We start from the raw sequence: 57671 nt of genomic DNA on the forward strand, positions 1-57671 counted from the left end.
AGCCCGACGACTCGGTGATCGGTGACCGGTCGTACTCGGACGATCCCGCCACCGTCGTCGCGTACGCCGGAGCTGCTGCGCGCGGTCTCCGCGACGCCGGGGTGATGCCCGTGATCAAGCACTTCCCGGGGCACGGCTCCGGATCGGGCGACTCGCACACCGGCGCCGTCACGACACCGCCGCTCTCCGAACTGCAGGCCCGCGACCTGGTTCCGTTCCGCGATCTCGTGTCCACCGGAGTGGGTGCCATGGTCGGACACCTCGACGTTCCGGGCCTGACGACGGAGGGCGTGCCCGCCAGCATCAGTCCCGCCGCGATGGCACTGCTGCGTGACGGCACCGGCTACGGGGCGGCGCCGTTCACCGGCCCGATCTTCACCGACGACCTGTCCGGCATGGCGGCGATCACGTCGCGACTGGGCATCGAGGACGCGGCGCTGGCCGCCCTCGTCGCCGGGGCCGACGTCGCCCTCTGGATCACCACCGACGCGGTGCCGAGCGTCCTCGACCGTCTCGAGGCGGCCGTGGCGTCCGGGGAGTTGAGCGATGCGCGCGTGGACGACGCGGCCCGGACCGTCCTCACGGCCAAGGGAGCCCTCGGCTGCGCCTGACTCGTCCCGCGGACGGTGACGTAGAGTCGGGAGGTCGTACGGCGGACAGCTCCGGGGAGGACGCATGGCAGGCGGAACCAAGCGGTTGCCGCGCGCCGTCCGTGAGCAGCAGATGCTCGACGCCGCCATCGAGGTGTTCTCCGAGAACGGCTTTCACAGCACGTCGATGGACTCCATCGCCGCACGGGCCGAGATCTCGAAACCCATGCTGTATCTGTACTACGGCAGCAAGGACGAACTCTTCGCCGCGTGCATCCATCGGGAGGGCCTCGAGTTCGTCGCCGCGATGACTCCCGCGGCGGACCCGACGCTCACTCCCCGCGAGCAGTTGCGCAAGGCATTGCTCGGGTTCCTCACGTTCGTGGACGAGCACCGCTCGTCGTGGATGGTGCTCTACCGGCAGGCGATCGGCCAGCAGGCCTTCGCCGGTCAGGTGCAGAGCAGCCGCGATCGGTTGATCAGCCTCACCGCGTCGCTGCTCGAGATGAGCACCAAGGACCCGCGGCCGGAACACAACTTCGGACTGATGGCCGTCGCCCTGGTCGGTGCCGGCGAGGCCGTGGCCGACAGGGTCGCCGGCGGCGAGATCGACGTGCACCAGGCGGTCGACCTTCTCGAGAGCCTCGCGTGGCGGGGGCTTCGGGCCTGACGCGAGTTCGCGGACGCGCGGGCGCAATCACGTGCGTGGTGTCTCTGTGAAATACATTCATACGTACCGCGATACGGCGTATTTCTCATTCGAACGAATGATTTAGCGAGCAAAAAGCGACTCGTGGACTGTTTCGGCCTACAGTTCGAACCGCACAGTTCGCCGCGAGAACTGTCGTGCTGCTCGCGGCTGAGGGAATCGCTGCAGTCCTGTCGGACGCAGTTCGTCCCCGCGCTCCTGCTGCTCTGCCGCAAGTCCAGTTCGAGGCTGATCATTCGAGGAAGTTCATGAACGGTTCCACGGCGCTCGGGGCGCCGGACGATGCGTCCCTCCCGACAGAACTGCGGCTCACCCCCGCACCCGCCCCACTCCATCAGGGGCAGCGTCTCGTCCGGCCCGGTCCTCCCGGCCGGGTGAACTCGTATCCGCAACGGACGGCACGCATGATCGTCGCAGGTACTCGCGTCGATCTGTGCGGTTCGCCGCACGTGCTCGACATGGTTCGTGAGCGGCTGGCAGGCGGTAAACCGCTCGCGATCGGGTCGGTGAACCTGGACCACATCCACCACTTCGGCGGTATCGAGCGGTCACGCCTCAACCTGCCGGACGAGCGCCCGACCCACGAGTGGTTACTTCTGGCCGACGGCCAGCCGATCGTCGACAGGGCGAACGACCTGACCGGGACCAAGTGGCCGAGGTTGACGGGATCGGATCTGCTCCCGGACATCCTGCGTGTCGCGGAGACCATGGGCAATTCCGTCGGATTCGTCGGGGGAACTCCTCGGGTGCACGAGTTGCTCGGCAAGCGGCTCCGTCGTGACTACCCGGCACTCGATGTGGTCGGGTACTGGGAACCGGACCGGACGACCGTCGAAAGTCCCACTCTCGCACGGGAGATGGCAGAGCAGGTCCGGACGGCCGGCGCCGACATCGTGGTCGTCAGTCTGGGTAAGCCGACCCAGGAACTCTGGATCGAGGAGTTCGGTGACGTGACCGGTGCGCGGTTGCTGCTCGCCTTCGGTGCCGCCGCGGACTTCATGGCCGGTGAGGTCTCACGAGCGCCGCACTTCTTCAGCGAACACGGGCTCGAATGGTTGTTCCGCCTGGCCATGGAGCCGCGGCGGCTCGCGCGTCGCTACGTCGTCCAGGGTCCGGAAGCATGGTTCCGTCTTCGCGGCGCCTACCTGGTGGCGGACTCGGATCCGTCGACCGAGAAGAAGGGCACCACGGCACGATGACGAGACGTTACGGAGTAGCTGTGATCGGCGCCGGCTACTGGGGACCGAACCTGGCCAGGAACTTTCGGGCACACCCGGCCTGGGATCTGGTCGCCGTGTGCGATCGTGACGAGTCCCGAGCGCTCGCCGTGGTCGGCGAGCGGTCGACGGTGGACGTGGAAACCAGTGTCGAGGCCGTCCTGGCGCGCGCCGATGTCGACGCGGTGGCCATCGCCACACCGGCGGCGACGCACGCCAGTATCGCCCTGGCGGCTCTGGACGCGGGAAAGCATGTGCTGGTGGAGAAGCCGCTGGCCCCTGGCTCGGCGGACGCGTCCAAGATGGTGCGGACGGCGAGCGACGCCGGCCTGACCCTGATGATCGACCACACCTACTGCTACACACCGGCCGTGCAGTACATCCACGACGTGATCGCGAAGGGGATGCTCGGCCGCATCCTCTACATCGAGTCCACCAGGATCAATCTCGGACTGATTCAGCCCGACGTCGACGTGTTGTGGGACCTGGCACCGCATGATCTTTCGGTGCTCGACTACATCCTTCCGGGTGGGCTGGCCCCGACTCGGGTGTCGGCCACGGAGTCCGACCCGCTGGGGTCCGGGAAGTCGTGCGTCTCGCACCTCACCGTCGAGATCGGCGACGGTGCGTCCGCGCACATCTCCGTGAACTGGTTGTCACCGACAAAGATTCGTCAGATGGTGATCGGTGGAAGCCACCGCACCCTGGTCTGGGACGACCTCGACCCGATCCGGCGAGTGTCGCTCCACGACCGTGGGGTGACGATGGGACAGCCCAGCCAGGACGACCGTCGACGCGCCGCCGTCTCGTACCGGCTGGGCGACATCACCGTTCCGGCCCTGGCGGAGACGGAAGCCTTGCGGCTCATGGTCGGCGAGTTCGCGGCCGCGATCCGGGAGGATCGGCCCGCTCGCACCGACGGTGCCGCCGGGCTCCGCGTGCTCTCGGTGCTCGAGGCCGCGTCGCACAGCGCCGCTCACCACGGTGAGGCCGTCCGGCCCCGCCACGTCGACTCCGAGACCGGGGACATGGAATGACCGAACTGAACGGTGCCACGGCTGTCGTCACGGGCGGTGCCGGCACGATCGGATCGACCATCGTCGATCAGCTCGTCGATGCCGGGTGCTCTCGAATCATCGCGCTCGACAACCTCACTCGGGGGCGCCGTGAGAACCTGGAGAAATCGCTCGAGAATCCGCGCGTCGAACTCGTCGAAGGCGACATCCGCGATCGCGATCTCGTGAACGACGTGGTGTCGGGCGCAGATGTGGTGTTCCACCAGGCGGCAATCCGAATCACACAGTGTGCCGAGGAGCCTCGGCTCGCACTCGAGGTATTGGTCGACGGGACCTTCACCGTGATCGAGGCCGCCGCTGCGAACGGCGTCGACAAGATCGTGTCCGCCTCCTCCGCATCGGTGTACGGCCTCGCGGAGACGTTCCCGACCGGGGAGCGTCATCATCACCACAACAACGACACCTTCTACGGCGCGGCGAAGTCTTTCGGCGAGGGCATGCTCCGGAGTTTCCGCGCCATGTACGGCACCGATCACGTGTCCCTGCGGTACTTCAACGTCTACGGACCGAGAATGGACGTTCACGGTCTGTACACCGAGGTGCTCGTTCGGTGGATGGAGCGGATCAGCGACGGGCGCTCACCCCTGATCTTCGGAGACGGCACTCAGACGATGGACTTCGCGTACACCGAGGACATCGCACGCGCCAACATTGCTGCCGCATCGTCCTCGATCGTGGACGGCGTCTACAACATCGGCAGTGGTCGTGAGACGAGCCTGCGGGAGCTGGCGGAGGCGTTGCTGCGCGTCATGGGCTCGGATCTTCCGATCGAGTTCGGGCCGGCCCGGACGGTCAACGCCGTGACCCGACGATTGGCCGACACATCCTCCGCAACAGTGGATCTCGGGTACTCGGCATCGGTCGAACTGGAGGACGGTCTGCGAGCACTCGTTGACTGGTGGCGACCGCGTCGACACGCGGTGTCGGGCCTGACGGCGTCCGGTTCCGGTCTGACGGCGTCCACGACGTGACTCGGCTCGACGTCATGCGCCCCTGGCTGGGAGCCGAGGAGATCGCCGCAGTGACGGCGGCGCTCGAGTCCGGCTGGATCGCACAGGGTCCGCGTGTGGCGGAGTTCGAGGCCGCGTTCGCGCGCCGCATGGGCGTGCACCACGCAGTCGCGGTGAGCAGTTGCACGACCGGCCTGCACCTCGCTCTCGTAGTGGCGGGGATCGAACCGGGAGACGACGTCGTCGTGCCGTCGTTCTCCTTCGTCGCGACGGCGAACGCGGTGCGGTACGTCGGGGCTCGACCGGTCTTCGCCGACGTCGACCGGACGACGGGCAACATGGACGCGACCACGCTCGCGGCCGTTCTGACACCTCGGACGCGCGCGGTCGTCGCCGTCGATCAGGGCGGTGTGCCGGTGGCGATCGACCACATCCGGCAGGTCACCGACCCGCTGGGCATCGTGGTCGTCGAGGACGCCGCGTGCGGCGCCGGCGCGACCTACCGGGGTCGCCCCGTGGGTGTCGGTGCGGACATCGCGGCCTGGTCGTTCCACCCCCGCAAGATCCTCACCACCGGGGAGGGCGGGATGGTGACGACAGATCGTGCGGACTGGGCCCACCGTGCGCGGTCACTGCGTGAGCACGCCACCAGCAGATCCGCGGCGTCACGGCACGAGGACACTCTGCCCGCGGCCGAGACCTACACCGAGGTGGCCTACAACTACCGCATGACCGACCTGCAGGCCGCGGTAGGCCTGGTCCAGTTGAGCAGGCTGGACGCCGTCATCGAGCGGCGTCGCGCACTCGCGCAGCGGTATCGGGACGCGTTCGCCGGTGTGCGCGGTCTGCGATGCGTGGCCGATCCCGAGAACGGGGAGGCGAACTTCCAGTCGTTCTGGGTCGAGATCGGACCGGATGCCGCGCGCAGCCGCGACGACTATCTCCGTGATCTGGCGGCCGACGACATCTCGGCGCGCAGGGGCATCATGGCCTCCCACGTGCAGCCCGCATATCAGGGCAGCGACGCGGTCGTCGGTGATCTGAGCGTGACGGAGCAACTGACCGCGTCGACGCTGATTCTGCCGCTCTTCCACGCGATGACGGACGACGAGCACCGTCGTGTGGTCACGGTGATGGCGCAGCGCCCGTGAGTGTTCCGTGACGATCACCGACGACCATTCGGTGAAGGGTGCCATCGCCTGGGGCAGTGTGGGATCGATCGGGCTTCGTCTCGGCAGCCTCGGGGTGGGCATCTTCCTGGCACGCATGTTCGTGCCCGAGGACTTCGCCGTGTTCGCGGTCGCCTTGACGGTGTCGACGGTTCTCACCTCGATCGCCGACCTGGGCCTGTCCTCGGGCCTCGTTCGGTCGAAGGACCCGCACGGCGACGCACCGACGACGGCGACCATCAGCCTCGTCGTCGGGTGCGTCTTCGCCCTGGTGCTTCTCGCCGCCGCACCGCTGATCGAGCGCACGTTCGCCGTCGAGGGCTCGGCGGCGGTCGTGGCCGTGCTCGGGCTGTCGATCCCGCTGGCATCGGCGGGCGTCGTCCCGTACGCGTTCCTGTTGCGGCGGTTCGATCAGAAGTCCCTTCTGGCCGCCGCGTCCGCCGACTTCGTCGTCAGTGCGGCGGTGACCGTCGTCCTGGTACTGGCCGATGTGGGACCGATGTCGCTGGCCATCGCCCGGATCGCGGGTCAGCTGTGTGCGACGGGCGTGCAGTTCTTTCGTGCGGACATGCTGCCGCACTTCGGGTTCGACCGGTCGAGACTGCGGCCGGCCCTGGCGTTCGGAGCTCCGATCGCGGCAGCGAACGTGCTGTCCTGGTCGGTTGTGAGCATCGACAACCTCGTGGTGGCGAGAGTCGTGGGGGACGTCGCACTCGGCTTCTACGCACTCGCCTTCAACATCTCCACCTGGCCGACCAATGCGATGGGCACCATCGTGCGCGCGGTGGCTCTACCGTGGTTCGCACGGGAGTCCGAACAGGCCGGGGGGGTGGGCGGACGGCGGGGCGCACTCGCGCGGGCCGGTGCGCTCACCTGGGCAGGCGCTCTTCCGACCGGGGTGCTGCTCGCCGTGATGGCCGCACCCGTCATCTCGGTGCTCTACGGCGACCGCTGGACCGACGCATCAGGAGCCCTGGTGGCCCTCGGAGTGTTCGCGACACTGCGAGTCATGTTCGATCTCTTCGCGACCTACCTGCTCGCACACGGTGCATCGCGCGTGGTGCTGACGATCCAGGTGCTGTGGATCGGAATCCTGGTGCCGGCGAGCATCGTCGGTGCCCGTGTGGGGGGCATCGAGGGTGTCGGGTGGTCGCACACCGCGGTGGGCCTCGTCGTCGTCCTGCCCCTGTATCTGATCGCAGTGCACCGAGTAGGGGCGGACATCGGCGCGCTGGGTCGTGCGGCGATTCGTCCCCTGATGGCCTTCGTGCCCGCAGCGGCCGCGGCGTTCGCCGCAGTGTCCCTCATCTCGAACCCCTGGCTCGCCGTGGTCACCGGAGGCGGCGCGGCGGCGTGCGTCTACGCCGCAGCCCTGCACGGATGGGTCGTCGCCCTGATGAACGACGAGAACACCACCGCAGCACCGAGACGAGGAGTAGTTCGATGACGACTGTCGATCAGTCGATCGCCGCAGTTCGCCCTGCAGGAGGCCCGATCCCGCTGGTGGATCTCGGCGCCCAGATCAGCGAGATCCGCGACGAGTTGTGGCCGGCGCTCCGCCGGGTCGTGGACGACACGGCGTTCATCGGTGGGTCTCCGGTCCGGGAGTTCGAGAGTGCGTACGCCGACTATCTCGGCTCCACGCACTGCATCGGAGTGGCGAACGGGACCGACGCGCTCGAGATCGCCCTCCGCAGTGTGGGGGTCGGCCCGGGCGACGAGGTGGTGGTTCCCGCGAACAGCTTCGTCGCGTCCGCCGAAGCGGTCGAGCGAATCGGTGCCGTGACGGTGTTCGCGGACGTCGATCCGGACCATCTGCTTCTCGATCCGGCATCCTGTGCGGAGGTCCTGACACCCCGCACGCGTGCGATCGTTCCCGTGCACCTGTTCGGTCAGGTGGCCCCGGTGGAGGATCTGGTGTCGTCGTGCGCGCGCGCGGGAATCTCGATCGTCGAGGACTGCGCCCAGGCACAGGGCGCACGGCGGGGTGGACGGACGGCCGGAACGCTGGGCGACGTGTCCGCCACCAGTTTCTATCCTGGTAAGAACCTGGGTGCCGTGGGTGACGCGGGTGCAGTGGTGACGTCGAACGACGAGGTCGCTCGGACTGCGCGCATGCTCGGCGCGCACGGCAGCGTGGCGAAGTATCACCACGAGATTCTCGGTTTCAATTCCCGCCTCGACGCGGTGCAGGCGGTCGTGTTGTCGCTCAAGCTGTCTCGGCTCGACGACTGGAACACCCGCCGCAGGTCCGCGGCCGCGCGGTACGAGCAGATGTTGGCCGACGTGCCCGAGGTGGTGACGCCGCAGTCGGCGTCGGGGAACGACGACGTGTGGCACCTCTACGTGGTCCGCGTCCAGGATCGGGATCGTGTCGTCACGCGTCTCGGCGAACTGGGTATCGGTGCGGGAGTGCATTATCCCGTCCCACTGCACCTCACACCCGCCCTCGCGCACCGTGGGCGTGGGGTCGGGGCGCACCCGGTGGCGGAGGCGGCTGCCGGTGAGATCCTGTCGTTGCCGCTGCACCCGCACATCACCGAACAGCAGCAACAGACGGTGGTCGCCGCACTGGTGAGTGCGATCCGGGGGTCGTCGTGACGAGGTCGTCCCGCGTCGGCAGGCTCGTGTCCTCGGGCTCGGTTCACGAGTTGACGCAGCGAGTGGTACGCCGTCTCTACGACCGGACCGGCGCTCACAGACTGGAGTTCCCGATCCGCGTCGGCGACATCGTCGACTCGTCGTCGGTGCGTCTGCCACCGCCGTCCACGAGGCAGATGTCCGACGCGCTGGTGGTCGGATGGGTGTGTTCTCCGCCGGGAGCAGCATCCGGGGGACACGCGACGATGTTCCGGATGGTGGCGGCGCTGGAGGACGCCGGACACGAGTGCCGAATTCTCCTGTACGACCCGCACGGGGTCGATCTGGCGCGGTATCGAGAGACGATCAGGGCCAGGTGGCCACATGTCCGGGCCGCGGTGGAGGACATCGACGCCGGCCTCGGTGTCGCGGACGCGTACGTCGCCACGTCCTGGCAGTCGGCTCACGTCCTCGCCGGCCGGAGTGACATCCCCGGAACGAGACTCTACTTCGTGCAGGACTACGAACCGTACTTCTACCCGCCGGGCAGTGAGTACGCACTGGCGGAGGACACCTACCGCTTCGGCTTCCACCTTCTGGCACTGGGTCACATGGTGCACGACGAGATCCGCACGAACGTGGGAGTCGACAGTTCGGTGATCGAGTTCGGTTGCGACACGGACACGTATCGGTTGCGCGGAGCGACTCCCCGTCACGGGATCGCCTTCTACTCGAGGCCGGACACGGCGCGACGAGGGTCGATTCTGGCCGGCGTGGCGCTGGACGAGTTCCACGCCCGACGACCCGATCAGACCATTCACCTGATCGGCCCGCGTCCGTTGACCATGTCCGCTCCCGCCGTCGAGCACGGTGTGCTCACCCCGGAAGAGCTGGCGGCTCTGTACAACTCGTGTGTCGGAGGAATAGGGCTCTCGTTCACGAACATCTCGCTGGTGGTGGAGGAGATGGCGATGTGCGGCGCCGTTCCCGTCGTCAACGAGTCGCCGCGAGCACGCGCTGATGTGGTGCATCCCGGTGTGGTGTGGGCGCAACCCACACCCGGTGCGCTCGCCACGGCGCTCTGCGACGTCGTCGACCACCACGACGTGACGGGAAGAGCGAGCGCCATGGGGCGCGCGCGCCGTCCGGGGTCCTGGGACCGATCCGGTCGGTCGCTGGTCACAGCACTGACGCTCGCAGTTCGGAACGAGGTCGAGAGAGTGATGACGCCGTGAGAATTCTCGTCATACCGCACCAGATGTCCATGGGAGGCAGCCAGATCAATGCGATAGAGCTGGCCGCCAAGGTGCGCGACATGGGACACCACGTGGTGCTGTACGCACCGCACGGCGTCCTCGATCCGCTCGTCGACGAGGTCGGGGTGCCCCGCATCGTCAAACGAACCGACGCGGACCTGTCACCAGGGTCCGTCCGGAGGCTCGTCGACATCGTCCGACGTGAACGTATCGATCTGATCCATGCGTACGAGTGGGGTCCGAGCCTGGAGGCGACGTTCGGGCCGCACCTGAGGTTCGGGGTGCCCGTACTCATGACGGTGCTGTCGATGGTCGTCGACGATTTCCTGCCCCGGCATCTGCCCATGACTCTCAGTACCCGCGAGATGGTGGACCAGAGGCGCGCGGTGCACGAGAGAGTGCTACTCACCGAGCCGCCCATCGACACCGATCTCAACACTGCCGGTGATCGTGCGGCGGCCCGCGCCGTCTTCGGATTCGAGGACGACGAGATGGTGGTGACCACGGTCTGCCGACTGACCTCCGACCTCGAGAAGCTCGAGGGCACACTCGTCGCCCTCGACGTTCTCGGCCGACTCGCGCACGATCGACGCGTGACGATGGTGATCGTGGGAGACGGTACCGGTCTCGACGAGGTCAGGCGACGAGCGGACATCGTCAATGCCGATCACGGCCGCACCGTGATCCACGTGACGGGACAGCTGCTCGATCCGCGGCCGGCGTACGACGCCGCCGACGTCATGATCGGGATGGGCAGCTCGGCCCTGAAGGGTCTCGCGTTCGGGAAGCCTCTGGTGGTGCAGGGTGAGGGCGGTTACTGGAAGCTGCTGACTCCCGACACCGTCGACGAGTTCCTCTACGCGGGATGGTTCGGCCGGGGAGGGCGCGGTGCCGCCGACTTCGAACCGGAGATCGTGCGCGTGCTCGATGACCGGGCCCTGCGCACCGAACTGGGTGCGTACGGCCTCGAACTGGCTCGGCGACGGTACTCGTTGACGGTCCTGGCGTCGGCACTCGAGTCGATGTACGAGGACGTCCTGTCGAGTGCGCCGGGGCGTGAACCACGCGCGCTCGCGCGATCGGCTCGCGAGGTTGCGAAGTTCCTCGCGTACAGGGTCGTACATCCGTCACCGGTCGCGTCGTCCGCCGACGGCCGGACCGCCTGACACCGTGCGTCGGGTCCCGTTCCCGCTCGCGAGTACCGCTGACGGTCGACGAGCGACCGTGTCGGTCGTCGTCCCCTGCTTCGACTACGCGCACTTCCTGCCGTCGGCGGTGATGTCCGTCCTCGACCAGACGGAGGTCGACGTGGAGGTCGTGATCGTCGACGATGCGTCGACGGACGACAGCCTCGCCGTGGCCACCGCTCTGGCGGAACGCTTCTCGATGGTCTCCGTCCTGGCACACACCACCAACCGCGGCCCGGTCGAGACCTTCAACGATGGTCTGGCCCGCGCACGCGGGGAGTTCCTGGTACGCCTGGACGCCGACGACATGCTGACACCCGGCTCGCTCGAGCGGTCCGCACGAGTGCTGCGGGACCGGCCCGGTGTGGGAATGGTGTACGGCCACCCCCTGCACATGTCCGGGGACGTGTGTCCGGCGCCGTCCACCCGGATCAGGGACGTGACCATCTGGTCCGACGGGGAATGGCTGCGCGACCGGTGCGTCGATGCACTCAACGTGGTGACCTCGCCGGAAGTCATGATGCGAATGTCGCTGGTGAACGAGGTCGGAGGTCAGATGCCGCTCGCCCACACCCACGACATGGAGATGTGGTTCAGACTGGCAGCGTTCGCGGACGTCGCCTACATCCGCGGTGTGGATCAGGCCTGGCATCGCGACCACCCCGCCAGTCTGTCCGCCCGCGAGGTGGATCCGATGCGCGACCTGTCGGAGCGGCGCGCGGCCTTCGACACCCTGTTCTCCGGTCCAGCAGGTGAGGTGGACGGCGCCGCGGAGATGTACGCCGCCGCTCGGAACGCTCTCGCTCGCGACGCCCTGCAGCGTGCCCGCGGGGCTTTCGACTGGCGCGCGGTCGATCTCGACCTCGTGGACCGCTGTCGAAGGTTCGCGGCCGACGTCGACCCGGGCATCATCGGCACGACGGCGTGGGCCACCGTCGACGCGAGAGTGCGCCGCGGAGCGGGATCGGCTGTCCGCCCGTCCTACGTCGCCGACAGGGTCGCCCGCCGACTGCGGTCACAGGCCGCATGGCGGCGGTGGCACCGCGACGGCGTCTACTGACGATCGGCTTCGTCTCGCGTCCGAGCCGAGCGATCGGCCGTGTCTCCGTTCGGTCGCCCGATGCGCGGTGTGGGTCGTACGGAGCTGCCGGTCCGTGACCTGGTGACGGTCGTCGTGGTCGTCTCGTCCGGTGTCCGATGTTGCACGGTCAGAGCCGGTGTGGTGGCCGGTGTCGGCCGACGCGCGGGGATGACCGACGGCATGCTCGGTGGGCGTTGTCTCGTCGAGGTCTTCGGCTCCACGGTGGTCGCGGAGCGTGTGGTGGCGGATTCCCGTGCCGGTACGGGATTCGGTCCGGTGCCGTCGACCCGGTCGATCGGCGTGCCGGTCGGCGTCGTGGTGGGCCGACCGTGCGGCCGCGCCGGGATTCTGGTGGGCGCGGGCGTGGCCGCCGGAGTCTGCGGCCGTGGGGACGGCAGGGACGGTTCGGGAGCCGGCAGAGCCGACACCACGGGTACCGGACGCGTGACCTCCTGATCGTCCGACACGGGTGTCGCGCGACGGAGGTCGAGCGTGCTCGTCGTCCCGTCGTCCGGCCGGGTCCGAGTCGACGGCTCCACCGGGGGCTTCGACGGGGTCCGTCGACGGTCGTCCAGCGCACGGGCCACGGAGATGGCGCCGACCAGCAGCACGATGCCGCCGATTCCGGCCACCGCAGCATTGCGAAGACGGCTCGACACTCGCTCCACGGCTCCGGTGGGGATGTTGATCGGCTGGATCGTGATCATGAACTCCGGGGACGCGCCGTTCACCGACTGAGCGTCCCGTACCTGGACACTCAGCAGTTCGCCCAGTCGTGCAGCGGTCGCGACGGCCACGGCAGGGTCGGGTGCCGACGCGGTGATGGTCAGGATCTGAGCGGTGGTGGCGAGGCCCTGGCCGACAGTGAACTCGGTCGACAGCCCCTCGTTCTCGAGGATCGAACCGACGTCCTCCGACGACAGACGAGTGCGACCGACCTCGAGTACGAGTGTGGGATCGGTGGATCGGAGATACGGATTGTCAGCTCTGGCACCGAGTTCCGGGTCCGCGTCGATCGCGAGATCGCTGGGCAGCGACGGGGTGATCATCGCGTAGGACGACGATGCCTGGTACGCGCGCGGACCGAAGAAGAGCGCTCCCACGACCAGTGCACCGGCGAGCACGGCGAACGGTAGGGCGATGTACTTGTGACGCCACACGATGCGCACGACTGTCATCGGATCCATAGCGAGAGCCTTTCGGTGATCATGAGGGTGCGGCCGATCCGCGAGGTGCCGTGTTCCGAGCGATCATCCAGACCGCTCCGGACAACCCGACGAAGATCGGGAAGACGATGGTGAAGACCGGGAACGACAGCGAGTCGAACACTGCCGAACCGACGGCGGCGACGGCGCACGCGGCCCCGACGCTTGCCGCCAGCAACCGAAGCGACGGCTCACTCGACCAGAACGCCACTCCCACAGCCGCTACGACGGGCGTGAGCATGAAGAGCATCAGTGCGACCACGCCGATGAGCCCGAGTTCGATGGCACTGTTGAGGTATTCGTTGTCCAGGATCTGCAGGGCATTGGTCGGCATGTAGGTTGCCGGTCCGCTACCGAAGAACGGGTGACGTTCGATCATCGCCTGAATTCTCGGGTAGTTGTTCACGCGCGTGAGCAGCGACGGATCCGACTCGGCGTCCGCGAACAGCGTGGCCCGAAGCGTGGCGATCAGACCGGGTACGGACACGAAGAGAACCACCACGACGAAGGGGATGGCGATCGCCGACCAGCGACGCGCGAAACGGGGGAGGAACGGCACCGTGACGATCGCCCCGACGACCAGACCGAGAATGGCTGACCGCGACACCGTGATGACGGAAGCGAATGCAATTGCACCACATTGGGTCCAGTGCACCCAGGCCCGTCCGGACGGGTCGTGGAGCGCCCGCCACACCGCGAGCGGAAGGACCATCGCGAGGACGAGTCCCAGTTCGATCGGAGTGAAGGTGTTGCCGGCGACCCGAGTCAGCAGACCGCGCGCCTGGAAGGTCGTCGCTCCACCGTTGTCCGTCATCCCGACCATCAGAGTGCGGACGTGGTCGAGCGGGTCCGTCTTCATGACGAACTGGTACAGCGCGACGGCCGCACACACCGTCGCCGCGCGAACGAAGGTACGCGACAGTGTCATCGCGTGGTCCAGGGTGCGGACGGTCTCCGCGGTGACGGCGATGAGGGCCGTGATCGCGAACATCGTCAGGATCCACCGATCCGCGGACGCTCGCTGCACCTCGTCGACGTCGGACATGCGGATGTAGGACAGGACGGACGACAGCCACAGTGCTGCGAGTCCGATCCGTGCGGGGTGGCGATGAGGAATGGGGTCGTGTGCGCGCCACACCACGGCAGCGGCCCACACGACGAACATCGCGATGGCAACCAGCATCGCGGCGTATCCCACGGCCCCGATGGGTGCGAACACCATGTTGGCGGGAAGCACCAGAGCCGCCACGACGATGATCCGAAGCAACAGCGGGATCGCACCGACTGACGACTCCGGGCCGGCGCGACGTCCCGGAGGCGCTGTGCTGCTTACCATGTGGTGGTTCCTCGCGATCGGCCGCGCAGAGCGGTGAGGTCGGTCGTGCACCCCCCGATGAACCAACCGTCGTCGATAACATACCGCACGACTGCTCTTCGGGTCGGTTCCGAGGAGAAGGATCGATCGATCGAATGACACCTTGCCCATCGGTATGGTTTCCGGGTTCGAGAGATGGAACAGTGGGCCCCACAACGAGACACCGCCGCTCGTCGGGTGTGTATTCCGGTGCTCGACTTCCGAGAGGTTCTCCGTCATGAGACGCACACGAGTCGGCACGGTTCTCGCGGTCCTGGTCCTCGCGATCAGCGGGTGCACCGCGATCGAACCGCCGGGGACGTCGACCGCGTCTCCCACGCCCGTCTCGTCCTCGTCCGTGGTCGTGCGTCAGGTCGACGGTGGTCCCGACTTCTACTCGCGCTTCACCGACTCTCTGCCCGACGACCCCGACTTCTTCCCCATGGCGGTGTGGTCCGAGTCGGTGGTCGACGACACGGGGTGGCCCGTGGAGAAGGCCGCCGGCATCAACGTGTATCTCGAGCCGACGGCGGACACGGACCTGCAACGCATCGCCGACAACGGTATGTACGCGATCACGAGCTCGAGCACACCGGAGGGCCCGGTGGCCGGCTACTTCACCGCCGACGAGGCGGACATGTGGGCGGGACCCGGAAGTGCTGCGGCTACCGGACTCAGGCCGGGCGAAGGGGATGTCTGCGAACCGTCCGACGAGCCGTGCGGGTACTCGGTGATGGCGAAGGCCGCCGAGGGCGCGCCGGACGGGGCTCTGCGTTTCACCAACTACGGCAAGGGAGTCGCGTACTGGGAGTCGGACGAGCAGGCCGGCCGCTTCGTGAACGAGTACCAGGACGTGGTGTCCGCGGACGTGTACTGGTTCACCGACCCCTCGGTGTGCGCCGGGACCGAGGGCGGCGGGCTGGTCAACGACGGCGAGACCGTTCCGGACGACAGGTGCCGTCTCGCCGCCAACTACGGGCGGACGGTGGAGCGCGTTCGGTCGCTCGTCGATCCGCCGGGAAGCCGACCGGTGTGGGGATTCGTCGAGGTGGGACATCCGTTCCGTGAGGAGTGGGCCCCCACCATCACGGTGCCGGAGATCCGAGCCGCCGTGTGGAGCAGTCTCATCGCCGGAGCCCGCGGAATCACCTACTTCGTTCACAACTTCGGGGGGCCCTGTCCCACCCAGCACGCGATTCGTGACTGCGGCAGCGAATTGAGGGAGGGAATCGCGAGAACCGGTCGGGAGGTCGCGGAACTCGCCCCGGTCCTGAACTCCCCCTCGGTGGACGGACTGGTGCATCACGACTCCCGGATCGCGACGTCGACCCGCATCCACGGTGATGCGCTCTACATTCTCGCCGGATCCACCGAGCCGGGTCCGGTCGACGCGGAGATCACCGTCGACTGCGCGGTGTCGACGGCGTCGGTGGTCGGCGAGGGTCGCGACGTCCCGATCACCGACGGCCGCATCTCGGACACGTTCGAGGACGGCAACGCCGTCCACGTCTACCAGTTGCCGGGCGGCGCAGCATGTCTGACCTGACGCGGACGATCGAGATCGTGACACCGTCCTATGCACCCGATCTGGCGCTCTTCGAGGACCTGCACAGTTCGGTGGTGCGATTCACTGCCGGCGAGGTTCGGCACAGGGTGATCGTGCCGCGCCGGGACGAGGCGCTGTTCACGGCGATCGGGTCCGCTCGTCTGGTGGTCTCGACCGTCGACGATGTCCTGCCGGCGTCATTCGTGTCGGTCGCCGCCGTGACCGACATGGTCCGGCGGCTCAGCCGGGTGTCGGCGATAGGAAAGATCCAACAACTGGATCTGACGCGCCCGTGGCTCCCGGTACGGGGATGGATCGTGCAACAGGTCGTGAAGATCGCCATCGCGGCGGAGTCCACGGCATCCGTGGTCCTGCTGGCGGATTCGGACCTGACGTTCGTGTCCACAGTGGCGGCGGACGACTTTCTGCGTGACGGTGTCGTCCGCCTGTACTCGAGAGCAACAGGGGTACATGCCGGAATGGCGGATCATCTGGATTGGCATCGGTCGGCTCGCCGGTTGCTCGGCCTGGACGAGACTGTGACCCCTCCGTTGCCGGATCACATCTGTGGCCTCGTCGCGTGGGACCCACGCCTCGTGCGCTCGATGGTGGACCACATCGCCGCCGTGGGCGGTCGTCACTGGATCCGCTGTGTCACCGCGGAACGTCATGTGTCCGAGTTCATCCTGTACGGCACGTACGTCGCCGAACTCGCCGATACACGTGACCGATCGTTCCTGTCCGATGATCCGCGGTGCCTCAGCCACTGGAGCACCGACACCCTGATGGAAAGCGACGGGCTCGCGTTCGCGTCGGCGGCACGCCCGTCCGACATCGCCGTCCAGATCCAGTCCACCTCGTGCACGACGCCGGAGACGCGGCGGTATCTCACCGAGTCCGTGATCGCCCGTCTGGCTCGGTGACTCCCGCCGGCGGCACAGGCTGGTCCGGCAGTGTCTGCCGTCGTGAGGTGAGATCGTCGCGCAGAGCGGACAGACTTCGTCCCACCAGTCCTCGGGCCAGCGCGACCGGATACATGGCCAGCGCGACGCCGATGCCGGCGATCTGAGCGGCAACAGTGGTCGGGTCCTCGCCGATGGCCAGAGGGAGAACCAGATTGACCAGACACAGTGCGATGAAGCACGCGAGGCTCCGCGACCCGATGATCCGTACGGCCCGCACCGCTGCAGGGGCACGGGACACGGCCGTTCTGGCGCACTGGTATAGCACGACGAAGGCGCACCACGCGAGAACGATGCGACCGGGACCGCACTCGGCCTTCCCGAACACCACCTCCTGCACGCCGTCGTTAGGCAGGAGGACAGCGATCGCAGCCACCACCGTTCCTGTCACGATCGCAGCAGACAGGGCGCGAGGGCCACGGAGGACTGCGACGACGGTCGGCCATCGCCACCCGAGCAGGTAGGCGCCCGTGAACAGGAATTGCCAGCAGGCGACATCGAAGAACGCGTCACCGTACGGGCGATTGGGAAGAGCGCCGTGCGTCGACACCGACCCCGCCGTGTACACCAGAGCGCTCAGCACGAGGACGAGCACACCTCGTCTGGCAGCCAGTAACGGCGCACTGACGGCTGTGGAGAGAAGCAGCACGACGTACATGGACAGCATGTCGACGTTGCCGGGATTCACCTGCAGTGTGAGCGTCCAGAAGATCAAGCGGGACAACGACTCGGGTCCTCGATCCGGGAGTCCGTCGAGATGGGCGAGGAATCCGTCGACGATCGCGAGACCCACGATGGCGATGTGGGCGACGTAGAGGAGGGCGGTGCGCTTCAGCCGTCGGGTGCGGAGCGCCGCGACACCGTGCGCGCGCGCGGTCCTCCCGTGCACCATGCCCAGGACGAGACCGGACATGAGGACGAAACCCGAGGCACCGTCCACCCAGGGTTGGAAATGCACGATTCTCCACACCGTCGACCCCGACGAGAGGTGCGTCAGAACCATGCTGAGAACGCAGAGGCCGCGGACGACGTCGATGGCATCGTCTCTACCGAGTCTCGGAGAGGGTGAGATCGCGGGCGTCGACGAAGAGTACGGATCGTTCACGACCTGCTCGTGTCGTCGCGGGCCCATCGGGCGGACGTGCGCCGAGACGCGCGTCGGCCCAGGGCGGCGAAGAGGCAGTACACCGCCGCGTCCAGCAGTGTTCCGGGACCGTGGACGGTACCGGCGACGTGCCGGAGCGTCCCGGTCGAGCTGGTGGTGGCAGGGGCGTCGCGGTTGCCCGAGTAGTTGCGCGACAGTACGGCGATCAAGGCTGCAGGAGTGCGGGGAACGAGCACGACGACGGGATCGGTGTCCACGACGGTCTTCTCGTCGGTCGCGAACGCCGCGTCCACCACGACGTCGTCGGCGACCACGTCGGGGAACCGGCCCACCCTCGCGTGACCCTCCTCGGACAGGGCATAGCAGCCCGCGCCCCAGAGGTGGGATCGGACGAGGGGGAGCGAGGACCGCGCGCGGTAGTAACGCCGGACCAGGTGGCCCGCCCCCGTCGCGTCGTACCGCGACGCGGGTCGGGCAGCGAGCAGCGTGCCGTCGGCCAGGGCGGTCACCAGATCGACGACGGCCGCAGGTGTGATGACGACGTCGGCATCTAGATACACGCGTGGCCACAGCTCGGCCACCTCGTCCGCGCTGTTCATCGCCGCTGTCTTCGACGCGACGCCCAGGTCGAGAACACGGACACCCGGGCGACCTGCTGCGATGCGAGCGGTGTCGTCGGTGCAGCCGTTGCACGCGACGATCACCTCCACGACACCTCGGGCGGCCAGGTCGGCGAGTGCGTCGAGCGTCCGGGCGATGACGCGGGACTCGTTGTGCGCCGGGATGACGACCGAGCCCATGTCCCGACACTCTGTCGGACCGGGGGTCTCGGCTCGGAGGAGGTTCGACCACTCGTGGCGCCTGGCAACAGCCCGGTAGGTTGCCCTGTGCCCCGATGACCAGCAGCGCAAGGCCTCACCGAGCAGGGTCACCGCGTGGAACGCGACGACGAACGGCCGTGCGTGATACTTCTGGACGTAGCGAATCTTGTTGACGGTCAGTAGATCTGCCAGCGCCTGTGAGCTCCCGGACCCGCCGCCGGTGTGCTCCACCCGGGCCTCGGGAACGTACAGGACGAGTCCGTGGGAACGAAGCCTGCGGAAGTAGTCGGTCTCCTCCGAGTAGAGGAAGAAGCGTTCGTCCCACGGGCCTACCGCGTCGAGCGCTCCCGCCGACATCATCATCGCCGCCCCGGTGGCCCACTCGATGGAATGGGCGCGGTCGTAGACCGCGACGTCGCGGATCGTCTCGCTCGCCCACACAGGCCTGCGAGGCAGGCGGGCGCCCAGCATCGCGTCGACGAGGGTGGCGGGCAGGCGAGGCTCACGTCGGAGAGAGAACGACAGTCGGCCGTCGACGTCGTGCAGACGCGGGACAGCGGCGACCACGCCCGGTTCACGCAGGGCGGCACGCAGTGCGGTGACGCAGCCCGGCTGCACGACGCAGTCTGGATTGAGGATCAGCACGGCGCGAGTGGCCCCGATGCGTGACCGCGCGACGTTGATCGCGCCCGCGTACCCCAGATTCACCTCTCCGGCGACCACGATGACGTCATCGTGGGCGGCCAGAGTCGACGCCGTGCCGTCTCCGGAGTTGTTGTCGACCACCACCACTCGTATCGACGACACCGCGGCCTCCGACCGCAGACTGTCGACGAGCGTGCTGATCGAGTCCGCATTGCGGTATGTCACGATCACGACGGCGACATCGGCCGTCGACTCGTCCGTGGTGAAGCGATCCTGTCGAACGAGGGAGTCCGGCCGTGCAGGAGGGGCGATCACGGTCGGAGTGGGGTGGCCGAGGGGTACACGCCGTCATCGCGCAGTTCGTGTGCGACCCCGCACTCACACGTGAGGTCCTCCGCGAGACGGGCACCGCATCGGCACACCCATCCGATCTGCCGGGCCGGGTTGCCGACGACGAAAGCGTGGCGCGGCACGTCGCGGTTCACCACTGCTCCGGCTCCGACGAAGGACGATTCCCCGACCGTCACCCCGCACACGACGACGACACCGGCACCCAGCGTCGCACCACGCCGGATCAGAGTGGACGACAACGATTCCCCTGATCGGCTGATGTGAGCGCGCGGGCGCAGATCGTTCGTGAAGGTGACGCCGGGACCCAGGAAGACCTCGTCCTCGACCGTCACGCCGTCGAACAGCAGGACGCGGTTCTTCACGGTGACACCGTCGCCGATCCGTACACCGCCCTCGACGAAGACGTGGTCGCAGATGTTGCAGTCCGAGCCCACGACCGCGCCCGAGAGGATGTGCGCGAAGGCCCAGACCCGGGTGCCGGGACCGACGTGCGTGCTCTCGCACAGCGCGGCAGGATGAACGTACGGTCCGGTCTCACTGTCGGCGTGCTCACGCCGGGCCCCCGTGGCGATGCCCATGTCTCCCCTGACCGCTCACGTCCTCCCCGAAACCGACCTCGATCCTGCTGGAACGGCGTGTCGCGGGTGATGAGTTCGAATCTAGAGTGGCCGAGTCGGTCTGACCAGTCGTTCATACGACTGACCGACTCAGATGTGCCCGACCGACGACCGCACCCCTCCCCGAACCCGCGGAACCGGCGAGTCGAGGAGGGGTGCGGAGGAGGAGTTACGACGAGGAGTCAGCGCAGGGTGCCCGTCAGGAACGGGTAGCCCTTCTTCGGGTGCTTCAGCGCCACGTCCCACTGCCCCGGCCCGACGCCCGTGCCCACCCGCTCGGCGTACACGTTGATCTTGGCGGGCAACACGATCGGCTTGCCGAAGCGCACCGAGTACGTGACACGGTCCTGGATCTTGCCGTCGACGGCGCTGAGTACGGCCGCCGCACTCCACATCCCGTGAGCAATGGTGCGCGGGAAGCCGAAGGCCTTGGCGCCCAGCGACGAGACGTGGATCGGGTTGCGGTCACCACTCACCGCCGCGTAGCGCGAGATGGTCTTCTGGTCCACCCGCAGAGTCGAGGTGGGCGGCGGCGGGACCTCGTCGGCCGGCGGTGCCTCGCGAGGTCCACCGGACAGCGACGTCTTCTGGAGGCTGAGGAAGGTGGACGTCTGACGCCACACCAGCTCTCGGCCCACCGACACGTCGCTGACGACGTCGACGAGCAGTCCCTTCCGGTGCTCGCGGACGTTCTCCGCGTGCACCGCGATGTCGAGCGGCTCCGAGGTCCCGACGGGGCGGAAGCTCTCGATCACGTTCTCCGCGTGCACTGATCCCATGGCCGCGAACGGGAAGTCCTTGGACACCATGAGGGACATCACGGTGGGGAACACCAGGGTGAAGGGGTACGTCAGCGGCAGGGTGTCGCTGAGACGGAGGCCGGTCACCTTGGCGTACGTCGCGAGGTTGTCCCGATCGATCCGGATTCCGCCGAGGGTGTACGTCGCGTCCGGTGCCGTCGGCGTGCGCTTGCCGCCGCCGATGATCGGCAGCGAGTCGAGAGCCGCGCGGGTGTAGATGTCGCGGATCCTCGGCGGGCCGTCGAGCGGGATCACCGTGGCCACGTCGCTCACGCTCCGATCAGGGACTGGCCGCACACGCGGACGACCTGACCGGTGACGGCGTTGGAGGCCGGGCTCGCGAAGTACGCGATGGTCTCCGCGACGTCGACGGTCTGGCCGCCCTGCAGCAGCGAGCTCATCCGGCGGCCGGCCTCGCGAGTGGCGAACGGAATGGCCGCGGTCATGGCCGTCTCGATGAAGCCGGGCGCCACCGCGTTGATGGTGATGTCCTTCTTCGCCAGTTCGGGTGCCTCGGCGTGCACCAGGCCGATGACGCCGGCCTTGGACGTGCCGTAGTTGGTCTGGCCGCGGTTGCCGGCGATGCCCGCGATGGAGGACACGTCGATCACGCGGCCGCCGTCGTTCAGCGTGCCGGACTTCACCAGAGCGGTGGTGAGGCGGTGCGGCGCTGCGAGGTTGACGCCGATGACGGAGTTCCACCGGCCGTCGTCCATGTTGGCGAGGAGCTTGTCGCGCGTGATGCCGGCGTTGTGGACGACGATGTCGAGGCCGCCGCTGTGGCGCTCCTTCACGTGCTTCTCGAGCACCTCGGCAGCGTCGGGAGCCGTGACGTCGAGTGCCAGCGACGTGCCGCCGACCTTGTTGGCGGTCTGCGAGAGGGCCTCGCCGGCCGCGGGGATGTCGGCGCAGATGACGTGCGCGCCGTCGCGTGAGAGAACCTCGGCGATGGTGGCGCCGATGCCACGGGCGGCGCCGGTGACCAGAGCGACCTTGCCTTCGAGCGGCCGGTCCCACGAGGCGGGGGCCGTGGACCCGTCCTTGCCGACGGCGATGACCTGGCCGGACACGAACGCGGACTTGGCCGAGAGCAGGAAGCGCAGGGTGGACTCGACACCGGACAGGTCCGGCGCGGCGTCGGGGGAGACGTAGACCAGCTGCGCGGTGCCGCCGCGGCGCAGTTCCTTGCCGACGCTGCGGGTGAAGCCCTCGAGCGCGCGCTGAGCGATGTGCTCCTCGATGTCGCCGGTCTCCTCGGGCGTGGTGCCGAGGACGACGACGCGGCTCGACGGTCCGAGGTTTCGGACCGCGGGCTGGAAGAACTGGTACAGCTGCTCGAGCTGCTCGATGTTCTCGATGCCGGTGGCGTCGAACACGAGGCCGCCCAGCTTGTCGTCGTGCGGGCTCGCGGCGGGGTAGTCCGAGAGCAGCACGCGCAGCGGCTCGACGAGGCGACCGCTGCCGCCGATCAGGACCGGGCCGGCGAGCGGAGGCTCACCCGGCTGGTAGCGACGCAGAGTCTCCGGCTTCGGCAGTCCCGCCTGCTTGGCGAGAAACGCGCCGGGAGCAGAGGAGAGGAACTGCGAGTAGAGGTCAGGGGCTCCCTTGGTGGCTGCCATGTTCCTACCTTCGTGTCGGGTATGTCGAACGGTATCGACAAGTAACTTACTCGTGAGTAAGAATAGAGTCCACGACGAAGCGGCCCCGACTGTGGCCGCGCCATCTGCGCACAGGGAGAATCGTTCGATGACCAGCAAAGAGAAGCGCCCCGTCGCGATCCTCGGTGGAAACAGAATACCGTTCGCGCGCTCGAACAAGGTGTACGCCAACGCCTCGAACCAGGACATGTTGACGGCGGCCGTCGACGGTCTCGTCTCCCGCTTCAACCTGCAGGGTGAGCGGCTCGGCCTCGTGGCCGGTGGTGCGGTGCTCAAGCACAGCCGCGACTTCAACCTCACCCGCGAGGTCGTCCTGGGCAGCGCGCTGAGCCCGTACACCCCGGCGTTCGACCTTCAGCAGGCCTGCGGCACGAGCATGCAGACGGTCATCGCCGTCGGCGATGCCATCGCGTCGGGCCGGATCGACGTGGGAATTGGCAGCGGTGTCGACACCACGTCCGACGCGCCCATCAGCGTCAACAACGAGCTGCGCGAGTTCCTGCTCACGCTCAACCGGGCGAAGAGCACCGCCGACCGCCTCAAGCTGCTCGCGGGCGTCCGCCCGTCGATGCTGGGGATCGAGATCCCGAAGAACGGCGAGCCCCGCACCGGCATGTCGATGGGCGAGCACGCCGCCGTCACGGCCAAGGAGTTCGGCGTGCGCCGCGAGGACCAGGACGCCCTCGCCGCGGCCAGCCACCAGAACATGGCGAAGGCCTACGACAGTGGCTTCTTCGACGACCTGGTCACCCCGTACCTCGGTCTGACCCGCGACGACAACCTGCGTCCGGACTCCACGGCCGAGAAGCTGGCCAAGCTGAAGCCCGTGTTCGGCACCTCGCTGGGCGACGCCACGATGACGGCCGGCAACTCGACGCCGCTCACCGACGGCGCGTCCTCCGTGCTGCTGTCCACCGACGAGTGGGCCGCGCAGCACAACCTGCCGGTGCTCGCGCACCTCGTCGACTCGGAGTTCGCGGCCGTGGACTACATCCACGGCAACGGCTCGTACAAGGACGGCCTGCTCATGGCGCCGACGTACGCCATCCCGCGTCTGCTCGAGCGCAACGGTCTGACACTGCAGGACTTCGACTACTACGAGATCCACGAGGCCTTCGCCTCCGTGGTGCTCGCGACGCTGCAGGCCTTCGAGAGCGACGAGTACTGCAAGGAGCGTCTGGGTCTCGACGGTGCGCTGGGATCGATCGATCGCAGCAAGCTGAACGTGAACGGCTCCTCGCTGGCCGCGGGTCACCCGTTCGCGGCGACCGGCGGACGCGTCGTGGCCACGCTCGCGAAGATGTTGGCGCAGAAGGGTTCCGGCCGCGGACTCATCTCCATCTGTGCCGCCGGTGGCCAGGGCATCACGGCGATCGTGGAGGCCTGAGCCTCCCGTACCGAACACGAGGACCCGGCTGCGAGGGGTGGCCGGGTCCTCTGCCGTTTCACGGACCGAGCGGTCTGCGTCTGGCACAGTGGCGGGGTGCAGCGGTGGCGAGGCGAGAGTGGGTCCTGCGCGACCCTCCTCGAGGGCAACCCTCGGGAACATTCACGGAATCGGGCACTGCGTCCGACGCAGCGATGCACGCTTCGCGTGCTGGCCTGCGACGACGACGAGAGTCTCAGGTCGCCTCGCCCCGCCGCACGTCCTCGGTCCACTGCTCGCTGATGTCCGAGTCGTTCTGGCATCACCGCACGGCGCGGATGATCGCACCGCGCCTGGTCGACATCGCGTGGAACAGCACCGAGCTCGGTGAGGTGCTGGCCCGGTTCGAACACGTCGCGGACGTCGAGACCCTCATCACCAGGCTCCTCGAGCGGCGTAACCATGCGCCCGATTCGACGGAAGTCGCCGCCGAACTCCTCGAGGTCATCGGGTATCCCGGTGATCCGTTCGTCCTCCCCGCGCCGCCCGTCCGTCCCACTCCGGCGGTGCGCTTCGGGGTTCCCGCGTTCGCGACGACCGCCGAGCTCGCCGCGTCACTGGACGTCACCGTCTCCGAACTCGACTGGTTCGCCGACGTCGGCGGCTGGTTGCGTCGGGCGGCTCCGCCGCTGCGCCACTACCGGGCTCGTGAGGTGGCCAAGAGTCGCGGCGGGACGCGCATCCTGGAGATTCCCAAGCCGAGACTGCGCGAGATGCAGCGGCGCGTGCTCCACCGCGTCCTCGATCACGTGGTGCCGCATCCTGCCGCTCACGGTTTCCGGGCCGGTCGGAGTGCCGTGACCTTCGCGCGCCCGCACGAGGGCCGGGACGTCGTCGTCCGGGTCGATCTCGCGGACTTCTTCCCGACGGTGACGAGGCCGCGCGTGCGCGCCGTGTTCGAGGCCTGCGGGTACCCGTACCGGGTGGCGTCGGTCCTCGCCGGCGTCTGCACCACCGCGATGCCGGTCGACGAGGTCGCCGGTCTGCCCCGGACTCAGGCGGCACTGCTGCGCGTCCCGCACCTCCCGCAGGGGGCACCGACCTCGCCTGCGCTCGCCAATCTGGTGGCCCGCGGACTCGACCGTCGCGTCGCGGGTCTCGCCCGCGCCCGTGGGCTCGTCTACACCCGCTACGCCGACGACCTGGCGCTGTCGGGCCCGTCGGACACCGATGTGGGCACGATCCTCTGGGCGCTCGACCGCATCGTGCGCGACGAGGGCTTCGTGGTGAACGGTGACAAGACTCACGTGGCGCGTGCGCACCGTCGGCAGACGCTGGCCGGGCTGGTGGTGAACGAGAGTGCCGCGGCGCCCCGCGACCGCTACGACGCACTCCGCGCGCTGCTCCACAACAGTGTTCGTACCGGTGCCGCTGCCCAGAATCGTGCAGGTGTACCGGACTTCCGTGCCTCGGTGTACGGGCAGATCGCCTGGATCGGCGAAAGCAGTCCTTCGCGGCGGTCACGACTTCTGGCCATGGCGGAGCGAGTCGATTGGGACTCCTGACAGATCCGGGACGTTCGGTCTGATTCGAGTTGTAACGAGTGCGGTCGTCCGGCGATACTCCTCATGGCTCCGCATCGCTGCCTGACCCCCGACCCGGCAGCGGTGCGGAGCCGTCTTCGTGAGGAGTCGGGCTCCGACCCCAGTGGGTAGGCTCGAGCAGAGGGCGAACGCGCCTGTTCAGCACGACGGAAGGGAGCCGGGTGACCGAGGACGTACCGGCGCAGCACGAGCACCGGACCGCCCCCGAGGGCACGCGCTCCACCCGCCGGCGCACGATCGCGCTGTCCGCGGCCGGCGGCGTCGTCGCCGTGGCCGCGCTCCTGTACGCCGCCGACTGGTTCACCTCCACCGGTGACATCCCCCGCGGCGTGACCGTCGCGGGCGTCGAGGTCGGCGGCCGCAGTGTGGCGGAGGCGGACAACCGGCTCCGTGACGCCCTGGGTCCGCGCACCGACGCCCCGGTGGACGTGCGCGCGGACGATGTCGCCGCCACCCTCACCCCGGCCGCGGCCGGTCTCGGAATCGACTGGGCAGCAACCCTCGATCGTGCCGGCGACCAGCCTCTCTCCCCGTTCACCAGGCTCGCGTCGTTCTTCGGCACCCGCGAGATCGGTGTCGTGTCCACTGTCGACGACGCGGCACTCACCGCCGCCGTCGGATCGTTGTCCCCGCAGGTCGACCGCCCCGCGGTGGAGGGCGACGTGGTCATCGAGGCCGGCGTGCCCCGCGCCGTCGGACCCGTTCCCGGACGCACGCTCGACGTACCGGGTGCGGCCTCCGCGTTCCGCACCGACTGGGCCGAGGGCGGTCCGGTGGAGCTCCCCGTCGTCGTCGAGGACGTCGAGGTCGACGCTGCCGCGATCGACGCGGCGATCCAGGACGTGGCGACGCCCGCGGTGTCGGCGCCGGTGGTCGTGAACGGCGAGGACGGTGCGACGACGACGCTCGCACCCGATCGCGTCGGCGAGGTCCTGAGCTTCGAACCGGACGACGACGGCGGTCTGCGGCCGGTGTACGACACGAATGCCGCGATCGGCATCCTCGCGCCCGGGCTGGCGGCCACCGAGACCCGGCCCGTCGACGCGCGCTTCGACTTCTCCGGGGGTCGATCCGTGGTGGTTCCGTCCGTCGACGGCGCCGAGGTGCGCTGGCCGGAGACACTGGCCACCCTGCCGGACCTGCTGGCGGCGTCCGGTGACGCGCGCACCACCGTCGCGCAGTACGGACCGCGTCCGGCGGCACTGACCACGGACGCGGCGAACGCTCTCGGAATCCGGGAAGTGATCAGCGAGTACACGACCGGCGGGTTCGAGTACGCGTCGGGTGTCAACATCGGTCTCACGGCGGACATCGTGAACGGCGCCGTGGTGAAGCCGGGCGAGACGTTCTCACTCAATGGCTACACCGGTCCCCGCGGGACGGCGCAGGGGTTCGTCGAGTCGGGCATCATCGACAACGGCCGACCCGATCGCGCCGTCGGCGGAGGCATCAGCCAGTTCGCCACCACCCTGTACAACGCCAGCTACTTCGGCGGCATGGACGACGTCGATCACACCGAACACAGCTACTACATCAGCCGCTACCCCGAGGCCCGCGAGGCGACGGTCTTCGAGGGCGCGATCGATCTGCAGTTCCGGAACCCGGCGTCGACGGGTGTGGTCGTCGAGTCGTTCGCCGACGGATCCTCCGTCACCGTGCGGTTGTGGGGCACCAAGACCGTCGAGGTGGAGTCGATCACCGGCTCCCGCAGCCGACCGACCACGCCGGACACAGTCCGGCTGCCGCGCGGAGAGCAATGTGTCGCGTCGAGCGGAGCGCCCGGCTTCACCACCAGCGACACCCGGATCGTCCGCGACGCGGCGACGGGTGCGGAGATCTCGCGGAACACGCGCACGGTGCGCTACGACCCGGTGCCGATCGTCCGCTGCGAGTGAGGCCCGCCGTTGGGCTCGGCGTGATCCGAATCCAGGGGCTGTGACCTTGCCCAGTGCCGGGCCCGCGATGGTGGCGGCGGATGGCGCGCGGCCCTACCGTGGGGTTCCATGAGTCAGACCGCATCCTCCGAGCTCGACCAGGCGACCCTCCGTCAGGCGTACGGCACCTTCCCGAGTGGGGTCGTCGCCATCGCGGCTCGCATCGGCGACGTGCCGGTCGGTCTGGCCGCGAGCAGTTTCGTGTCGGTCTCCCTCGACCCGCCGCTGGTCGCGGTGTGCATCCAGAACACGTCGACCACGTGGCCCAAGTTCCGCGACGCGACGCACATCGGCATCAGCGTTCTCGGCGAGGCCCACGACGTGGCCGCGCGCAGCCTCGCGGCGAAGACGGGTGACCGGTTCGCTGGTCTGACGCTGGAGACGACGCCCGACGGGGCCATCTTCATCGACGGCGCGTCCTCGTGGCTCGACACCACGATCGAGCAGGAGCTGCCGGCGGGTGATCACGCCATCGTCCTGCTGCGCGTGCACGGTCTCGAGGTGCACTCCGACGTCGCGCCCATCGTGTTCCAGGGCAGCCGCTTCCGAAAGCTGGTCGTCGAGCAGCGCTGAGTCTCGTCCTCCGATGTCGAGCGAGAATCCGCGGATCCGCAGATTCCCGAGCGATCGGGTGGCTCCGCACGCGCGCCTGGCGATCCACGCATCCGCCGTGGACTTTCAGTTAATCATCGTTTACTGTCCTGGTTAGTGAGTGTTAACTGACGGACGGGCTGAGCGATGACGATGCTGGACGGTGCTCGAACCGAGCGCACGAGCAGGCGGGACGACCACCTCGCGCTGGTCGACGAGCTGCACCGAGCCATGGCGGCCGCTGCCCGCGGCGGCAGTGACGCCTCCCGAGAGCGCCATGTCTCCCGCGGCAAGCTGCTTCCGCGCGACCGTGTCGACACGCTGCTCGACGACGGCAGCCCGTTCCTCGAGATCGCCCCGCTGGCCGCGAACGGCATGTACGACGATGCGTGCCCGGGCGCTGGTGTGATCGCCGGAATCGGCCGGGTGTCGGGCCGCGAGGTGATGGTCGTGGCCAACGACGCCACGGTCAAGGGCGGCACGTACTACCCGATGACCGTCAAGAAGCATCTGCGCGCGCAGGAGATCGCCCTGCAGAACCGGCTGCCCTGCGTGTACCTCGTCGACTCGGGTGGCGCGTTCCTGCCGATGCAGGACGACGTGTTCCCCGACCGGGAACACTTCGGCCGGATCTTCTTCAACCAGGCGACGATGAGTGCGAAGGGCATCGCCCAGATCGCGGCGGTGATGGGGTCCTGCACCGCCGGTGGCGCGTACGTGCCCGCGATGAGCGACGAGGCGATCATCGTCCGCAACCAGGGCACCATCTTCCTGGGTGGACCGCCGCTGGTGAAGGCGGCCACCGGCGAGGTGGTCACGGCCGAGGACCTCGGTGGCGGCGACGTCCACTCCAAGATCTCGGGCGTGACGGATCACCTCGCGACCGACGATCGTGACGCGCTCCGCCGGGTCCGCGCGATCGTGGCCACCCTCGGCCCCCGCACGCCGTCGCCGTGGGAGGTACGCACACCGTTGCCTGCGAGCGACCAGTCGGAGCTGTACGACGTGGTGCCGACAGATCCGCGCACCCCGTACGACGTGCACGAGGTGATCACCCGCCTGGTGGACGGTGGGCAGTTCCAGGAGTTCAAGGCCGAGTACGGCACCACGCTGGTCACCGGTTTCGCCCACATCAACGGACACCCGGTCGGCATCGTCGCCAACAACGGTGTCCTGTTCGGTGAATCCGCCGTCAAGGGAGCACATTTCATCGAGCTGTGCGACAAGCGGTCGGTGCCGTTGCTGTTCCTGCAGAACATCACCGGGTTCATGGTCGGCCGCGAGTACGAGGCCGGGGGCATCGCCAAGCACGGCGCGAAGATGGTCACCGCGGTGGCCTGTGCCCGGGTGCCGAAGCTGACGGTCGTCATCGGCGGGTCCTACGGCGCGGGCAACTACTCGATGTGCGGACGCGCGTACTCGCCCCGCTTCCTGTGGATGTGGCCGAACGCGCGCATCTCCGTCATGGGCGGGGAGCAGGCGGCGTCGGTGCTCGCGACCGTGCGCAGCGATCAGCGGTCGGCGTCCGGCGAGCCGTGGACCGAGGACGAGCAGGAGCGGTTCAAGGAACCCATCCGCCGTCAGTACGAGGAGCAGGGCAACCCGTACCACTCGACGGCGCGGCTGTGGGACGACGGCATCATCGATCCGGCCGACACCAGAACTGTTCTCTCACTTGCTCTGTCGGTGTGCGCCAACGCGCCGCTCGAGCCGGTGTCCTACGGCGTCTTCAGGATGTGAGTGTGATGACCACGATCGACACGGTGCTCGTCGCGAATCGCGGTGAGATCGCCGTCCGGGTGTTCCGGACACTGCGCACCATGGGAATTCGCTCCGTCGCGGTGTACAGCGACGCGGACGCCGACGCGCTGCACGTGCGCTCCGCGGACACCGCGGTACGACTGGGTCCGGCGCCCGCACGCGAGAGCTATCTGAACATCGACAAGGTGATCGACGCGGCTCTCGCCAGCGGCGCCGACGCGATCCACCCCGGATACGGGTTCCTCTCGGAGAATGCGGCATTCGCGGCGGCGTGCGAGAAGAACGGCATCACGTTCATCGGCCCGCCGACACGTGCGATCGAGACCATGGGCGACAAGATCACGGCGAAGAAGGCGGTCTCCGCGTTCGACGTGCCGGTGGTGCCCGGTATCGCGGAACCCGGACTCACGGACGACGAACTGATCGCGGCCGCGGGCGACATCGGCTACCCCGTGCTGATCAAGCCGTCGGCCGGTGGTGGCGGCAAGGGCATGCATCTGGTCGAACGAGCCGAGGACCTGGCGGCGGCACTGGTGCGGGCCAGGCGAGAGGCGGCGTCATCGTTCGGCGACGACACCCTCTTCCTCGAACGATTCGTGTTGCGTCCCCGGCACATCGAGGTGCAGGTGATGGCGGACGCCCACGGCCACGTGATCCATCTCGGTGAGCGCGAGTGCTCGCTGCAGCGCCGTCACCAGAAGGTGATCGAGGAGGCGCCGTCGCCGTTGCTCGACGAGGTGACGCGCGCGCGGATCGGCGAGGCCGCGTGTGCGACCGCGCGCAGTGTCGACTACGTCGGCGCCGGCACCGTCGAGTTCATCGTCTCCGCCGACGCGCCCGACGACTTCTTCTTCATGGAGATGAACACCCGTCTGCAGGTGGAGCATCCGGTGACCGAGGAGGTCACCGGCATCGATCTCGTGGAGCTGCAGATACGGATGGCAGCGGGCGACACGCTGCCGCTGCAGCAGGAGGATGTGACGTTGACCGGTCACGCGATCGAGGCGCGTGTCTACGCGGAGGATCCGGGCCATGGCTTCCTGCCCACCGGCGGCCGCGTGATCGGACTGCACGAACCGGCGGGCACCGGTGTCCGCGTGGACTCGTCGCTCGCACCGGACACGGTGGTGGGCAGCGACTACGACCCGATGCTGGCCAAGGTCATCGCGCACGGTCGGGACCGCGCCGAGGCACTGCGCATCCTGCGGCGGGCGCTCGGCGAGACGGCGGTGCTCGGCGTGGGCACCAACATCGACTTTCTCTCGTACCTGCTGGCCGATCCCGACGTCGCCGCCGGCCGTCTGGACACGGGCCTGCTGGACCGGGTCGCACCCGACTACGCGGCGCCCGTCGCGACGGACGAGGTCATCGCCGCCGCAGCCGTGTTCGATTGGTGCGCAGCCTGGCCCGCGCAGGACGCCGGCGCGTGGACTGTTCCGAACGGGTGGCGTCTCGGTGGTCGGAGCGTACCGACGACAGTCCTCGTCGAGGACGCCGGGCGGCGGCGCACCGTCGCGGTGACCGGGTCGCCGGGCGACGCGGCGGTGAACGTCGACGGCGGAGATGCTCGGTCGCTGATGGTGACTCTCGACGGTGCGACTCTCGTGGTCGCGATCGACGGTCGCCGGACGACGTACAGGGCTGCGCGGGACGCGGACGGGCTCTGGCTCGCGGCTTCCGGTGGTGTGTGGCATCTGCGCCCCGCCGCGGAGATCGACCTCGCCGGCGGGGGCGAGGCGGAGCTCGAGGACACGGTGCGCAGCCCCATGCCGGGCACCGTGATCGCCGTCGAGGTGGCGAACGGTGACACCGTCACGGCCGGAACCGTTCTCGTGGTCGTGGAGGCCATGAAGATGGAGCACGCCCTCACTGCTCCCGCGGACGGCATCGTCGAGGTGACGGTGGCGACAGGCGACCAGGTCGCCGTGAACCAGGTACTCGCACGCATGACCACGGACCCGAAAGAGGATGCAGCATGAGCACATCGACCGTCGCGGGACACAGCCTGTTGTCCGACGAGCACCAGCAGCTGATCGCCTCGGTGCGCGACTTCGCTCGCACCGTGGTGGCGCCCGTCGCCGCGCAGCACGATCGCGACCACACGTTTCCCTACGAGGTGGTCCGCGGCATGGCGGACATGGGACTGTTCGGACTGCCGTTCCCCGAGGAGTACGGCGGCATGGGCGGCGACTACTTCGCGCTGTGCCTCGCCCTCGAGGAGCTGGGCAAGGTGGATCAGAGCGTCGCGATCACGCTCGAAGCCGGTGTCTCCCTGGGCGCGATGCCCGTGTACCGCTTCGGTACGGACGCGCAGAAGAAGGAGTGGCTCCCCAAGCTGACGTCGGGCCGGGCGCTCGGCGCGTTCGGCCTCACCGAGCCCGGTGCCGGCAGCGACGCCGGCGGTACGCGCACCACCGCGGTGCGCGACGGTGATCACTGGGTGATCAACGGGTCGAAGCAGTTCATCACGAACTCCGGCACCGACATCACCGAGCTGGTGACGGTGACCGCCGTGACCGGAACCGATGCCTCCGGGCGCAAGCAGATCTCCTCGATCATCGTGCCGACGGACACCCCCGGCTTCGAGGCCGGTCCCGCGTACGACAAGGTCGGGTGGAACGCCTCGGACACTCACCCCCTGTCGTTCACCGATGTTCGTGTGCCGCTGGAGAATCTGCTCGGCGACGAGGGCCGTGGTTACGCCGGGTTCCTGCAGATCCTCGACGAGGGCCGTATCGCCATCGCTGCGCTCGCCGTCGGTGTGGCGCAGGGGTGCGTCGACGAGAGTGTGAAGTACGCGAAGGAGCGCGAGGCGTTCGGTACCGCCATCGGCCGGAACCAGGCCATCGCATTCAAGATCGCCCGCATGGAGGCGCGCGCCTACGCCGCCCGGACCGCCTACTACGACGCTGCAGCGCTCATGTCGGCGGGCAAGCCCTTCAAGAAGGAAGCGGCCATCGCCAAGCTGATCTCGTCGGAGGCCGCGATGGACAACGCGCGCGACGCCACGCAGGTGCACGGCGGCTACGGGTTCATGAACGAGTACACGGTCGCGCGGCACTACCGCGACAGCAAGATCCTCGAGATCGGCGAGGGCACCACGGAGGTGCAGCTGATGCTGATCGCGCGCCAGGTGGGGCTGTGACCGAACCGGAGCGCATCGTCCAGCGCGGCCTGTGGTTCGACGAGATGACGGTGGGCACCGTCTACGAGCACCGGCCCGGGCGCACCGTCACCGAGGCGGACAACGTCCTGTTCACCACCCTCACGATGAACACGCAGGCGCTGCATCTCGACGCCGCGTACAGCGTGGACACCGCGTTCGGGGAGCGGCTCGTGAACTCGATGTGGACGCTCTCCACGCTGGTCGGGCTCTCCGTCGCCCAGCTGACGCAGGGCACCATCGTCGCGAACCTCGGGTTCTCGGAGATCAGCTTCCCGAAGCCGATGCTGCACGGTGACACCCTCTACGGCGAGACGGTGATCGCGGACAAGCGAGAGTCGGCGTCGAGACCCGGAGAAGGTGTCGTGACGTTCGAGCACACGGGCCGCAATCAGCACGGCGACGTCGTCGCGCGCGCCGTGCGGAAGACCCTCGTCCGGATGGCTCCCGCGTCGTGACGGGGCTCGGTCCGGTCTGGATGTTCTGCCCGGCCGACAGGCCCGAGCGCTACCGGAAGGCCGCCGCGGCAGCAGACGTGGTGATCCTGGACCTCGAGGACGCGGTGGCCCCCGGTGACAAGGAAGCGGCGCGGCAGGCCGTCGTCGACACCCCACTCGATCCGGACCGCACCGTGATCCGCGTCAACGCGCGATCGACGCCGTACTTCGAGGCTGATCTGGCAGCCCTGTCCGAGACGGTCTACCACCGCGTGATGGTGCCCAAGTGTGAATCGGCGCAGGACGTCTCGGCACTGGCTCCACGATCGGTGGTCGCCCTCGTCGAGACCCCACTCGGGATCCTGCACGCTGCGGAGATCTGCGCAGCCGACGGGTGCGAGGGCATGATGTGGGGCGCCGAGGACCTGGTGGCCGCGCTCGGCGGAGCGTCCTCGCGTCGCGGCGACGGGTCGTATCGCGACGTGGCCGTGCACGCACGCTCGACCGCTCTGCTGGCGGCCAAGGCCTTCGGGCGCCAGGCTCTGGACTCGGTGTATCTGGACATCGCCGATCTCGACGGACTGCGCGCCGAGTCGGAGGACGCCGTCGCGGTGGGGTTCGACGCCAAGGTGGCGCTGCACCCGACGCAGGCCGCCGTGATCCGCGAGTGTTACACCCCCACAGCCGATCAGGTGGACTGGGCCCGTCGGGTCGTGGCTGCCGCCGCCACCGAGCGCGGAGTGTTCACCGTCGACGGCAGGATGGTCGACGCGCCGGTGATCCGGCACGCCGACCGCATCCTGCGGGGACTCGGCTAGCGAGTCGGTGTCGCGGTGGTACGAAGGGGCTGGATCCGGCGTTCCCGCACCCTTCCTCCCGTCCCGTCCCGCACCCGACCTCGCCGAGCAACACGCGTGCGTCGCGCAAGCATCGGTGCGGGAACGGGTGAACTGGCCTGTGGACGGACCGCGCGCTGTCCACAGGATGCCGGCCGAGCGGGTATCGCCGGGGCGGGGACCCGCTCATGCTCGACCGATGGATCTCGATGCATCACGGCTGGTGCTGCGGCAGAACGCTCTCCAGGACGGGTACACCGACAACGAGCTGCGACGGCTCTACACGAGGGGCGACATCACCCGACTGGGTCACGGGGCGTATCTGGACGCGACTCGTCTCGACGGGTTGAACCGCGTCGAGAAGCACCGCGTCCTGCTCGAGGCGGTGATGCCCGCGCTGTCGAGTGGCGCGGTCATGAGCCACCAGACGGCAGCGCTGATGCACGGGTGGCCGCTGTGGGCGGTCGATCTGACCAGGGTGCACGTGACGCGCGATCGGCGGAACGGCGGACGGCGGCGCGCCGACACGATGGTGCACTGCGCGCCGCTGCCGGGCTCCGCCGTGCACGTGGTGAACGGGTTCACGGTGACGTCGCCGGCTCGGACCCTGGTGGACGTGGCGCGGACCGTCCCCTTCGAGCAGGCCGTGGTCATGGGCGACGCGGCGGGGATCGAGGGCGACTCCCTGGTGGAGGAACTCGCTGTGGCCAGTCGTCGGCACGGCATCGCGGGCGCGAGGCGGGTCGCCGCATTCCTCGACCCGCTCTCGGGGAGTGTCGGTGAGTCGCGCAGCCGCGTGCTGTTCCATCGCGTCGGTCTCCCGCCACCAGTGCTTCAGGCGGGAATCGGGGTGTGGCGCGTCGATTTCCTGTGGGGCGATGTGATCGGCGAGTTCGACGGTCGCGTGAAGTACGGTCGCTTTCTCCGACCCGGGCAGGACGCCGGGGACGCCGTGTTCGAGGAGAAGCGGCGCGAGGATGCATTGCGCGCGCTCGGCTTCCGCGTCGTGCGCTGGACGTGGGCGGATCTCGCACGGCCCGAGGCGCTCATCGCCCGGTTGCGCGCGCTCCTCTGAGTTCCCGCACCCTTGCTCGTGGCCCGCACGGGACCTCGCCGAGCAACACGCGTGCGGCGTACGAGCATGGGTGCGGGAACAGGCAGGAACAGCACTGCGGCCCGGCTGGAGTACCAGCCGGGCCGCAGTGGGGATTCAGCGGATCAGAACGCCGCTTCGTCGAGCTCCATGACGTCGTTGTCCAGGTCGGACAGGATCTGACGGGTGGAGGTCAGGCGGGGCAGGATGTTCTTGGCGAAGAACGACGCTGCGCCGATCTTGCCCTCGTAGAACGCCTTGTCCTTCTCGCCGGCGCCGTTGTCGAGTGCGGCGATGGCGATCTCGGACTGACGCAGCAGCAGCCAGCCGATCATCAGGTCGCCGACGCTCATGAGCAGGCGGACGGATCCGAGGCCGACCTTGTACAGCTCGGTCGGCTGCTCCTGGGCACCCATGAGGTGCTGCGTGAGTGTGGCGACCATGCCCTGCACGTCCTCGAGGGCGGTGTTGAGCAAGGCACGCTCGCTCTTGAGGCGACCGTTGCCCGCCTCGCTGTCGATCCACGTCTTGATCTGGCCGGCGACGTGGGCCAGTGCGACGCCGCGGTCCCGGGCGATCTTGCGGAAGAAGAAGTCCTGCGCCTGGATGGCCGTGGTGCCCTCGTACAGCGAGTCGATCTTGGCATCGCGGATGTACTGCTCGATGGGGTAGTCCTGCAGGAAGCCGGAGCCACCGAGCGTCTGGAGGCTCTGCGCCAGCTGCTCGTACGCGACCTCGGAACCCACACCCTTGACGATGGGGAGCAGCAGGTCGTTGACGCGGAACGCGGTGTCCTTGTCGGCGCCCGAGACGTGCAGTGCGGCAACCTCGTCCTGGTGAGCGGCTGTGTAGAGGAACACCGCGCGCAGGCCCTCCGCGTACGCCTTCTGCGTCATCAGCGAGCGACGGACGTCGGGGTGATGCGTGATGGAGACGCGGGGCGCGGCCTTGTCGGTCATCTGCGTCAGGTCAGCACCCTGAATGCGCTGCTTGGCGTAGTCGAGCGCGGTGAGGTACCCGGTGGACAGCGTCGAGATGGCCTTGGTGCCCACCATCATTCGAGCGTGCTCGATGACGTCGAACATCTGCGCGATGCCGTTGTGGACGTCGCCGACGAGCCAGCCCTTGGCCGGGACGCCGTGTCCGCCGAGGGTCAGCTCACAGGTGGCCGAGACCTTGAGGCCCATCTTGTGCTCGACGTTGGTGACGAACACGCCGTTGCGCTCGCCGAGTTCGCCGGTCTCGCTGTCGAAGTGGAACTTCGGGACGAAGAACAGCGACAGTCCCTTGGTGCCCGGCTTGGCGCCCTCGGGGCGAGCGAGCACGAGGTGGAAGATGTTCTCGAAGAGATCGTCCGAGTCGGCCGAGGTGATGAAGCGCTTGACGCCCTCGATGTGCCAGCTGCCGTCGGCCTGCTCGACGGCCTTGGTGCGGCCGGCGCCCACGTCCGAACCCGCGTCGGGCTCGGTGAGGACCATGGTGGCGCCCCAGTTGCGCTCGGAGGCGAGTACGGCCCATTTCTTCTGCTGCTCGTTGCCGTTGTCGGAGAGGATTTGCGCGAAGCCCGGGCCGGCGGAGTACATGAAGGCGGCGGGGTTCGATCCGAGGATCATCTCGGCGACGGCCCAGAACACCTGGCGCGGTACCGGCATGCCGCCGAGTTCCTCGTCGAGGCCCAGGTGGTCCCAGCCGGCTTCCTGCAGCGCGCGGTACGACTTCTTGAACGACTCCGGGAGGGTGACGGTGTGCGTCTCGGGGTCGAAGGTCGGCGGGTTGCGGTCGGCGTCGGCGAAGGACTCCGCGAGCGGGCCCTCGGCGAGGCGGCGGACCTCGGAGAGCATGTCACGCACGGTGTCGACGTCGAGATCGCCGAACTGTCCGGACTCGAGCGTCTTGTCCAGGGCGAACAGCTCGAACAGGTTGAACTCGAGATCGCGAAGATTGCTCTTGTAATGACCCATGGTGATGCGTTCTCCGTCTCAGTGGTGCGGTCCGGCCTCGGTACCGCCTGTGTGGCCCGGCGCTACCTACTCGCCAGTAACATACGGCTATGTTACGCCGGATCGGGAACACTGCCAATAGGGGTCTACTCGTCGGTAACTCGCCCCACCACAAGGGCGTCGATCGCTGCGGAATTACCTACGTGCCGCACCCTGTCCTCGGCGACGAGAATGCGCATCCTGTCGCCGATGTCCGCGACCAGATCGTCTGGGCTGTACAGGATCTCGGGATCCTGAGGACCGCCGACGCCATTCTTCAGATTGGCAGAATGGTGACCCACGATCACGAGGATTCCCTCATGTTTCAACGCCTGGACGGCAGTCGCGAGGACGTTTTCACGCTCGGTCCGCGATAAATGCAGGTAGGCGATGACAACGAGATCATAATTCCGCTCCGGTGTGAGTGTGGTCACGTCCGCGTGGACCCACCGCACACGCTCGCGGATCGACGCGGTGGCCGTGGCGGCGATGCGGACCGCCTTGGTCAGCGCCACGCTGCTGAAGTCGACGGCGTCGACACTCCATCCGCGCGTGGCGAGCCAGAGGGCGTTGCGCCCCTCGCCGCACGCGAGATCGAGCGCCCGGCCGCGCGGCAGGGAGGTGCAGAACTCGACGACCATGTCGTTCGGCGGTGCGCCCCAGATGAGTTCGGCGCGTTCGTACTTGGCGTCCCAGGCCGCGGCGTCCACTCAGGTCCAGACCGAGTCGGGGTCGACGGACGAGCGGGCCGGACCCGCCGGCGTGGACGTGGCGGTACGCCCGAAACGCGGCGCCGGGGCGTGCTGGGTGACCGCGTCGATGTCGATGAGGCTGCCGCGTTCGGCCATGTGGCGGTGGCGCGTGGCCTCGTCGAAGGTCAGCACGGGGGTGACGCAGGCGTCCGTGCCGTCGAAGACGGCGGCCCACTCGTCGCGCGTGCGGGAGGCGAACACCGCCGTGAAGGTCGACCGCAGCGTCGGCCACTGCTCACGGTCGAGCTGGTGCGGCAAGGCCGACGGATCGAGTCCGAGTCCCTTCAGCATCGCGGCGTAGAACTGGGGTTCCAGCGCGCCGACGGCGACGTGCTTGCCGTCGGACGTCTCGTACGTGTCGTAGAACGGGGCACCGGTGTCCAGCAGGTTCGTGCCGCGCTCGTCGGACCACACGCCGATCCCGCGCCACCCCCAGATCATGTGCGACAACGCGACGGTGCCGTCGACCATGGCCGCGTCGATCACCTGGCCCTTCCCGGACCGACCGCGCTCGACCAGCGCTGCGAGAATGCCCATGACGAGGAACATCGATCCACCGCCGAAGTCGCCGACCATGTTCATCGGGGGTACCGGGCGCTCACCCTCGCGTCCGATCGCGTGCAGCACTCCGGTGACCGAGATGTAGTTGATGTCGTGTCCCGCGACCTGCGACCACGGACCCTCCTGGCCCCACCCCGTCATGCGTCCGTAGACCAGACCGGGGTTGCGCTCGGCGACGACGTCGGGTCCCAGACCCATGCGCTCGGTGACCCCCGGACGGAAGCCCTCGATGAGGACGTCGGCGCGGGAGATCAGGTCGAGCACCCGTTCCAGCTCGGCCGGATCCTTCAGGTTCGCCTCGACGATGCGGCGGTTGCGGAGCAGGGGGTCGCCCGGTGATCCCTCGGCCGGCAACGCGCCCGCACGCTGGACGCGCACGACGTCGGCGCCGAGGTCGGCCAGCAGCGTCGCGGTGTGCGGTCCGGGGCCGATGCCCGCGAGTTCCACGACCTTGATTCCGGCGAGAGGTCCACCTGCAGTAGTCATGGCGCGACCCTATCCACCGGAACCTGCCCGACGACAGGACCGGACTGTGCGGGTCGGGAGACTCAGAGGAACTCCGACGCGGCGTCGTCCACCCGCGACCGGTAGTCACCCCACCAGTCGGCGTCACCGTCCGCCAGGTTGGAGTTGCCGGGAGCCAGTCCGGCGCTGCCGTCGGCGAGTTCGCGCACGATGTCGGCGTGGCCGGCATGGCGGTGTGTCTCCGCGATCAGGTGCACCAGGATGTACTCGACGGTCACGGGGTTCTTCGCCGTCCACCACGGCACCGTCCCCTCCGCTCTCGGTCCGAGGGTGCGCACCGTCTCGTCGGCGTGGGCGTTCACCCGGCGGTAGAGGTCGACGAGAGAATCGCGGGACTGGTCGGGTGTGGCCCACATGTCGGCATTGAGTTCGAGTGTCGGGTCGGACCACGGGATCGGTTCGGGGAACGGTCGCCCGAACGTGGACCCGAGGTACCCCGCCTCGGTCATGGCCAGGTGTTTCACGATTCCCAGCAGGTTGGTACCGGTCGACGTGAGGGGCCGACGGATGTCGTACTCCGACGCGCCGTCGAGTTTCCACACCACCGCGTCCCGTCCTCGCTGGAGGTAGGTGAGCAGGTCCTCGGTCTCCGCCATGCCCGATAGCATTCCAAGAGTGACGTCCTCCCGCATCGGTACTCCGCTTTCTCCGTCGGCCACCAAGGTGATGCTGCTGGGCTCCGGTGAGCTCGGCAAGGAAGTGATCATCGCGTTCCAGCGCCTGGGCGTCGAGGTGATCGCCGTCGACCGGTACGCGGACGCCCCCGGCCATCAGGTCGCGCACCGCGCCCACACGGTGGACATGAGCGATCCGGACGCCCTGCTCGCCGTCATCGAGTCCGAGACGCCGCACTTCGTCGTGCCGGAGATCGAGGCCATCGCCACCGAGGCGCTCTCCGTGGTCGAGGACCGCGGGGTCACCACCGTCGTGCCGACGGCGCGCGCGACGCAGCTGACGATGAACCGCGAGGGCATCCGCAGGCTCGCGGCCGAGGAGCTGGGGTTGCCCACGTCGCCGTACGCGTTCGCCGACAGTGTGGACGAGGTTCGCGCGGCGCTCGAGCACACGGGCTTCCCGGCAGTGATCAAGCCGGTGATGTCGTCGTCGGGCAAGGGGCAGTCGGTCGTGACGAGCGACGACGACGTCCAGCGGGCCTGGGACCACGCTCAGGCCGGGGGACGAGTCGCGCTGGGCCGGGTCATCGTCGAGGGCTTCGTCGACTTCGACTACGAGATCACCCAGCTCACCGTCCGCGCGGTCGACGAGAACGGCGCCGACGAGACCTCCTTCTGCGAGCCCATCGGCCACCTCCAGAAGTCCGGCGACTACATCGAGTCGTGGCAGCCCCAGCCCATGTCGGCGGCCGCTCTGCACGCCGCACGCGAGGTCGCCCGCACGGTCACCGCGGCACTCGGCGGCCGCGGCATCTTCGGCGTCGAGCTCTTCGTCAAGGGCGACGACGTGTACTTCTCCGAGGTCAGCCCACGACCGCACGACACGGGCCTGGTCACGCTCGGCACCCAGCGGCTGTCGGAGTTCGAGCTGCACGCGCGCGCCATCCTCGGGCTTCCGGTGGACACCACGCTGCTGACACCCGGCGCGTCCGCGGTGATCTACGGCGGTCTCGACGAGGTGGGCATCGCCTTCGAGGGCGTCGAGCAGGCGCTCCGCGTCCCGGAGACCGACATCCGCCTGTTCGGCAAGCCGGAGAGCTTCGCGAAGCGCCGGATGGGCGTCGCCGTGTCGACCGGTCCGGACGTCGAGACCGCGCGGGAGCGTGCACGCGACGCCGCGAGCCGCGTGCGTCCGGTCTCGGCACGGTGACCGCCGGTGCCGAGGTCCTCGTCGGACTGGTCGTCCTGATCGGCCTGATCGGGATCGTCGTCCCGGTGCTCCCCGGTGTCGTCCTGATCTTCGCCGCGATCGGCGTCTGGGCCTTCGTCGTCGGCACCGCATCGGCGTGGACGGTGTTCGGCATCGCGACGGCGCTGCTGGTGGCATCGGGCGTCGTCAAGTACCTGTGGCCGGGCAGACGACTGAAGACGGCCGGAGTGCCCACCCGTTCCATAGTCGCGGGCGGCGTCGTCGGCATCGTCGGATTCTTCGTCGTCCCGGTCGTCGGACTCTTCCTCGGGTTCCCCCTCGGTGTGTACCTGGCGGAACTTCCTCGTGCCCGCACGTCGGGATCCGCCTGGCAGTCGACGGTCCACGCCACCAAGGCGGTGGGCCTGTCGATCCTCGTCGAGCTGTTCGGTGGTCTGCTCGCGGCCGGCGTGTGGGTCGTTGCCGTCATCGTGCTCTAACGCTCCCGGTACCAGGCCCTCGCGTTCCTGAACAGCACCTTCTGGAGATCGCCGCCCACTGCCTCGGTCACCAGGTCGATGTCGGAGGGGACGAAGCGTCGCGGGGAGCGCGTGCCGGGCAGGTCGGTCCCGAACATCAGTGCCTCGGGGTTGACGGCATGGATCCTGCTCATCGCCTCCACCGGGTCGTGGCCGATGCGGCCGAAGCCCGCCGCCTTGACCCGTGCTCCCCTGTCGACGAGATCGAGGAGGTACGGCATGGCGTCCTCGGCCATGCCGAGGTAGTCGACGCTGATGGCCGGCAGTTTGGACAGGACCGGCTCCAGGGACAGCAACAATCCGGCGTCCGCGTAGAACTCGGCGTGCCATCCGGCGATCTCGTGCGCGCGGACGGCCTGCTCGGTGAGGGTCGACACGTCGGTGTCGCCGCGCCGCAGATTGAATCTGAGCGCTCGGACGCCCGCGTCGTCGAGCGCGATGATGTCCTCGTCCTCGGCGTCCCACGGCAGGTGTGTCACGCCCACCCATCCGTCACCGAGTTCGGTCAGCGCCGCGAGCAGAAAGCTCTGGTCGCTGCCCTGGAACGACCCGGCGATGACGGCGCCGCCCACGACCCCCAGTCCGTCGGTCTCCTCGCGATAGTCGTCGGCAGTGAACACGGGGGGTTCGTATCCGCCGTTCGACACGAGAGGGAACCGCGGATCGATGATGTGGACGTGGCTGTCGAACACGTCTGCCAGGATGCCTCATGATGTGATGAGGCGTACGTCACATTCGATCATCCGTCTCGTCGTGCGAGGAGCTACACATGAAGGCAGAGCCGACCGTGGTCCTGGAGGGCTACACCTACTTCGAGTGCCCACGGTGGCGGGAGGGTCGTGTCTGGGTCTCCGACTTCTACACCCACCAGGTGCTGTCGGCGAACGAGGACGGCAGCGACGTCCGGGTGGAGGCCGAGGTGCCGCACCAGCCGTCCGGGCTCGGGTGGCTTCCCGACGGTCGGCTCCTGGTCGTCTCGATGCGAGATCAAACCGTTCTGCGGCGCGAGGAGAACGGCGACCTCGTGGTGCACGCGGACCTGTCCGCGCACGCGACCGGCAACGCCAACGACATGCACGTGGATGCGGACGGGCGCGCCTACGTCGGCAACTTCGGATTCGATCTCATGAACATGGCGCCCATCGAGACGGCCTCCCTGCTGCGTGTCGAGCCGGACGGCAGTGTGCACGAGGACGCCACCGATCTGCACTTCCCGAACGGCATGGCCGTCACCGCAGGCGGCGATCTCCTCGTCGACGAGACGCTCGGCAACCGGATCAGCGCCTTCGCGATCGGCGACGACGGTGTCCTCGGACCGCGCCGCGACTGGGCCGTGCTCGGTCCGATGCCCGAGTCGACGGACATGGCCGAGGGCATCGGCCAGGTGGTGGTGGCGCCCGACGGTTGCGCTCTCGCGCAGGACGGCACGCTGTGGGCGGCCGACGCACTGGGGCAGCGCATCGTGCAGATTCGCGAGGGCGAGGGAGTGGTCGACGAGTTGACCTTCGACACCGGGGTGTTCGCGTGCGGGTTCGGCGGCGACGACGGCCGCACCCTGTTCGTCTGCGCCGCACCCGATTTCAACGAGCACGCCCGCAAGGACGAGCGCGAGGGACGGCTGCTGTCCGTCCGGATCTGACACGCACGAAGCCCCGAGGACATCCTCGGGGCTTCGGTGCGTCAGGTGCTGGGGTCAGGCCTTGTCGGGCTCGCTGGCGCGCAGCATGTCCTCGCGCTCGACGACCTTGACGCGCTCGCGGCCCTGCGGCTCGCCGAGGCTGCGCTCGTGCGCGTCGAGGCGGTACCAGCCGTCCCACGTGGTGAACGGGACCTTCTTGTCCTCGAGGAACGCGACGACGGCGTCCTCGGACGGGTCGGTGGCACCCGCGAACGACGGGGCGTCGGCGAGGAGGTTCGCGACGGTCTCGTTGGCGTCACCCTTGGTGTGGCCGATGAGGCCGACGGGTCCGCGCTTGATCCAGCCGGTGACGTACGTGGCGTCGACGGGGGTGCCGTCGTTGTTCTTCACGCGGCCGGCCTCGTTGGGGATGGTGCCCGCGAGGTCGTCGAAGGGGAGGTCGGCGATGTTCTGCGACAGGTAGCCCACCGCGCGGTAGACGGCCTGGACGTCCCAGTCGGTGTAGTTGCCGGTGCCCTTGACATTGCCGGTGCCGTCGAGTTCGGTGCGCTCGGTGCGCAGTCCGACGACCTTGCCGTCCTGGCCGAGCACCTCGTGCGGCGACTCGAAGAAGTGCAGGAACAGCTTGTGCGGGCGGTCGCCGGCATCGCGGATCGCCCAGTCCTGCAGCGTGTTCGCGACCATGTCGACCTGCTTGGACTCGCGGCGGGCCTTCTCCGAGCCCTCGTCGTAGTCGATGTCCTCGGGAGCGACGATGACCTCGATGTTGGGAGAGTGGTCCAGCTCGCGGAGCTCGAGCGGCGTGAACTTGGCCTGGGCGGGGCCGCGGCGGCCGAACACGTGCACCTCGACGGCCTTGTTGGCCTTCAGGCCCTCGTAGACGTTCGCGGGGATCTCGGTGGGCAGCAGCTCGTCACCCGTCTTGGCCAGTACGCGGGCCACGTCGAGCGCGACGTTGCCGACGCCGAGGACGGCGACCTTCTCGGCGTCGAGGGGCCAGGTGCGCGGCACATCGGGGTGACCGTCGTACCAGGAGACGAAGTCGGCGGCGCCGTAGCTGCCGTCGAGGTCGATGCCGGGGATGTTCAGCGCGCGGTCCGCGTTGGCGCCGGTGGAGAAGATGACGGCGTCGTAGAAGCGGCGCATCGTCTCGAGGTCGATGTCGGTGCCGTAGTCGATGTTGCCGAGCAGGCGGACCTGCGGCTTGTCGAGCACCTTGTGCAGCGCGGTGATGATGCCCTTGATGCGCGGGTGATCCGGTGCGACGCCGTAGCGGATCAGACCGAATGGAGCGGGCATGCGCTCGAAGAGGTCGATGCTCACGCCGGGGCCGGAGACGTTGTGGTCCGACTTCATCAACGCGTCGGCGGCGTAGATGCCGGCCGGGCCTGCACCCACGATGGCCACTCGGAGCGGGCGGGTCTGGTCAGTCATCAGCGTGGATCTACCTAACATCGTCGTCGGCCGGCCGCCCATCGAGCTCGGAGCGGGCGTCGTGGCCGCAGGGAGGCGGACACCCCAGCATAAGTGACGAGGCGGCGCCTCCGGTGCGCCAGGTGGCCGTGACGTGTGCACAGAGAACCGGGTGAACATCGGGATTCCACCGAGTGATGCGGCCCACAGTCGGGCATGGATCGCGGACCCCTCGGGCTTGTGTCAGAGGACAGCTCGACAGTCAGCATCCTCGAAAGGCCGATCGACGTGACCGAACTCAGCCCCGAATCACCCTTGCTCCAGCCGCTCGAACTCGGCGACATCCACGCCCGCAACCGTGTCTTCATGGCGCCGCTCACGCGCAGCCGCAGTGGTGACGACGGTGTGCCCGGTGACCTCGTCGTCGAGTACTACCGCCAACGTGCGGGTGCCGGCCTCATCGTGTCCGAGGGAACGCAGCCCTCCGCCGTCGGCAAGGGCTACACCAACACCCCGGGCCTGCACACCGACGAGCAGCAGGCCGGCTGGGCGAAGATCGCGGACGCGGTGCACGGTGAGGGCGGCAAGATCGTCGTCCAGCTGATGCACGCGGGTCGGGTGTCCCACCCCGACAACTCGGGCCTCGAGGCCATCGCACCGTCCGCCATCGCGCCCGGTATCGAGATGTTCACCAAGGGTGGGTCGAAGGAGATCCCTGCGCCGCGCGAGATCGCCGCGGACGAGATCGCTCGCGTGGTCGACGTGTTCGTCGACGCCTCGACCCGTGCGATCGAGGCCGGTCTCGACGGTGTCGAGCTGCACGCCGCCAACGGCTACCTGCTCCACCAGTTCCTGGCGGACGGCGCGAACCACCGCACCGACTCCTACGGCGGCAGCCCCGAGAACCGTGCGCGCCTCGTCGTGGAGGTCGTGCGCGCCGTCTCCGCCGCCATCGGCGCGGGCCGGGTCGGCATCCGCATCTCGCCCGGAGGCACCGCGAGTGGCATCACCGAGGACGACACGACGGGTGCCTACGAGGCGCTGCTGTCGCAGATCGACGGCCTCGGCCTGGCGTACCTGCACGTGCTCGTCGACGCCGAGGATCCGTTCCTGGGCAAGCTGCGTTCGGCCTGGAGCGGCCCGTTCGTGCTCAACACCGGCTTCGCCGCGATGACCACTCGCGACGAGGCCGAGAAGCTGGTGTCCGACGAGATCGCCGACGCCGTCACGGTGGGTCGGCCGTTCATCGCCAACCCCGACCTGGTGACCCGGTGGACCCACGACACCGAGCTCAACACCCCCGACGAGAGCACCTTCTACGGCGGCGGCGCCGAGGGCTACACCGATTACCCGTCGCTCGAGGGCTGAGCTGCACCGAGCTGACATGATCGGAGCATGAGCTCCGAAGAGGATCCGAGACCCACCACCGCAGCGCCCTTCATCGCGGCCGCTGCGGTGGTGGTCGTCGTGGCGGTGATCATCGCGATCCTGTCGCTGACCGGGTCGCCCGACGAGAACGTCAGCGACAACCAGCGTGTCGGGACCGCCGTCGCCGCCTACGTCGAGGCTGTGAAGTCCGGCGACACCGCCGCTGTCACCGCACTGCAGTGCCCCGGCATCACCGACGCACCGTTGGCGGACGCGGGCACCGAGGTGGATCTCGAGAACATCGAGGAGGTGCGGGTCAAGGGTGACGCCGCCGAGGCCGACGTGCGCGTCAGCCTCGACGGCAGCGAGCAGAGCCTCACCTGGAACGCGGTGCGGGCCGGTGACGACTGGCTGCTCTGCAGTCCCTGACGTGTCCTACTCGGCTGCGTCCTTGCTCGCCGTGCGTTCCGACGCCTGAGCTGCGAGGCCGCCCTGGGTGCGCAACGGGACCTCCTTGTAGAACAGGTTGATCACGAAGGCCAGCGCCAGCACGAACCCGGCCACGACGAAGACCGAGTCCATCGCGTCGGAGAATCCGATCTGGAACGGCGCCGCCACCGCGTCGGGCAGCTTCTGGATGAAGGAGGTGTCGTCCAGGATGCCCCCGGCGGCCGACCCGTTGCCCTGCACGAGCCCCTGCGCGAGGCCGGACACCGCGGGATCGGTGCTGGACGCGGCCTGACCCACCGCCTCGCGGAACTCGGGAGTCTCCGCGGCGGAACGCAGAGCCGACGCGATGGCGTCGGTCACGCGCGAGAAGAGCAGGGACAGGAACACCGCGACGCCGATGGTGCCGCCGATCTGCCGGAAGAACGTGGCCGACGAGGTGGAGACGCCCATGTCCTGCGGCGGCAGTGCGTTCTGGATCGCGAGGGTCAGAGGCTGCATCAGATTGCCCAGGCCGAACCCGAAACCGAACATCGCGATCATGATCATCCACAGCGGTGTGTCGTACTCGATGAACGAGAACGCGAACATGCAGACCGTCATGAGAGTCGTGCCGATGATGGGATACGGACGGTAGTGGCCCGTGCGGGAGATCATCTGGCCGGAGAAGATCGACGCGACCATGATGCCCAGCACCAGCGGGAGCATCTGGAACCCGGCGAGCGTCGGCGACGAGCCCTTGACCACCTGCAGGTACTGGGGGAGCAGCGTGATGCCGCCGAACATCGCCGCACCGGTGATGACCGAGAGCACGAGTCCGACGCTGAACGTCGAGTTGCGGAAGAAGCGCATCGGGATGAGTGCGTTTGTCTTCATCCTGATCTCGATGGCGATGAAGGCCGCGATGCCGAGGACGCCGATGGTGTAGCAGATCATGGCCCGCCCGGAGCCCCATCCCCACGTGCGTCCCTGCTCGGCGATGATCAGCAGCGGCACCAGTCCGACGGCCAGCGCCGCGGCGCCGCCCCAGTCGACGACCGCGCTGCCGTGTCGACGCGGCAGATTCAGCACCTTGGCGACGACGAACAGAGCGACGATGCCGATGGGCACGTTGACGAAGAACACCCAGCGCCAGCCGGTGATGTTCAGGATCTCGGACTGGCCCGACAACACGCCGCCGATGACCGGACCGAGCACGCTGGACGTGCCGAACACGGCGAGGAAGTAGCCCTGGTACTTGGCCCGCTCCCGCGGCGGGACGATGTCGCCGACGATGGTCAGTGCGAGCGAGAACAGGCCGCCGGCACCGAGGCCCTGGAACGCGCGGAAGGCCGCGAGTTGGTACATCGACGTGGCGAAGCCGCACAGCGCCGATCCGATGACGAAGATCGTGATCGCGGTCAGGAAGAACTGTTTGCGCCCGTAGATGTCCGAGAGCTTCCCGTACAGCGGCGTGGAGATGGTGGCCGTGATCAGGTACGCCGTGGTGACCCACGCCTGAACGGAGAAGCCCTGCAGGTCGTCCGCGATGGTGCGGATGGACGTCGAGACGATCGTCTGGTCGAGCGCGGCCAGGAACATGCCGAGCATCAGACCGGAGATGATCGTCATGATCTGGCGATGGGTGAACTGCCCCGTGTCGCTGCTCGTGTCCGGCTGTGGTGAGCCGACGCCCGTCGCAGGGCGCAGTGTGTCGTCCGTCATCGGCTCATCTTGCCCCCTCGAGGCCGTACGCTGCGACTATCGGACATATCGGGCCGAGCCGACCATGTGAGAAACTGGCGTCGTGAGCTACGCAGGAGACATCACGCCCGAGCAGGCCTGGGAACTTCTCAGCACCGATCCGGAGGCCTCGCTCGTCGACGTCCGCACCCACGCCGAGTGGAGCTACGTGGGTGTCCCGGACATCTCGTCGCTGGACAAGCCGACGGCCTTCGTCGAGTGGGTCGGCTACCCGGACGGCGCGAAGAACGAGAACTTCGTCGACGAGGTCCGTGCCGCCGGGGTCGACAAGGGCCCTGTGGTCTTCCTGTGTCGCTCCGGTCAGCGGTCCATCGGTGCCGCCGAGGCCGCGACCGCTGCGGGGCTCGGACCCGCCTACAACGTGCTCGACGGCTTCGAGGGCGCGACCGACGCCGAGGGACACCGCGGCAGTGCCGGGTGGCGCGCCGTCGGACTGCCCTGGCGGCAGAAGTGATCCCCACCGGCGGCGGGTTCTCCAAGCCCCTGCCCGACGGGGTCGGGCAGGGAACTCTCGGTGTCCGCGGCGGTCTGAACCGCTCGGGGTTCGAGGAGAACGCCGAGGCCCTCTATCTCAGTTCGGGTTTCGTGTACGAGAGTGCCGAGGCCGCCGAGCAGGCGTTCACCGGCGACATCGACCACTTCGTCTACTCGCGCTACGGCAACCCGACCGTCACCATGTTCGAGGAGCGGCTGCGGTTGCTCGACGGCGCCGAGGCGGCCTTCGGCACCTCGAGCGGGATGTCCGCGGTCTTCACCGGGCTCGGAGCGCTGCTGAAGGCCGGCGACCGACTCGTCGCGGCGCGGAGCCTGTTCGGCTCGTGCTTCGTCGTGTGCAACGAGATCCTGCCGCGTTGGGGAGTCGAGACCGTCTTCGTCGACGGCGACGACCTGGACCAGTGGGAACAGGCGCTCGCCGTGCCCACCACCGCGGTGTTCTTCGAGACGCCGTCCAACCCTATGCAGTCGCTCGTCGACGTCCGGCGCGTGACCGAGATGGCGCATGCGGCCGGTGCGAAGGTGGTGCTGGACAACGTCTTCGCGACGCCCGTGCTGCAGCGCAGCTTCGACCTCGGTGCCGACGTGGTGGTGTACTCGGGGACCAAGCACATCGACGGACAGGGGCGCGTGCTCGGGGGCGCCATCCTAGGATCGAAGGAGTACATCGACGGTCCTGTGCAGACGCTCATGCGCCACACCGGTCCCGCGCTGAGCCCGTTCAACGCCTGGACTCTGCTGAAGGGTCTCGAGACGATGCCGCTCCGCGTGCGGCACATGAACGCCTCGGCGCTGGCCGTCGCGGAGTTCCTCGAGGCGCAGCCGGGTATCGGATGGGTGAAGTACCCGTACCTGCCGTCGCACCCCCAGCACGATCTCGCGGTCTCGCAGATGAGCGGCGGCGGTACCGTCGTCACGTTCGAGCTCGAGGGCGGCAAGGCGCGCGCCTTCGAGTTCCTGAACAAGCTGCGCATCATCGACATCTCCAACAACCTCGGCGACGCGAAGTCGATGACGACGCACCCCGCCACCACCACCCACCGGGCCATGGGTCCGGAAGGCCGTGCAGCCGTGGGCATCACGGACGGAGTCGTGCGCATCTCCGTGGGCCTGGAGGACCTCGAGGACCTGCTCGGCGATCTGGCGGGAGCGCTCGCCCGGTAGAGCCGAGTGCATCAACGGCCGGCTTCGGTGCGCTGAGCCGCGGTATCCGCTGCTCGGCGCACCGGATCGACGTCAGAGGCCGAAGGGCCTGAGCACCGTCGCGAACTTCGCTGTCGTCTCCTCCAGCTCGGCGCTCGCGTCCGAGGCGGCGACGATGCCGCCACCCGCGGTCGCGACCCCGCTGAGGCCGTCGGCGGCGATGTCCAGGCAGCGGATGGCCACCATCCACTCACCGTCGCCCGACGCGTCGCACCACCCCACCATGCCGGCGTAGAAGTCGCGGTTGCGTCCGGACTCCAGCAGATCGATGGTCTGGAGCGCCAGGTCGGTGGGGCTGCCCGCGACCGCGGGTGTCGGGTGCAGTGCGAGCGCGAGATCCAGTGCCGTGGTGGCGGGGTCGGCCAGTGTCGCGGTGATCGGGGTCGCCAGATGCCACACGGCCGGCGTGCTGGTCAGCGTCGGCCCGTCGGGGACGGACACCTCCGAGCACAGTGGCGCCAGGGCCTCGGCGATGGCGTCGACGACGAAGCGGTGCTCGGCCAGGTTCTTGGCGCTGGCGAGCAGGTCGGCGCCCGCCTGCTCGTCCGCCACCGGATCCTGTTGTCGTGCAGCAGTTCCGGCGAACGGTCGGCAGATCACCTGGGTTCCGGTGCGCCGCACCAGCAACTCCGGCGACGATCCCACCAGGTGGCGGCCGAAGTACGGACCACCCGCCGCGGTGAGATCGACGGCGAAACCGTTGTGCATCGGATTCGCCTCGATGAGCGTGTCCGCGAACGCCGTCGGGGACAGCGGGGCATCGAACACCAGCGTGATCGACCGCGCGAGAACCACTTTGCGTAGTGCGGATCCGGGATGGTTCAGCACCGTCAGGGCACGCTGCACCCGCGCGACGTGCTTGTCGGGTGGCGGGTTCTGGGAGGCGATCACGGCTCCGGGCAGGGTGCTCTGCTCGGGTGTCCGCGGCTCGTCGCGCCGGTCGAACGTCGACGGTTCGACGAGTGCACACCGCGTGGACGCATCGAACCCGACGGCCCCCACGAGAACACGCGCCGACCCGTCCTCGAGAGCCTCGCGCGCGTCGTCGATGTGATCGAACGCCTGCCGGGTGCCCGTCGCCTCGACGCTGCGGTCGGGCCGGGAGTAGACGAATCTCATCCGAACGGGTTCGCGGTGTGCCCGATGAGGTCGGCGACCGACTCGATGACACGGGTGGGGCGGAACGGGAACATCTCGACGCTGGCGGGGGTCGAGATACCGGTGAGCACGAGGATGGTCTGGAGACCGGCTTCGAGCCCGGACACGATGTCGGTGTCCATGCGGTCACCGATCATCAGCGTGTTCTCCGAGTGCGCGCCGATGGCCCGCAGAGCGGACCGCATCATCAGCGCGTTCGGCTTGCCCACGTAGTACGGCTCACGTCCGGTCGCGCGCGTGATGAGCGCGGCGACGGATCCGGTGGCGGGCAGCGATCCCTCGCGTGACGGGCCGGTGGCGTCGGGATTGGTGGCGATGAAACGGGCTCCGCGTTCGACCAGCCGAATGGCGGTGGTGATGGCCTCGAAGGAGTACGTGCGGGTCTCGCCGAGCACCACGTAGTCGGGATCGATGTCCGTGATGATGTAGCCGATGTCGTGCAGGGCCGTCGTCAGGCCGGACTCTCCGACCACGTAGGCGGTACCGTTCGGCCGCTGGTTCCCCAGGAAGGTGGCGGTGGCGAGTGCCGACGTCCAGATCGACTCCTCGGGGATCTCGAGGCCGGTCCGTCGCAGGCGTGCCTGCAGGTCGCGACGGGTGCGGATCGAGTTGTTCGTCAGGACGATGAACGGGGTGTTCGTGTCCTGGAGTTCCTTCAGGAAGCGGTCCGCTCCGGGGACGAGGTGCTCCTCGTGCACCAGGACACCGTCCATGTCCATCAGGTACGTCCACGGGGGTGTCCCCGTCGTGGACGGAGCATCGTCAGGTCGCACGGCGTCGTCAGGACTCACTCTGTCGGGGCTCACGACACCATTCTGCCCCTCCGGAATCGTCGCGAGTACAACGCGCCGCGGCGTCGGAGCCGACCCTTACAGTGGCCTGGTGCAGTGCGACGACCGAGTTCCGGTGATCCCGACCCTCCCCGACGCGCATCCGCTGGACGATCCCATCCGATCGTCCCTCGTCGGCGCCCACTCCCGGTTCGCTGAATGGCGGGGCCGGATCGCGCGTTACCACCCCGAGGTGGCCGGGTTCTTCGGTCACCCCGAGGACATGACGGCGGAGGACTGGGCGGATCTCGGCGCCCTGCTCCCGGTGGGTGAGCAGGCTGCACTGCGGGGCGACGGCATCACCCCGCCCGCCGGGTGGCGTGTTCTCGACCGCATCGGGCTGCTGCAGTTCGACGGATCCGCGCTGGTGGTCGAGCCGGAACCGGCCGCGCAGGTGCTCACCGCCGACGACGTGCCGGAGATGCTCGATCTCGTGCACCGCACCCGGCCGGGACCGTTCCGCTCGCGGACCGTCGAGATGGGCACGTACCTGGGCGTCCGGGACGGGTCGCGGCTCGTCGCCATGGCCGGGGAGCGCATGCATCCCGACGGCTGGACCGAGATCAGCGCCGTGTGCACCGACCCCGAGTACCGAGGGCAGGGCCTGGCCACCCGCCTCATCCGCGCTGTCGGGTACGGCATCCGGGAGCGGGGCGAGGTGCCGTTCCTGCACACGAGTGTGACCAACACCCGCGCCGTCGCGCTCTACGACACCCTCGGATTCGTGCTCCGTCGACAGACCACCCTGACGATCGCCGAGGTCGCCTGATGGTCGACATCCGCATTCTCGAGTCGCGGTCCGACCTGCTGGAATCGCAGCGCGTCTTCCGTGCCGCGATGGTGGGACTGCCCACGCTGCAGGTCACCGAGGACGAGATCGCGAGTCTGCGCGAGCCCGGTCGGACCTACGGCGCCTTCGACGGCGATCGCCTCGTCGGGACCACCGATTCGGCCCGCGGAACCCTGACGCTGCCGGGCGGCGCTCGGGTTCCCCACCTGGCCGTCACCCATGTCGGGGTGTTGCCGACCCACACCCGCCGCGGTGTCGTGTCCGCTCTGCTGCGGCGCCAGCTGCGGGACGCGCGCGATGCCGGGGACGTCGTCGCCACGCTCCGTGCGTCGGAAGCTGTCATCTACGGCCGCTACGGCTACGGCGTCGCCACCTCGTCCGTGTCCGCGGAGGTCGTCTCCGCCCGTGCGTCGGTGCGGGAGGAGGCCGTGTCCAGCGGCACCGTCCGCCTCGTCGACGACGGGGACGTGTTCGACGTGCAGGCCGGCATCGTCGCGTCGCACCCGTCGAGTCGACCGGGCACCATCACCCGACTGCCCGTCTGGTGGAACGCGTCGAGGCTGCGTGGGCGGACCGACACCGGTCCGGTGTGGAACGCGGTGCACTCCACCGGCGGGGTCGACGACGGATACGTCCGGTACCGCCCGCGCGACCCGCGGACGTGGTGGTCAGGGAACGACCGTCGGGTGGTCGTCGAGGACCTCCATGCGCCCGACGACGCGGTGTTCGCCGACCTGGTCCGCTTCCTCCTGCGACTCGACCTCGTCGACCGCATCACGTTTCCCGCACTGCCCGTCGACACCGTGCTGCCACTGCTGATGCACGATCGCCGATCCGTACGACTCGATCGCACCGAGGACGAGACCTGGCTGTGCATCCTCGACGTGTCCGCGGCACTGTCCGCGCGCACGTACGGGCCCGGGGACGCTGTGACCATCGCCGTGCAGGACCCGGACCTGCCGGAGAACGCCGGGACCTACGCCGTCGCACCGGACGGCGTGCGGGTGGTCGACGCGGCGCCGGATCTGACGGTGCACGTCCGAGATCTGGCGTCGGTGCTGCTCGGCGGGACGTCGTGGTCCGCTCTGGTGACCGCGGGCCTGGCGCAGGGCGACCCCGCGGCGGCCGATGCTCTGTTCCGGACCGCGTCGGCGCCCTTCGCCGGCGTCGGTTTCTGACGCACATTCCCCTCCGATCTCTGCGATTCCAACCCGTGTGCCGGGTGCGGATTCCTCCTAACCTCGGGTGTCCGGGGGCGATACGAGGGAGCGCACGATGACCAGGACGGTGACACTCGGCTTCGACGTCGGAGTCGGTTCGGCCGACGGACGAGCCGTGGCCGCCACGGTGACCGCGGCCGAGAACGCAGGATTCGGCTACGTCACGTTCGACGACGGCGATCTGGCGACGGGTGGCGTCGACGCCGTCACGCGCGCGGCCTTCGTCGCCGCGACCACCAGCACGGTGGGCCTCGTCGCCACCGCCAGCACCACCTACGCGGAACCGTTCCATCTGTCGTCACAGCTCGCGTCGTTGGACTACGCGTCCCGCGGCCGGGCGGGTTGGGTGGCATCCCGGTCGCTGGCACCCGACGTCGCGGCAGCATGGGGTCGCGAAGTCGTCTCGGCCGATACCGATCTGGTTCGTGAACAGCGTGATTCGGTGACCGTGGCGCGTGGACTGTGGGACTCGTGGGAGGACGACGCGGTGATCCGCGACTTCCCGACGGGCCGGTTCCTGAACCAGCAGAAGCTGCACTACGTCGACTTCGTCGGGGAGGAGTACTCGGTGAAGGGCCCCGCGATCGTGCCTCGGCCGCCGCAGGGTCAGGTGGTGGTGTTCGGCCGATTCGGCGAGATCGACGCCGATCTGCTCGACGTCGTCCTCGTGGAGAACGAAGCGGACGCGCGCGCGGTGACCGGGGCGCACGTCGTTCTCGACGTCGAGGCCCCCGGAAGCCCGACGGCCGCAGCGGCTCTCGTCGAGCGCATTGCTGCCCTCGACGACGCGATCGGCGGGATCAGGTTGCGTCCTGACCTGATCGACGACGATCTCCGCGTCGCCGCACGCTACGTCCTTCCTCAACTGTTCGAGCGGGACCTGGCCCATCGGCCGGTCCCGGCCACGACGCTGCGTTCCACTCTGGGCCTGGCCCGCCCGGTCAACCGATTCGAGGCTGCGCGATGACCGCTCTCTTCCGTCCCGACGCCACCGTCCACCTGGGTGTCTTCTTCCAGGGCGTCAACCACACGACGATCTGGTCGGACCCGGCCAGTGGCTCGCAGATCGACTTCGAGACGTTCCGTCGTCTGATCACGACCGCCGAGCGCGGACTGTTCGACGCCTTCTTCCTCGGCGAAGGACTGCGACTGCGCGAGCAGGGCGGCAAGATCCTCGACCTGGACATCGCCGGTCGTCCCGACGCCATCACGCAGTTGGCGGCGCTCGCCGGCATCACCACGAACATCGGACTGGTGGCCACCCAGAACACCACCTACAACGAACCGGTCGACCTCGCGCGTCGGCTGTCGGGACTGGACGTGCTGTCCGGTGGTCGCGCCGGCTGGAACGTCGTGACGACGGACAACGCGTGGACGGGCGAGAATTTCCGACGCGGTGGCTACCTCGACCACGCGGACCGCTACGTGCGCGCCGGAGAGTTCCTGGACGTCGCCAGGGCGCTGTGGAACGCAGGAGGCACGCCCGACTCCGTGCGCATCCAGTCCTCGCAGTTCGACATCGTCACTGCTGCACCGATTCCCCGCAGTCCTCAGGACCACCCGGTGATCTTCCAGGCGGGAGATTCCAGCACCGGTCGCGACTTCGCCGCCCAGCACGCCGACGTGATCTTCTCCGCGCACGGCACCCACTTCGACGACGCGCTCGACTTCGCGAACGACATCCGCGCGCGACTGGTGGCCCGTGGACGACCGGACGACGACATCAAGATCCTGCCCGGCACCCAGATTGTCCTCGCGGACCACGAGCGGGACGTGGACGAGAAGGTGCGCTGGGTCAAGGAGGGTCAGTTCACCGGCCCGACGACGCTGTCGATCGCCGGCCAGATGTGGGGGCGCGATCTGTCCGATCGCGATCCCGACGGACCGCTCCCCACCGAGGACCCGATCGTCAGTGGCGTCGTCGGTGCTCGTGGGTCGGCGTTCAACGGCATCGATGTGGATGCACGAGTGCGGGAATGGCGGTCGCTCGCCGAGGCGAAGAACCTGTCGCTGCGGCAGGTCGTCATCGAGACGTCGGCGCGTACCGGATTCGCGGGTACGCCGAGCCAGGTCGCGGACGAGCTCACCCGGTGGGTCCGCGGAGGGGCGAGCGACGGCTTCAACATCACGCCGTACCTCGTGCCGAGCGGGCTCGACGACATCGTCGACAAGCTGGTTCCCGAACTGCAGGAACGTGGTTCGTACCCGGCCGCCTACGAGGGGTCGACCTTGCGGGAGCACCTCGGACTACGTCGACCCCGTATCGGCGAGTGAGAGTCCACTGGTTCCTCCCCACCGGGGGTGACGACGAGAGGCTCGGTGCGCACTCGCACGGAGTCGCCATCGGCGGTGGGGGCGCCTCGGCAGCGGGTGCGGGACATCGGGACGCGACACTCGATTACCTGACCGAATTGGCCGTGACCGTCGAGGAACTCGGTTTCGAGGCAGTGCTCACTCCGACGGGCGGACACTGCGAGGACGCGTGGTTGGTCACCGCGGCGCTGATCCCGGCGACCACTCGTCTGAAGTTCCTGGTGGCTTTCCGGCCGGGCCAGGTCTCGCCCGTGACGTCGGCGCAGATGGTCAGTACATTCCATCGACTGTCCGGTGGCCGAGTGCTTCTCAACGTGGTGGTCGGGGGCGACGACGTCGAGCAGCGGTCCTACGGCGACCGTCTGGCGAAGGAGGGCCGCTACGCGCGGGCGGGTGAGTTCCTCGGCATCGCGCGCGCCGTCTCCGACGGCCGGCCGGTGCGGCCGTCCGGCGACCACTACGCTGTGGACCGACCGAACGGCGGCGGTTTCGGCGGGCATCCTCCGGTGCCGCTTCCCGACGTCTATCTCGGCGGATCATCGGACGCCGCACTGGATGTCGCCGCCGAGCATGCCGACGTCTTTCTCACGTGGGGCGAGTCTCCCGAGGCGGTGGCCGAGAAAATCTCCCACGTGCGGGAGCGGGCGGCTGCCCGCGGCCGCACCCTGCGTGCCGGACTGCGGATGCACGTGATCACCCGCGAGCGCGCGAAAGATGCGTGGGCTCGAGCCGAGAACCTGATCGCCGATGTCGACGACGCGACCGTCCGGACCCGACAGGCGCAACTGGGCGCCGTGGGATCGGAAGGCCAGCGACGCATGCTGGCGTTGCACGGCGGTGATCGTCGGAACCTGGTGGTGGGCCCCAACCTGTGGGCGGGCATCGGTCTCGTCCGCGGCGGCGCCGGCACCGCGCTGGTCGGCAGCCACGACGAGGTGGTGGCCCGCATCGAGGAGTATCGCGAGGCAGGTGTCGACGAGATCATCCTGTCGGGGTACCCCCATCTCGAGGAGGCACGTCACGTCGGCGACGGTGTCCTCGGCAGAATCGCATCGTCACCGTCCGAGAAGGAGTACGCATCATGACAACATCCGTCACCACGTTCGAGCAGGACTGGGCTGCATGGCATTCCGATCGCGAGGAGTACTTCCGCGATCCGTTGGGATGGGTCGCGCTCACAGGTCTGTACTGGTTGACCGAGACCGACGCGGTCGTGGGAGATCTGCCCG

The 57671-nt window shown here is 68.5% G+C and carries 52 protein-coding genes (2 of these 52 running past the window's edge); 36 read left to right on the top strand and 16 right to left on the bottom strand.

Translation table 11 applies throughout. The features are described from left to right. The 11 genes from ASG69_RS06160 to ASG69_RS06210 form a co-directional block, all read left to right on the top strand. Window positions 1-611, top strand: partial view of a glycoside hydrolase family 3 N-terminal domain-containing protein gene (locus ASG69_RS06160; RefSeq protein ID WP_056441275.1) — the 3' portion only. 571 nt of this gene lie to the left of the window's left edge; 611 of the gene's 1182 nt are visible here — the last part of the coding sequence; its start codon lies off the left edge, out of view; it ends in the stop codon at window positions 609-611. A gap of 64 nt (window positions 612-675) precedes the next feature. Next, window positions 676-1260 (top strand): TetR/AcrR family transcriptional regulator, encoded by a 585-nt coding sequence (locus tag ASG69_RS06165; protein ID WP_027506190.1) that lies wholly within the window; start codon window positions 676-678, stop codon window positions 1258-1260. A 287-nt stretch (window positions 1261-1547) separates the two neighbouring features. Next, window positions 1548-2498: a WecB/TagA/CpsF family glycosyltransferase gene (locus ASG69_RS06170; protein WP_156380443.1), complete on the top strand. Its 951-nt coding sequence runs from the start codon at window positions 1548-1550 to the stop codon at window positions 2496-2498. Beyond that, window positions 2495-3553, top strand: coding sequence for a Gfo/Idh/MocA family protein (locus ASG69_RS06175; protein ID WP_056441280.1), 1059 nt, complete (start codon window positions 2495-2497; stop codon window positions 3551-3553). Before ASG69_RS06170 ends, ASG69_RS06175 begins: the two co-directional genes overlap by 4 nt. Then, a complete protein-coding gene (locus tag ASG69_RS06180; RefSeq protein ID WP_056441283.1) occupies window positions 3550-4563 on the top strand; it encodes an SDR family NAD(P)-dependent oxidoreductase in 1014 nt (337 codons plus the stop codon). Before ASG69_RS06175 ends, ASG69_RS06180 begins: the two co-directional genes overlap by 4 nt. Continuing rightward, the gene (locus ASG69_RS06185; protein WP_200933791.1) at window positions 4560-5693 is read left to right on the top strand and encodes a DegT/DnrJ/EryC1/StrS family aminotransferase; all 1134 of its coding nucleotides are present in this window, start codon (window positions 4560-4562) and stop codon (window positions 5691-5693) included. The genes ASG69_RS06180 and ASG69_RS06185 overlap by 4 nt, the downstream gene beginning before the upstream one ends. Before the next feature lie 7 nt (window positions 5694-5700). Beyond that, window positions 5701-7158 (top strand): oligosaccharide flippase family protein, encoded by a 1458-nt coding sequence (locus tag ASG69_RS06190; protein ID WP_056441285.1) that lies wholly within the window; start codon window positions 5701-5703, stop codon window positions 7156-7158. Continuing rightward, window positions 7155-8312, top strand: coding sequence for a DegT/DnrJ/EryC1/StrS family aminotransferase (locus ASG69_RS06195; RefSeq protein WP_056441287.1), 1158 nt, complete (start codon window positions 7155-7157; stop codon window positions 8310-8312). Before ASG69_RS06190 ends, ASG69_RS06195 begins: the two co-directional genes overlap by 4 nt. Beyond that, a complete protein-coding gene (locus ASG69_RS06200; protein WP_056441289.1) occupies window positions 8309-9526 on the top strand; it encodes a rhamnosyltransferase WsaF family glycosyltransferase in 1218 nt (405 codons plus the stop codon). The genes ASG69_RS06195 and ASG69_RS06200 overlap by 4 nt, the downstream gene beginning before the upstream one ends. Continuing rightward, window positions 9523-10713 (top strand): glycosyltransferase, encoded by a 1191-nt coding sequence (locus tag ASG69_RS06205; RefSeq protein ID WP_156380444.1) that lies wholly within the window; start codon window positions 9523-9525, stop codon window positions 10711-10713. Before ASG69_RS06200 ends, ASG69_RS06205 begins: the two co-directional genes overlap by 4 nt. A 58-nt stretch (window positions 10714-10771) precedes the next feature. Next, window positions 10772-11794 carry a glycosyltransferase family 2 protein gene (locus ASG69_RS06210; protein ID WP_056695716.1) on the top strand — a complete coding sequence of 341 codons (1023 nt, stop codon included), beginning with the start codon at window positions 10772-10774 and terminating at the stop codon, window positions 11792-11794. On the opposite strand, the gene ASG69_RS06215 is transcribed toward ASG69_RS06210, so the two are convergent. Continuing rightward, on the bottom strand, window positions 11788-13002 hold the full coding sequence (locus ASG69_RS06215) for a hypothetical protein (protein WP_056441299.1): 1215 nt from the start codon (window positions 13000-13002) through the stop codon (window positions 11788-11790). The genes ASG69_RS06210 and ASG69_RS06215 overlap by 7 nt on opposite strands. 19 nt (window positions 13003-13021) lie before the next feature. Further along, window positions 13022-14356, bottom strand: coding sequence for an O-antigen ligase family protein (locus tag ASG69_RS06220; protein WP_056441303.1), 1335 nt, complete (start codon window positions 14354-14356; stop codon window positions 13022-13024). Between the two features lie 256 nt (window positions 14357-14612). On the opposite strand from ASG69_RS06220, the gene ASG69_RS06225 reads away from it, so the two are divergent. Then, the gene (locus ASG69_RS06225) at window positions 14613-15920 is read left to right on the top strand and encodes a hypothetical protein (RefSeq protein ID WP_056441306.1); all 1308 of its coding nucleotides are present in this window, start codon (window positions 14613-14615) and stop codon (window positions 15918-15920) included. After that, a complete protein-coding gene (locus tag ASG69_RS06230; RefSeq protein WP_156382958.1) occupies window positions 15908-16843 on the top strand; it encodes a DUF6492 family protein in 936 nt (311 codons plus the stop codon). The genes ASG69_RS06225 and ASG69_RS06230 overlap by 13 nt, the downstream gene beginning before the upstream one ends. On the opposite strand, the gene opgC is transcribed toward ASG69_RS06230, so the two are convergent. The 5 genes from opgC to ASG69_RS06255 form a co-directional block, all read right to left on the bottom strand. Beyond that, on the bottom strand, window positions 16809-18014 hold the full coding sequence (gene opgC / locus ASG69_RS06235) for an OpgC domain-containing protein (protein WP_056441312.1): 1206 nt from the start codon (window positions 18012-18014) through the stop codon (window positions 16809-16811). The genes ASG69_RS06230 and opgC overlap by 35 nt on opposite strands. Then, window positions 17984-19768 carry a glycosyltransferase family 2 protein gene (locus ASG69_RS22080; RefSeq protein ID WP_082544287.1) on the bottom strand — a complete coding sequence of 595 codons (1785 nt, stop codon included), beginning with the start codon at window positions 19766-19768 and terminating at the stop codon, window positions 17984-17986. Before ASG69_RS22080 ends, opgC begins: the two co-directional genes overlap by 31 nt. Then, on the bottom strand, window positions 19765-20382 hold the full coding sequence (locus tag ASG69_RS06245; RefSeq protein WP_056441315.1) for an acyltransferase: 618 nt from the start codon (window positions 20380-20382) through the stop codon (window positions 19765-19767). Before ASG69_RS06245 ends, ASG69_RS22080 begins: the two co-directional genes overlap by 4 nt. 221 nt (window positions 20383-20603) lie before the next feature. Continuing rightward, the gene (locus ASG69_RS06250; protein ID WP_056442217.1) at window positions 20604-21485 is read right to left on the bottom strand and encodes a MaoC/PaaZ C-terminal domain-containing protein; all 882 of its coding nucleotides are present in this window, start codon (window positions 21483-21485) and stop codon (window positions 20604-20606) included. A gap of 5 nt (window positions 21486-21490) precedes the next feature. Further along, window positions 21491-22840 (bottom strand): 3-oxoacyl-ACP reductase, encoded by a 1350-nt coding sequence (locus ASG69_RS06255; protein WP_056441320.1) that lies wholly within the window; start codon window positions 22838-22840, stop codon window positions 21491-21493. A gap of 127 nt (window positions 22841-22967) precedes the next feature. On the opposite strand from ASG69_RS06255, the gene ASG69_RS06260 reads away from it, so the two are divergent. From ASG69_RS06260 to ASG69_RS06305, 10 genes are all read left to right on the top strand, one after another. Next, window positions 22968-24266 (top strand): acetyl-CoA C-acetyltransferase, encoded by a 1299-nt coding sequence (locus ASG69_RS06260; protein ID WP_056441321.1) that lies wholly within the window; start codon window positions 22968-22970, stop codon window positions 24264-24266. A 281-nt stretch (window positions 24267-24547) separates the two neighbouring features. Beyond that, window positions 24548-25810 carry a reverse transcriptase family protein gene (locus tag ASG69_RS06265; protein ID WP_082544288.1) on the top strand — a complete coding sequence of 421 codons (1263 nt, stop codon included), beginning with the start codon at window positions 24548-24550 and terminating at the stop codon, window positions 25808-25810. A 200-nt stretch (window positions 25811-26010) separates the two neighbouring features. Further along, on the top strand, window positions 26011-27744 hold the full coding sequence (locus ASG69_RS06270; RefSeq protein WP_056441325.1) for a VanW family protein: 1734 nt from the start codon (window positions 26011-26013) through the stop codon (window positions 27742-27744). A gap of 108 nt (window positions 27745-27852) precedes the next feature. Beyond that, on the top strand, window positions 27853-28356 hold the full coding sequence (locus ASG69_RS06275; RefSeq protein ID WP_056441328.1) for a flavin reductase family protein: 504 nt from the start codon (window positions 27853-27855) through the stop codon (window positions 28354-28356). 171 nt (window positions 28357-28527) lie between these two features. Continuing rightward, entirely contained in the window at window positions 28528-30114 is a 1587-nt protein-coding gene (locus ASG69_RS06280; protein WP_056442225.1) for a carboxyl transferase domain-containing protein, read from the top strand. A 5-nt stretch (window positions 30115-30119) separates the two neighbouring features. Further along, on the top strand, window positions 30120-32114 hold the full coding sequence (locus ASG69_RS06285; protein ID WP_056442229.1) for an acetyl-CoA carboxylase biotin carboxylase subunit: 1995 nt from the start codon (window positions 30120-30122) through the stop codon (window positions 32112-32114). After that, window positions 32111-33280 carry an acyl-CoA dehydrogenase family protein gene (locus ASG69_RS06290; protein WP_027506197.1) on the top strand — a complete coding sequence of 390 codons (1170 nt, stop codon included), beginning with the start codon at window positions 32111-32113 and terminating at the stop codon, window positions 33278-33280. The genes ASG69_RS06285 and ASG69_RS06290 overlap by 4 nt, the downstream gene beginning before the upstream one ends. Further along, a complete protein-coding gene (locus ASG69_RS06295) occupies window positions 33277-33756 on the top strand; it encodes a MaoC family dehydratase (RefSeq protein ID WP_027506198.1) in 480 nt (159 codons plus the stop codon). Before ASG69_RS06290 ends, ASG69_RS06295 begins: the two co-directional genes overlap by 4 nt. 20 nt (window positions 33757-33776) lie before the next feature. Beyond that, a complete protein-coding gene (locus ASG69_RS06300) occupies window positions 33777-34553 on the top strand; it encodes an HpcH/HpaI aldolase/citrate lyase family protein (protein ID WP_056442231.1) in 777 nt (258 codons plus the stop codon). Between the two features lie 217 nt (window positions 34554-34770). Further along, on the top strand, window positions 34771-35646 hold the full coding sequence (locus ASG69_RS06305; protein ID WP_056441330.1) for a hypothetical protein: 876 nt from the start codon (window positions 34771-34773) through the stop codon (window positions 35644-35646). A gap of 143 nt (window positions 35647-35789) precedes the next feature. On the opposite strand, the gene ASG69_RS06310 is transcribed toward ASG69_RS06305, so the two are convergent. The 4 genes from ASG69_RS06310 to ASG69_RS06325 form a co-directional block, all read right to left on the bottom strand. Beyond that, the gene (locus ASG69_RS06310; protein ID WP_027506200.1) at window positions 35790-37625 is read right to left on the bottom strand and encodes an acyl-CoA dehydrogenase; all 1836 of its coding nucleotides are present in this window, start codon (window positions 37623-37625) and stop codon (window positions 35790-35792) included. A 125-nt stretch (window positions 37626-37750) separates the two neighbouring features. After that, window positions 37751-38353: a class I SAM-dependent methyltransferase gene (locus ASG69_RS06315; protein ID WP_056441334.1), complete on the bottom strand. Its 603-nt coding sequence runs from the start codon at window positions 38351-38353 to the stop codon at window positions 37751-37753. Next, window positions 38354-39442: a CaiB/BaiF CoA transferase family protein gene (locus tag ASG69_RS06320; protein WP_056441338.1), complete on the bottom strand. Its 1089-nt coding sequence runs from the start codon at window positions 39440-39442 to the stop codon at window positions 38354-38356. Between the two features lie 62 nt (window positions 39443-39504). After that, a complete protein-coding gene (locus tag ASG69_RS06325; protein ID WP_200933792.1) occupies window positions 39505-40077 on the bottom strand; it encodes a DinB family protein in 573 nt (190 codons plus the stop codon). Between ASG69_RS06325 and purT the strand changes: the two genes are divergently transcribed. Next, a complete protein-coding gene (purT, locus tag ASG69_RS06330) occupies window positions 40076-41305 on the top strand; it encodes a formate-dependent phosphoribosylglycinamide formyltransferase (protein ID WP_056441342.1) in 1230 nt (409 codons plus the stop codon). The two genes, ASG69_RS06325 and purT, sit on opposite strands and share 2 nt — an antisense overlap. Further along, window positions 41302-41784, top strand: a complete 483-nt coding sequence (locus tag ASG69_RS06335; RefSeq protein ID WP_027506205.1) for a DUF456 domain-containing protein — start codon at window positions 41302-41304, stop codon at window positions 41782-41784. The genes purT and ASG69_RS06335 overlap by 4 nt, the downstream gene beginning before the upstream one ends. On the opposite strand, the gene ASG69_RS06340 is transcribed toward ASG69_RS06335, so the two are convergent. Further along, complete coding sequence (locus ASG69_RS06340; RefSeq protein ID WP_056441345.1) at window positions 41781-42515, bottom strand: amidohydrolase family protein; 735 nt, start codon at window positions 42513-42515, stop codon at window positions 41781-41783. The two genes, ASG69_RS06335 and ASG69_RS06340, sit on opposite strands and share 4 nt — an antisense overlap. A 77-nt stretch (window positions 42516-42592) precedes the next feature. Between ASG69_RS06340 and ASG69_RS06345 the strand changes: the two genes are divergently transcribed. After that, entirely contained in the window at window positions 42593-43462 is an 870-nt protein-coding gene (locus tag ASG69_RS06345) for an SMP-30/gluconolactonase/LRE family protein (protein WP_027506207.1), read from the top strand. 54 nt (window positions 43463-43516) lie between these two features. On the opposite strand, the gene ASG69_RS06350 is transcribed toward ASG69_RS06345, so the two are convergent. Next, complete coding sequence (locus ASG69_RS06350; protein ID WP_027506208.1) at window positions 43517-44896, bottom strand: FAD-dependent oxidoreductase; 1380 nt, start codon at window positions 44894-44896, stop codon at window positions 43517-43519. 267 nt (window positions 44897-45163) lie between these two features. Here ASG69_RS06350 and ASG69_RS06355 point away from each other — a divergent pair, with 267 nt between their 5' ends. Next, a complete protein-coding gene (locus ASG69_RS06355; protein ID WP_268788549.1) occupies window positions 45164-46243 on the top strand; it encodes an alkene reductase in 1080 nt (359 codons plus the stop codon). 27 nt (window positions 46244-46270) lie between these two features. Next, a complete protein-coding gene (locus tag ASG69_RS06360; protein WP_056441349.1) occupies window positions 46271-46672 on the top strand; it encodes an Rv0361 family membrane protein in 402 nt (133 codons plus the stop codon). Window positions 46673-46678: 6 nt separating this feature from the next. On the opposite strand, the gene ASG69_RS06365 is transcribed toward ASG69_RS06360, so the two are convergent. Beyond that, the gene (locus ASG69_RS06365; RefSeq protein ID WP_082544291.1) at window positions 46679-48394 is read right to left on the bottom strand and encodes an MDR family MFS transporter; all 1716 of its coding nucleotides are present in this window, start codon (window positions 48392-48394) and stop codon (window positions 46679-46681) included. Window positions 48395-48476: 82 nt separating this feature from the next. Here ASG69_RS06365 and ASG69_RS06370 point away from each other — a divergent pair, with 82 nt between their 5' ends. Further along, a complete protein-coding gene (locus tag ASG69_RS06370) occupies window positions 48477-48887 on the top strand; it encodes a rhodanese-like domain-containing protein (protein ID WP_056441350.1) in 411 nt (136 codons plus the stop codon). Next, window positions 48887-50092, top strand: coding sequence for an O-succinylhomoserine sulfhydrylase (locus ASG69_RS06375; RefSeq protein WP_027506211.1), 1206 nt, complete (start codon window positions 48887-48889; stop codon window positions 50090-50092). The genes ASG69_RS06370 and ASG69_RS06375 overlap by 1 nt, the downstream gene beginning before the upstream one ends. Before the next feature lie 72 nt (window positions 50093-50164). Here ASG69_RS06375 and ASG69_RS06380 read toward each other — a convergent pair whose 3' ends face one another. Together ASG69_RS06380 and ASG69_RS06385 are read right to left on the bottom strand one after the other, a co-directional pair. Continuing rightward, a complete protein-coding gene (locus ASG69_RS06380; RefSeq protein ID WP_056441353.1) occupies window positions 50165-51250 on the bottom strand; it encodes an isochorismate synthase in 1086 nt (361 codons plus the stop codon). Beyond that, a complete protein-coding gene (locus tag ASG69_RS06385) occupies window positions 51247-52008 on the bottom strand; it encodes an HAD-IIA family hydrolase (RefSeq protein ID WP_037186095.1) in 762 nt (253 codons plus the stop codon). The genes ASG69_RS06380 and ASG69_RS06385 overlap by 4 nt, the downstream gene beginning before the upstream one ends. A 163-nt stretch (window positions 52009-52171) precedes the next feature. On the opposite strand from ASG69_RS06385, the gene ASG69_RS06390 reads away from it, so the two are divergent. From ASG69_RS06390 to ASG69_RS06415, 6 genes are all read left to right on the top strand, one after another. Next, window positions 52172-52888, top strand: coding sequence for a GNAT family N-acetyltransferase (locus tag ASG69_RS06390; protein WP_235578869.1), 717 nt, complete (start codon window positions 52172-52174; stop codon window positions 52886-52888). Further along, on the top strand, window positions 52888-54087 hold the full coding sequence (locus ASG69_RS06395) for a GNAT family N-acetyltransferase (protein ID WP_056441356.1): 1200 nt from the start codon (window positions 52888-52890) through the stop codon (window positions 54085-54087). The genes ASG69_RS06390 and ASG69_RS06395 overlap by 1 nt, the downstream gene beginning before the upstream one ends. A gap of 97 nt (window positions 54088-54184) precedes the next feature. After that, window positions 54185-55096, top strand: coding sequence for an LLM class flavin-dependent oxidoreductase (locus tag ASG69_RS06400; protein WP_082544293.1), 912 nt, complete (start codon window positions 54185-54187; stop codon window positions 55094-55096). After that, entirely contained in the window at window positions 55093-56403 is a 1311-nt protein-coding gene (locus tag ASG69_RS06405; RefSeq protein WP_056441358.1) for an LLM class flavin-dependent oxidoreductase, read from the top strand. The genes ASG69_RS06400 and ASG69_RS06405 overlap by 4 nt, the downstream gene beginning before the upstream one ends. Further along, on the top strand, window positions 56400-57527 hold the full coding sequence (locus ASG69_RS06410; RefSeq protein WP_056441361.1) for an LLM class flavin-dependent oxidoreductase: 1128 nt from the start codon (window positions 56400-56402) through the stop codon (window positions 57525-57527). The genes ASG69_RS06405 and ASG69_RS06410 overlap by 4 nt, the downstream gene beginning before the upstream one ends. After that, window positions 57524-57671: the start of a DUF1684 domain-containing protein gene (locus tag ASG69_RS06415; protein ID WP_056441362.1), read on the top strand. Its footprint extends 647 nt past the window's final position; the window shows 148 of its 795 coding nt (coding positions 1-148); its start codon is at window positions 57524-57526; its stop codon lies beyond the right edge, outside the window. Before ASG69_RS06410 ends, ASG69_RS06415 begins: the two co-directional genes overlap by 4 nt.

It is taken from the genome of Rhodococcus sp. Leaf225 (genome assembly GCF_001426145.1).
Lineage (GTDB): Bacteria > Actinomycetota > Actinomycetes > Mycobacteriales > Mycobacteriaceae > Rhodococcoides.

Bases quoted from the DNA above. Each gene is read 5' to 3' on its own strand.
- ASG69_RS06180 (WP_056441283.1), top strand. From the start codon at position 3,550: ATGACCGAACTGAACGGTGCCACGGCTGTCGTCACGGGCGGTGCCGGC.
- ASG69_RS06265 (WP_082544288.1), top strand. From the start codon at position 24,548: ATGTCCGAGTCGTTCTGGCATCACCGCACGGCGCGGATGATCGCACCG.
- ASG69_RS06360 (WP_056441349.1), top strand. From the start codon at position 46,271: ATGAGCTCCGAAGAGGATCCGAGACCCACCACCGCAGCGCCCTTCATC.
- ASG69_RS06280 (WP_056442225.1), top strand. From the start codon at position 28,528: ATGCTGGACGGTGCTCGAACCGAGCGCACGAGCAGGCGGGACGACCAC.
- ASG69_RS06215 (WP_056441299.1), bottom strand. From the start codon at position 13,002: ATGGATCCGATGACAGTCGTGCGCATCGTGTGGCGTCACAAGTACATC.
- ASG69_RS06165 (WP_027506190.1), top strand. From the start codon at position 676: ATGGCAGGCGGAACCAAGCGGTTGCCGCGCGCCGTCCGTGAGCAGCAG.
- ASG69_RS06170 (WP_156380443.1), top strand. From the start codon at position 1,548: ATGAACGGTTCCACGGCGCTCGGGGCGCCGGACGATGCGTCCCTCCCG.
- ASG69_RS06395 (WP_056441356.1), top strand. From the start codon at position 52,888: ATGGTCGACATCCGCATTCTCGAGTCGCGGTCCGACCTGCTGGAATCG.
- ASG69_RS06300 (WP_056442231.1), top strand. From the start codon at position 33,777: ATGTTCTGCCCGGCCGACAGGCCCGAGCGCTACCGGAAGGCCGCCGCG.
- ASG69_RS06230 (WP_156382958.1), top strand. From the start codon at position 15,908: ATGTCTGACCTGACGCGGACGATCGAGATCGTGACACCGTCCTATGCA.
- ASG69_RS06245 (WP_056441315.1), bottom strand. From the start codon at position 20,382: ATGGGCATCGCCACGGGGGCCCGGCGTGAGCACGCCGACAGTGAGACC.
- ASG69_RS06385 (WP_037186095.1), bottom strand. From the start codon at position 52,008: ATGGACATGGACGGTGTCCTGGTGCACGAGGAGCACCTCGTCCCCGGA.
- ASG69_RS06275 (WP_056441328.1), top strand. From the start codon at position 27,853: ATGAGTCAGACCGCATCCTCCGAGCTCGACCAGGCGACCCTCCGTCAG.
- ASG69_RS06255 (WP_056441320.1), bottom strand. From the start codon at position 22,840: ATGGCAGCCACCAAGGGAGCCCCTGACCTCTACTCGCAGTTCCTCTCC.
- ASG69_RS06325 (WP_200933792.1), bottom strand. From the start codon at position 40,077: ATGGCGGAGACCGAGGACCTGCTCACCTACCTCCAGCGAGGACGGGAC.
- opgC (WP_056441312.1), bottom strand. From the start codon at position 18,014: ATGGGCCCGCGACGACACGAGCAGGTCGTGAACGATCCGTACTCTTCG.
- ASG69_RS06220 (WP_056441303.1), bottom strand. From the start codon at position 14,356: ATGGTAAGCAGCACAGCGCCTCCGGGACGTCGCGCCGGCCCGGAGTCG.
- ASG69_RS06285 (WP_056442229.1), top strand. From the start codon at position 30,120: ATGACCACGATCGACACGGTGCTCGTCGCGAATCGCGGTGAGATCGCC.
- ASG69_RS06175 (WP_056441280.1), top strand. From the start codon at position 2,495: ATGACGAGACGTTACGGAGTAGCTGTGATCGGCGCCGGCTACTGGGGA.
- ASG69_RS06400 (WP_082544293.1), top strand. From the start codon at position 54,185: ATGACCAGGACGGTGACACTCGGCTTCGACGTCGGAGTCGGTTCGGCC.
- ASG69_RS06195 (WP_056441287.1), top strand. From the start codon at position 7,155: ATGACGACTGTCGATCAGTCGATCGCCGCAGTTCGCCCTGCAGGAGGC.
- ASG69_RS06345 (WP_027506207.1), top strand. From the start codon at position 42,593: ATGAAGGCAGAGCCGACCGTGGTCCTGGAGGGCTACACCTACTTCGAG.
- purT (WP_056441342.1), top strand. From the start codon at position 40,076: ATGCCCGATAGCATTCCAAGAGTGACGTCCTCCCGCATCGGTACTCCG.
- ASG69_RS06225 (WP_056441306.1), top strand. From the start codon at position 14,613: ATGAGACGCACACGAGTCGGCACGGTTCTCGCGGTCCTGGTCCTCGCG.
- ASG69_RS06405 (WP_056441358.1), top strand. From the start codon at position 55,093: ATGACCGCTCTCTTCCGTCCCGACGCCACCGTCCACCTGGGTGTCTTC.
- ASG69_RS06260 (WP_056441321.1), top strand. From the start codon at position 22,968: ATGACCAGCAAAGAGAAGCGCCCCGTCGCGATCCTCGGTGGAAACAGA.
- ASG69_RS06310 (WP_027506200.1), bottom strand. From the start codon at position 37,625: ATGGGTCATTACAAGAGCAATCTTCGCGATCTCGAGTTCAACCTGTTC.
- ASG69_RS06305 (WP_056441330.1), top strand. From the start codon at position 34,771: ATGGATCTCGATGCATCACGGCTGGTGCTGCGGCAGAACGCTCTCCAG.
- ASG69_RS06380 (WP_056441353.1), bottom strand. From the start codon at position 51,250: ATGAGATTCGTCTACTCCCGGCCCGACCGCAGCGTCGAGGCGACGGGC.
- ASG69_RS06320 (WP_056441338.1), bottom strand. From the start codon at position 39,442: ATGACTACTGCAGGTGGACCTCTCGCCGGAATCAAGGTCGTGGAACTC.
- ASG69_RS06365 (WP_082544291.1), bottom strand. From the start codon at position 48,394: ATGACGGACGACACACTGCGCCCTGCGACGGGCGTCGGCTCACCACAG.
- ASG69_RS06290 (WP_027506197.1), top strand. From the start codon at position 32,111: ATGAGCACATCGACCGTCGCGGGACACAGCCTGTTGTCCGACGAGCAC.
- ASG69_RS06350 (WP_027506208.1), bottom strand. From the start codon at position 44,896: ATGACTGACCAGACCCGCCCGCTCCGAGTGGCCATCGTGGGTGCAGGC.